55 protein-coding genes and 4 pseudogenes (1 of these 59 cut by a window edge) are annotated in these 56,317 nt (G+C 65.7%); 30 read left to right on the top strand and 29 right to left on the bottom strand.

Features of this window, described 5'->3' with window-relative positions; translation table 11 throughout:
* The 4 genes from J9611_RS08165 to J9611_RS08150 all read right to left on the bottom strand — a co-directional run.
* A protein-coding gene (locus J9611_RS08165) for a 4-hydroxyphenylacetate 3-hydroxylase family protein (RefSeq protein WP_211879213.1) crosses the window boundary here: on the bottom strand, window positions 1-79 show its start. 1,517 nt of this gene lie to the left of the window's left edge; only the first 79 of its 1,596 coding nucleotides appear in the window; the start codon lies at window positions 77-79; the stop codon falls past the left edge of the window.
* 28 nt (window positions 80-107) lie between these two features.
* Window positions 108-686 (bottom strand): flavin reductase family protein, encoded by a 579-nt coding sequence (locus J9611_RS08160; protein ID WP_307857048.1) that lies wholly within the window; start codon window positions 684-686, stop codon window positions 108-110.
* 129 nt (window positions 687-815) lie between these two features.
* Window positions 816-1,664, bottom strand: coding sequence for a catechol 1,2-dioxygenase (gene catA / locus J9611_RS08155; RefSeq protein WP_211879211.1), 849 nt, complete (start codon window positions 1,662-1,664; stop codon window positions 816-818).
* Window positions 1,665-1,977: 313 nt separating this feature from the next.
* On the bottom strand, window positions 1,978-2,445 hold the full coding sequence (locus J9611_RS08150; RefSeq protein ID WP_211879209.1) for a hypothetical protein: 468 nt from the start codon (window positions 2,443-2,445) through the stop codon (window positions 1,978-1,980).
* A 249-nt stretch (window positions 2,446-2,694) separates the two neighbouring features.
* Here J9611_RS08150 and J9611_RS08145 point away from each other — a divergent pair, with 249 nt between their 5' ends.
* The 4 genes from J9611_RS08145 (at window position 2,695) to J9611_RS08130 (ending at window position 5,609) form a co-directional block, all read left to right on the top strand.
* Window positions 2,695-3,363: a hypothetical protein gene (locus J9611_RS08145; RefSeq protein ID WP_211879207.1), complete on the top strand. Its 669-nt coding sequence runs from the start codon at window positions 2,695-2,697 to the stop codon at window positions 3,361-3,363.
* A 145-nt stretch (window positions 3,364-3,508) separates the two neighbouring features.
* Window positions 3,509-4,219, top strand: coding sequence for a glycosyltransferase family 2 protein (locus J9611_RS08140; protein WP_307857047.1), 711 nt, complete (start codon window positions 3,509-3,511; stop codon window positions 4,217-4,219).
* Window positions 4,220-4,236: 17 nt separating this feature from the next.
* Window positions 4,237-4,905 carry a TIGR04282 family arsenosugar biosynthesis glycosyltransferase gene (locus J9611_RS08135; protein WP_246527534.1) on the top strand — a complete coding sequence of 223 codons (669 nt, stop codon included), beginning with the start codon at window positions 4,237-4,239 and terminating at the stop codon, window positions 4,903-4,905.
* Entirely contained in the window at window positions 4,902-5,609 is a 708-nt protein-coding gene (locus J9611_RS08130) for a class I SAM-dependent methyltransferase (protein WP_211879203.1), read from the top strand. Before J9611_RS08135 ends, J9611_RS08130 begins: the two co-directional genes overlap by 4 nt.
* Here the strand turns inward: J9611_RS08130 and J9611_RS08125 are convergent.
* A complete protein-coding gene (locus J9611_RS08125; protein WP_211879200.1) occupies window positions 5,564-6,013 on the bottom strand; it encodes a hypothetical protein in 450 nt (149 codons plus the stop codon). The two genes, J9611_RS08130 and J9611_RS08125, sit on opposite strands and share 46 nt — an antisense overlap.
* A 50-nt stretch (window positions 6,014-6,063) precedes the next feature.
* On the bottom strand, window positions 6,064-7,290 hold the full coding sequence (locus tag J9611_RS08120) for a molybdopterin-dependent oxidoreductase (RefSeq protein WP_211879198.1): 1,227 nt from the start codon (window positions 7,288-7,290) through the stop codon (window positions 6,064-6,066).
* A 110-nt stretch (window positions 7,291-7,400) separates the two neighbouring features.
* On the opposite strand from J9611_RS08120, the gene J9611_RS08115 reads away from it, so the two are divergent.
* Genes J9611_RS08115 through J9611_RS08105 form a run of 3 tightly spaced genes read left to right on the top strand, consistent with a single transcriptional unit; the run spans window position 7,401 to window position 10,863 of the window.
* Window positions 7,401-8,873: a glycosyltransferase 87 family protein gene (locus J9611_RS08115; RefSeq protein WP_211879196.1), complete on the top strand. Its 1,473-nt coding sequence runs from the start codon at window positions 7,401-7,403 to the stop codon at window positions 8,871-8,873.
* 50 nt (window positions 8,874-8,923) lie between these two features.
* On the top strand, window positions 8,924-9,805 hold the full coding sequence (locus J9611_RS08110; RefSeq protein WP_211879195.1) for an MTAP family purine nucleoside phosphorylase: 882 nt from the start codon (window positions 8,924-8,926) through the stop codon (window positions 9,803-9,805).
* A complete protein-coding gene (locus J9611_RS08105) occupies window positions 9,802-10,863 on the top strand; it encodes an NAD-dependent epimerase/dehydratase family protein (protein WP_211879194.1) in 1,062 nt (353 codons plus the stop codon). Before J9611_RS08110 ends, J9611_RS08105 begins: the two co-directional genes overlap by 4 nt.
* A 66-nt stretch (window positions 10,864-10,929) precedes the next feature.
* Here the strand turns inward: J9611_RS08105 and J9611_RS08100 are convergent, their stop codons facing one another.
* From J9611_RS08100 to J9611_RS08090, 3 genes are all read right to left on the bottom strand, one after another.
* On the bottom strand, window positions 10,930-12,078 hold the full coding sequence (locus tag J9611_RS08100; protein ID WP_211879192.1) for a sensor histidine kinase: 1,149 nt from the start codon (window positions 12,076-12,078) through the stop codon (window positions 10,930-10,932).
* Window positions 12,075-12,815, bottom strand: a complete 741-nt coding sequence (locus J9611_RS08095) for a response regulator transcription factor (RefSeq protein ID WP_211879191.1) — start codon at window positions 12,813-12,815, stop codon at window positions 12,075-12,077. The genes J9611_RS08100 and J9611_RS08095 overlap by 4 nt, the downstream gene beginning before the upstream one ends.
* Before the next feature lie 345 nt (window positions 12,816-13,160).
* Window positions 13,161-13,946, bottom strand: coding sequence for an AfsR/SARP family transcriptional regulator (locus J9611_RS08090; protein ID WP_211879189.1), 786 nt, complete (start codon window positions 13,944-13,946; stop codon window positions 13,161-13,163).
* 444 nt (window positions 13,947-14,390) lie between these two features.
* On the opposite strand from J9611_RS08090, the gene J9611_RS08085 reads away from it, so the two are divergent.
* Window positions 14,391-14,978: a hypothetical protein gene (locus J9611_RS08085; RefSeq protein ID WP_211879188.1), complete on the top strand. Its 588-nt coding sequence runs from the start codon at window positions 14,391-14,393 to the stop codon at window positions 14,976-14,978.
* A 523-nt stretch (window positions 14,979-15,501) separates the two neighbouring features.
* A complete protein-coding gene (locus J9611_RS08080; protein ID WP_211879187.1) occupies window positions 15,502-16,212 on the top strand; it encodes an alpha/beta fold hydrolase in 711 nt (236 codons plus the stop codon).
* 459 nt (window positions 16,213-16,671) lie between these two features.
* Here the strand turns inward: J9611_RS08080 and J9611_RS08075 are convergent, their stop codons facing one another.
* From J9611_RS08075 to J9611_RS08010, 14 genes are all read right to left on the bottom strand, one after another.
* Window positions 16,672-17,598 (bottom strand): urea transporter, encoded by a 927-nt coding sequence (locus tag J9611_RS08075; protein ID WP_211879186.1) that lies wholly within the window; start codon window positions 17,596-17,598, stop codon window positions 16,672-16,674.
* Window positions 17,595-18,635, bottom strand: coding sequence for a HoxN/HupN/NixA family nickel/cobalt transporter (locus J9611_RS08070; RefSeq protein WP_211879185.1), 1,041 nt, complete (start codon window positions 18,633-18,635; stop codon window positions 17,595-17,597). Before J9611_RS08070 ends, J9611_RS08075 begins: the two co-directional genes overlap by 4 nt.
* The gene (locus J9611_RS08065; protein ID WP_372447773.1) at window positions 18,635-19,519 is read right to left on the bottom strand and encodes an urease accessory protein UreD; all 885 of its coding nucleotides are present in this window, start codon (window positions 19,517-19,519) and stop codon (window positions 18,635-18,637) included. Before J9611_RS08065 ends, J9611_RS08070 begins: the two co-directional genes overlap by 1 nt.
* Before the next feature lie 11 nt (window positions 19,520-19,530).
* Complete coding sequence (gene ureG / locus J9611_RS08060) at window positions 19,531-20,148, bottom strand: urease accessory protein UreG (protein ID WP_211879184.1); 618 nt, start codon at window positions 20,146-20,148, stop codon at window positions 19,531-19,533.
* A 12-nt stretch (window positions 20,149-20,160) separates the two neighbouring features.
* Window positions 20,161-20,841 carry an urease accessory protein UreF gene (locus J9611_RS08055; RefSeq protein ID WP_211879183.1) on the bottom strand — a complete coding sequence of 227 codons (681 nt, stop codon included), beginning with the start codon at window positions 20,839-20,841 and terminating at the stop codon, window positions 20,161-20,163.
* Window positions 20,822-21,304, bottom strand: coding sequence for an urease accessory protein UreE (gene ureE, locus J9611_RS08050; RefSeq protein ID WP_211879181.1), 483 nt, complete (start codon window positions 21,302-21,304; stop codon window positions 20,822-20,824). Before ureE ends, J9611_RS08055 begins: the two co-directional genes overlap by 20 nt.
* Window positions 21,305-21,313: 9 nt before the next feature.
* A complete protein-coding gene (gene ureC, locus J9611_RS08045) occupies window positions 21,314-23,071 on the bottom strand; it encodes an urease subunit alpha (protein WP_211879179.1) in 1,758 nt (585 codons plus the stop codon).
* Window positions 23,068-23,397 carry an urease subunit beta gene (locus J9611_RS08040; RefSeq protein WP_211879178.1) on the bottom strand — a complete coding sequence of 110 codons (330 nt, stop codon included), beginning with the start codon at window positions 23,395-23,397 and terminating at the stop codon, window positions 23,068-23,070. Before J9611_RS08040 ends, ureC begins: the two co-directional genes overlap by 4 nt.
* Before the next feature lie 10 nt (window positions 23,398-23,407).
* Entirely contained in the window at window positions 23,408-23,710 is a 303-nt protein-coding gene (locus J9611_RS08035) for an urease subunit gamma (RefSeq protein WP_211879177.1), read from the bottom strand.
* A 259-nt stretch (window positions 23,711-23,969) separates the two neighbouring features.
* Window positions 23,970-24,188 (bottom strand): hypothetical protein, encoded by a 219-nt coding sequence (locus tag J9611_RS08030; RefSeq protein WP_211879176.1) that lies wholly within the window; start codon window positions 24,186-24,188, stop codon window positions 23,970-23,972.
* Window positions 24,189-24,473: 285 nt separating this feature from the next.
* Complete coding sequence (locus tag J9611_RS08025; protein WP_211879174.1) at window positions 24,474-25,271, bottom strand: dioxygenase family protein; 798 nt, start codon at window positions 25,269-25,271, stop codon at window positions 24,474-24,476.
* Between the two features lie 78 nt (window positions 25,272-25,349).
* The gene (locus J9611_RS08020; protein WP_211879172.1) at window positions 25,350-25,985 is read right to left on the bottom strand and encodes a LutC/YkgG family protein; all 636 of its coding nucleotides are present in this window, start codon (window positions 25,983-25,985) and stop codon (window positions 25,350-25,352) included.
* Entirely contained in the window at window positions 25,982-27,508 is a 1,527-nt protein-coding gene (locus tag J9611_RS08015; protein ID WP_211879170.1) for a LutB/LldF family L-lactate oxidation iron-sulfur protein, read from the bottom strand. The genes J9611_RS08020 and J9611_RS08015 overlap by 4 nt, the downstream gene beginning before the upstream one ends.
* Entirely contained in the window at window positions 27,505-28,308 is an 804-nt protein-coding gene (locus tag J9611_RS08010; protein WP_211879169.1) for a (Fe-S)-binding protein, read from the bottom strand. The genes J9611_RS08015 and J9611_RS08010 overlap by 4 nt, the downstream gene beginning before the upstream one ends.
* A gap of 181 nt (window positions 28,309-28,489) precedes the next feature.
* Here J9611_RS08010 and J9611_RS08005 point away from each other — a divergent pair, with 181 nt between their 5' ends.
* From J9611_RS08005 to J9611_RS07990, 4 genes are all read left to right on the top strand, one after another.
* The gene (locus J9611_RS08005) at window positions 28,490-30,259 is read left to right on the top strand and encodes an L-lactate permease (protein ID WP_246527533.1); all 1,770 of its coding nucleotides are present in this window, start codon (window positions 28,490-28,492) and stop codon (window positions 30,257-30,259) included.
* A 78-nt stretch (window positions 30,260-30,337) separates the two neighbouring features.
* Entirely contained in the window at window positions 30,338-31,087 is a 750-nt protein-coding gene (locus J9611_RS08000) for a FadR/GntR family transcriptional regulator (protein WP_211879167.1), read from the top strand.
* A gap of 63 nt (window positions 31,088-31,150) precedes the next feature.
* Window positions 31,151-31,714: a gluconokinase gene (locus J9611_RS07995; protein ID WP_211879165.1), complete on the top strand. Its 564-nt coding sequence runs from the start codon at window positions 31,151-31,153 to the stop codon at window positions 31,712-31,714.
* Between the two features lie 62 nt (window positions 31,715-31,776).
* Window positions 31,777-33,246, top strand: a complete 1,470-nt coding sequence (locus J9611_RS07990) for a GntT/GntP/DsdX family permease (protein WP_211879276.1) — start codon at window positions 31,777-31,779, stop codon at window positions 33,244-33,246.
* Window positions 33,247-33,367: 121 nt separating this feature from the next.
* Here J9611_RS07990 and J9611_RS07985 read toward each other — a convergent pair whose 3' ends face one another.
* The 3 genes from J9611_RS07985 to J9611_RS07975 all read right to left on the bottom strand — a co-directional run bounded on the left by J9611_RS07985 (window position 33,368) and on the right by J9611_RS07975 (window position 36,487).
* Entirely contained in the window at window positions 33,368-33,736 is a 369-nt protein-coding gene (locus J9611_RS07985; protein ID WP_211879163.1) for a type II toxin-antitoxin system death-on-curing family toxin, read from the bottom strand.
* Window positions 33,733-33,939 carry a YlcI/YnfO family protein gene (locus J9611_RS07980; protein ID WP_246527532.1) on the bottom strand — a complete coding sequence of 69 codons (207 nt, stop codon included), beginning with the start codon at window positions 33,937-33,939 and terminating at the stop codon, window positions 33,733-33,735. The genes J9611_RS07985 and J9611_RS07980 overlap by 4 nt, the downstream gene beginning before the upstream one ends.
* A 127-nt stretch (window positions 33,940-34,066) precedes the next feature.
* Complete coding sequence (locus tag J9611_RS07975; protein ID WP_307857046.1) at window positions 34,067-36,487, bottom strand: TOTE conflict system archaeo-eukaryotic primase domain-containing protein; 2,421 nt, start codon at window positions 36,485-36,487, stop codon at window positions 34,067-34,069.
* Window positions 36,488-37,061: 574 nt separating this feature from the next.
* On the opposite strand from J9611_RS07975, the pseudogene J9611_RS22715 reads away from it, so the two are divergent.
* A pseudogene (locus tag J9611_RS22715) lies at window positions 37,062-37,220 on the top strand (hypothetical protein); the annotation flags it as partial.
* 140 nt (window positions 37,221-37,360) lie between these two features.
* On the opposite strand, the gene J9611_RS07965 reads toward J9611_RS22715, so the two are convergent.
* A complete protein-coding gene (locus tag J9611_RS07965; protein ID WP_211879160.1) occupies window positions 37,361-39,040 on the bottom strand; it encodes a PucR family transcriptional regulator in 1,680 nt (559 codons plus the stop codon).
* A gap of 127 nt (window positions 39,041-39,167) precedes the next feature.
* Here J9611_RS07965 and J9611_RS07960 point away from each other — a divergent pair, with 127 nt between their 5' ends.
* The 5 genes from J9611_RS07960 to J9611_RS07940 are packed head-to-tail and all read left to right on the top strand — an operon-like array spanning window position 39,168 to window position 43,552.
* On the top strand, window positions 39,168-40,466 hold the full coding sequence (locus J9611_RS07960; protein WP_211879158.1) for an alpha-hydroxy acid oxidase: 1,299 nt from the start codon (window positions 39,168-39,170) through the stop codon (window positions 40,464-40,466).
* The gene (locus J9611_RS07955; protein ID WP_211879156.1) at window positions 40,466-41,416 is read left to right on the top strand and encodes an ABC transporter substrate-binding protein; all 951 of its coding nucleotides are present in this window, start codon (window positions 40,466-40,468) and stop codon (window positions 41,414-41,416) included. The genes J9611_RS07960 and J9611_RS07955 overlap by 1 nt, the downstream gene beginning before the upstream one ends.
* 12 nt (window positions 41,417-41,428) lie before the next feature.
* Window positions 41,429-42,355 (top strand): amino acid ABC transporter permease, encoded by a 927-nt coding sequence (locus J9611_RS07950; protein ID WP_246527530.1) that lies wholly within the window; start codon window positions 41,429-41,431, stop codon window positions 42,353-42,355.
* Complete coding sequence (locus J9611_RS07945) at window positions 42,352-43,116, top strand: amino acid ABC transporter ATP-binding protein (RefSeq protein ID WP_281414544.1); 765 nt, start codon at window positions 42,352-42,354, stop codon at window positions 43,114-43,116. The genes J9611_RS07950 and J9611_RS07945 overlap by 4 nt, the downstream gene beginning before the upstream one ends.
* Before the next feature lie 55 nt (window positions 43,117-43,171).
* The gene (locus J9611_RS07940; protein WP_211879152.1) at window positions 43,172-43,552 is read left to right on the top strand and encodes a RidA family protein; all 381 of its coding nucleotides are present in this window, start codon (window positions 43,172-43,174) and stop codon (window positions 43,550-43,552) included.
* Window positions 43,553-44,630: 1,078 nt separating this feature from the next.
* On the opposite strand, the gene J9611_RS07935 is transcribed toward J9611_RS07940, so the two are convergent.
* The gene (locus J9611_RS07935) at window positions 44,631-45,413 is read right to left on the bottom strand and encodes a hypothetical protein (protein ID WP_211879150.1); all 783 of its coding nucleotides are present in this window, start codon (window positions 45,411-45,413) and stop codon (window positions 44,631-44,633) included.
* A 446-nt stretch (window positions 45,414-45,859) separates the two neighbouring features.
* On the opposite strand from J9611_RS07935, the gene J9611_RS07930 reads away from it, so the two are divergent.
* The 4 genes from J9611_RS07930 to arfB all read left to right on the top strand — a co-directional run bounded on the left by J9611_RS07930 (window position 45,860) and on the right by arfB (window position 48,474).
* Window positions 45,860-46,957, top strand: coding sequence for a pyridoxal-phosphate-dependent aminotransferase family protein (locus J9611_RS07930; protein WP_211879148.1), 1,098 nt, complete (start codon window positions 45,860-45,862; stop codon window positions 46,955-46,957).
* Window positions 46,958-47,125: 168 nt separating this feature from the next.
* Window positions 47,126-47,389 (top strand): type II toxin-antitoxin system Phd/YefM family antitoxin, encoded by a 264-nt coding sequence (locus J9611_RS07925; RefSeq protein WP_211879146.1) that lies wholly within the window; start codon window positions 47,126-47,128, stop codon window positions 47,387-47,389.
* Complete coding sequence (locus J9611_RS07920) at window positions 47,386-47,646, top strand: type II toxin-antitoxin system RelE family toxin (protein WP_211879145.1); 261 nt, start codon at window positions 47,386-47,388, stop codon at window positions 47,644-47,646. Before J9611_RS07925 ends, J9611_RS07920 begins: the two co-directional genes overlap by 4 nt.
* 405 nt (window positions 47,647-48,051) lie before the next feature.
* Entirely contained in the window at window positions 48,052-48,474 is a 423-nt protein-coding gene (arfB, locus tag J9611_RS07915) for an alternative ribosome rescue aminoacyl-tRNA hydrolase ArfB (RefSeq protein ID WP_211879143.1), read from the top strand.
* A 395-nt stretch (window positions 48,475-48,869) separates the two neighbouring features.
* Here the strand turns inward: arfB and J9611_RS07910 are convergent.
* Window positions 48,870-49,004 (bottom strand): annotated as a pseudogene (locus J9611_RS07910) (helix-turn-helix domain-containing protein); the annotation flags it as partial.
* A 136-nt stretch (window positions 49,005-49,140) separates the two neighbouring features.
* Here J9611_RS07910 and J9611_RS07905 point away from each other — a divergent pair.
* From J9611_RS07905 to J9611_RS07875, 7 genes and pseudogenes are all read left to right on the top strand, one after another.
* A pseudogene (locus tag J9611_RS07905) lies at window positions 49,141-50,543 on the top strand (NAD(P)-dependent malic enzyme).
* Window positions 50,544-50,600: 57 nt separating this feature from the next.
* On the top strand, window positions 50,601-50,837 hold the full coding sequence (locus tag J9611_RS07900; protein WP_211879141.1) for a hypothetical protein: 237 nt from the start codon (window positions 50,601-50,603) through the stop codon (window positions 50,835-50,837).
* Window positions 50,834-51,694: a bifunctional allantoicase/(S)-ureidoglycine aminohydrolase gene (locus J9611_RS07895; protein ID WP_211879139.1), complete on the top strand. Its 861-nt coding sequence runs from the start codon at window positions 50,834-50,836 to the stop codon at window positions 51,692-51,694. Before J9611_RS07900 ends, J9611_RS07895 begins: the two co-directional genes overlap by 4 nt.
* Window positions 51,695-51,727: 33 nt before the next feature.
* Window positions 51,728-52,522, top strand: a complete 795-nt coding sequence (locus tag J9611_RS07890; RefSeq protein ID WP_211879137.1) for a hydroxypyruvate isomerase family protein — start codon at window positions 51,728-51,730, stop codon at window positions 52,520-52,522.
* The gene (locus tag J9611_RS07885; protein ID WP_307857045.1) at window positions 52,414-53,487 is read left to right on the top strand and encodes a 2-hydroxy-3-oxopropionate reductase; all 1,074 of its coding nucleotides are present in this window, start codon (window positions 52,414-52,416) and stop codon (window positions 53,485-53,487) included. Before J9611_RS07890 ends, J9611_RS07885 begins: the two co-directional genes overlap by 109 nt.
* Before the next feature lie 58 nt (window positions 53,488-53,545).
* On the top strand, window positions 53,546-55,333 hold the full coding sequence (gene gcl, locus J9611_RS07880) for a glyoxylate carboligase (protein ID WP_211879133.1): 1,788 nt from the start codon (window positions 53,546-53,548) through the stop codon (window positions 55,331-55,333).
* Between the two features lie 110 nt (window positions 55,334-55,443).
* Window positions 55,444-56,200 (top strand): annotated as a pseudogene (locus J9611_RS07875) (amidohydrolase family protein); the annotation flags it as partial.
* Between the last annotated feature and the right edge of the window lie 117 nt (window positions 56,201-56,317).

The raw sequence follows: 56,317 nt of genomic DNA, 5'->3' as shown, positions 1-56,317 counted from the left end.
GCATCTTAGGGTTGGCAGGGGTGGTCCTCTCATCCATCGACGGAGTGGACGAGGGAACCTGATCCGTGGCCTCGGTCATGATCGTTCCTTTCAGGTATGTGGCAGGGCTAAAGGCTGGTAAAGGGCTTGAAGGAACGGGCGCCGGCGAACCAGCCCGATTCGGGGGCGTCACCGGAGTGGTCCCAGGGCGCCCCTTCGACAAGGCGTCCGATCTGGCGGAACTTCCCGCCGAAAAACAGCAGCGGTTCGCGCCTGGTGATCTCCATGGCGATGACCTCGCCGACGACGATGATGTGGTCGCCGCCGTCGTAGATGTTCCAGGGCCGGCATTCCAGGGTGGCTGCGTTCTTCGTCAGGACGGGGACGTTGCCGTCCAGGGCCCACTCGGGCTCCTCTGTCATGACCTTGCCGGCGAAGTGCAGGGCAACGTCCATCTGCTCGAGGGAGAGGATGTTGATGGCGAACGGGGCACCTTCGAGATAACGGGCGGCCCGCGAGGTGCGGGTCAGTGTGACCTGGGCGAGCGGCGGATCCAGCGACACGGCGGTGAACGCGTTGACAGTGGCACCATGCGGGACACCATCCTCCGACCGGCACGTGACCACCGTGACTCCGGTGGCGAACGTGCCGAAGGCGTGGCGCAGTTCGCGGGTATCAATGGCGGCCTTGATTGCTTCCTGAGTCACTGGCGACTCCTTTTGTTGGCCTGATTTTGGCAACACGGCATCAGGGCAGGCCGTGTGGGTTGGATGGCGGCTGGCGGAAATACCCCCGCCCGCCGGTAATGGAGTGCTGCCGTGCACCGGACCGGGGAGTCAGTCCTGCGGGTCGAGGATGAAGTCGTAGGTGACTTCACGGCCTGCGCCGTCGGTACGGCCTGTGGGGGCGAGGACGAGTTCCGGCTTCACGGCCGAGGCGATGTCGTCGGCGATGTGCTTGTCGCCTTCGAAGTAGAGCTGGGTGGTGATGGGCAGGTGCTCGGCAGCCGAGACCTTCAGGTGGATATGGGCCGGGCGCCAGGCGTGCCAGCCGGCGGCCGAGATCAGGGCTCCGCAGGCGCCGTCCGTGGGGATCTGGTACGGCGCGGGCTGGACGGTGTTGATCTGGAACTTGCCCTGCTCATCGGCGGTGATGGAGCCGCGGAGGTTCCATTCCGGCAGGCCCGGGGCGAACTGGGAGTAGAAGCCCAGGTCATCGGCGTGCCAGATCTCGATCAGGGCACCGGCCAGCGCTTCGCCGGCAACGTTCCTGACCTCGCCCTGGAACAGCAGCGGCGTGCCCGGCTCGTCCTCGCGCATCGGCAGCGTCGCGGGGCTCTGCTGGGAGGGGGCATCCGGGATGTAGTACGGGCCCTCGATGGTGCCCTTGGAGCCGTGCCGGTTGGCGTTGGCGACCTCCTCGACGGAGTGCTCCACCCAGACGTCCAGGAACAGCGGCCATTCGCCGGTTTCGCCGACGCTGATGAGCCAGGCCTTGAAGGCGTTGTATTCGTCGTACGTGACCTTCTCGTCCGTGACGATGTCATTGACGGCCTTGACGAGCCGGCCGGCGAGGGCGCTGACCCGCTCCTGGCTGGTGGCGCCTTCGACGTGCTTGTTCTCCCTGAAGCGGGCTGTTGCCCCTGCGCCCGAAGCGGCGGCGGTGGCCTGGGATTCCGTCGTCATGACGACTCCTTTGTCGATGCACGATATCTACGGTGGCCGGTTCCCCGGCCGGTGGATGCGGGACCCCGGGCCGCTGTGCCCTGTCTCACATCTTCATATGTAACTACGCTAGACCTGGAATTGAGTGAAGTAAAATACTTATTTTCGGGTCATTGAAAGCTCCTGCGTATCAATCGTTGCGAGGGTACTGGGTCACCTGTTCGAGTGCGGAGCGTCGAGCAGCGGCGGGAAGGCGACGCCGTGCCCGGAGAGCTCGCCGTTCCTGGTTCCGCCGGAGGGCCAATAATCGGCAGGCAAGCCTGACCACCGGTGGTCAGCGCCGAAAGGACTCCGGCCGGGTCCGCCACGGTGGCACCAAAAGAAGGAACAGGATCGCCGCGGTCACGACACCAGCGGCAAAGACGGCGTCCAGGTGTATCCAGAGTGCCGCGCCGTCATACATGGTGACGCCAACTGTAAGCAGCGCAACGGCTAAAACAGCCAGGACCGCAGTGTTTTGTCGCCGAAGGCCGGCAAGAAGCAGAAGTGACGGAACGATATACCAGATCACGCTTGCCGGGCCCATCGAATTGATCTGGCTGATCACGGCCGCGCTCCCCGGAAAAGAACTGACCACGGGCTCAAAGAACATCGAAGCGCAATGAAGAACCAGGCCGGCGATACCTGCCGCCGCCAGCCCGGCGTCCACGGGAGTGAGCCGGGCTGCCAGGCTTTTCGGGGGCAGTCCCGGAACCATAAGCCGCGCGAGTAACAACAGCAGGACAACGACGGCGAGGCCCACCGCAAAGTCAGTCGTCATTTGCACAGCCTACCGAGGCCCGGCGGTATGGAACCCGCCCTCCCCCGCGCCTCACCGTGTAACGGAACGGCCACAGTCTTTGCACAACCCATCCACGGTGTGGCTGATATCGAAGTACTCCTGACAGACAAACACCGGCCCCGCTGAGGGTTCATGGCATGAACCCTCAGCCGCGGGGACAGGCAGAGCACGAATCAATGACAAAAATCAATGACAAAAAGGAGTACACCAATGCGTACATCAATCAAGACCTTCGCCGGAATCGCAGCCGCCGGTTCCCTGATGTTCTCGCTGGCCGCCTGCAGCCCGGCCAACAACGCCCCGACCACCTCATCCTCCTCCGCGTCGGCCGAAATACCGAAGCCGCTGGCGTCCATCCCGGCACTGACCGGGGTATCCACCGCGGTGAAGCTGGATGCCTCCTTCGCCAAGGCCCTCGAGACCCTGAAACTGACTCCGGGCGTCGTCGGCACCGCCGCGCTGACCGACGGCTCGCTCATCTTCCCGATCACCAGCGGCAAGGTCGACTACTACGACCCCGCCAAGGCCTACCGCCCCTACGTCCAGGGCCTGATCAGCCACGCCGGCTCCGGGTTCTCCCTCACCGCCGGTGACACCAAGGTGGATTTGACCAACTTCACCATCGACCCGGGCACCTCCAAGCTCTACGGTGACGTTGCCGTGAACGGCACGGTCGCCGCGAAGCAGGCCTACATCTTCAACCTCGACGGCTCCACCCTGAAGCCGCTCCAGGCCGCGGGCGACACCGCCATCCTCGAGGGCACCCGCGTGCTGATCTCCGACACCGCCGCCGGCCTGCTGAACAAGACCTTCAAGACCGACGCCGTGAAGGCCGGCATGCTCGTCGGCGTTGCCAAGATCACTGTCAACGCCAAGTAGTCCGCACCGGGAGAACCTGCCGGATGCATGGTCTGCACCGGCGGGAAGTGCCACGGCTCCCCTTGGGGGTCTGTGGCACTTTTCCGTGCGTATTCCGTAAGGAATCCCGGGCGAAGCAACGCCGCGGGAAACGTAGCCTTGAGAGGTGAGTGACGTGACCATCGCGAATGTGGTCCTACCGTGTTTGAACGAGTTGGACGCCCTGCCTTGGGTGCTGTCCCGCGTGCCGGAGGGGTACCGTGCCATCGTCGTAGACAACGGCTCCACCGACGGTTCGGCCGAACTGGCGGCCAGCCTGGGCGCCGTCGTGGTGAGGGAGGAACGCCGGGGCTTTGGGGCCGCCGCCCATGCCGGCCTCCTCGCCGCCACGGCGGAATTCGTCGCCTTTTGCGACTGCGACGGCTCACTGGACCCGGCGCAACTGCCGGAGCTTCTCGCTCCCGTCATGGACGGCAGCGCCGACCTTGTGCTGGGCAGCCGCCAGCCGCAGCGCGGCTCGTGGCCGCTGCACGCCCGCCTGGCCAATCTTGTCCTGGCGTGGCGGCTCCGGCGCCTGACCGGGGAACGGGTGACGGACCTCGGACCGATGCGGGCAGCGCGCCGTGCCGGATTGCTGTCCCTGGAGCTGGAAGACCGCCGCAGCGGCTACCCGCTGGAAATGTTCCTCAAGGCGAGCCGGCAAGGCTGGCGGATCAGGGAAACCCCGGTGCCATACGCCCCGCGCACCGGCAAGTCGAAAGTGACCGGCACGGTCCGCGGAACGCTGACCGCGGTCCGGGACATGTCGGCGCAGCTCAAGGCTGCCGCAGCGGCTTTGCCTGCCGGACCGGTCCGGAAGGCCGCCCGCAGCGAATAACCTATATGAGGTACAGCATGGATCTGACAGTGGCGGTCATCGCCAAGGCGTGCGTGCCGGGGCGGGTCAAGACCCGGCTCAGCCCACCGCTGACCCCCGAACAGGCCGCTTCCCTGGCCCAGCTGAGTCTCAGCCGCACCCTGGATACGGTGCGGCTCCTCCCGGCACGGGACCGGCTGCTGGTCATGGACGGAACGCCGACGGCACGCGACACGGCGCAATTCACGGTGGTGCCGCAGGCTGCCGGCGCACTCGACGAGCGTTTGGCCGCCATCTGCGATGCAGCCACGGGTCCGCTGCTCATTGTCGGCATGGACACCCCGCAGCTCTCAACGGAGCACGTTGCTCCGCTGCTGCGCGACTGGTCCTCGGACGCACCCCGGCACGAAGCGTGGATGGGGCCGGCAACGGACGGCGGCTTTTGGGCCCTGGCGCTGCGCCGGCCCGACGGCGCGCTGCTCCGGGGAGTGCCGATGTCCACTGACACCACCGGAGCCGGGCAGCTCGCCCGGCTTACCGCGGCCGGACTCTCCGTCGGAATGCTTCCCGAGCTTCGGGACATGGACCACTTCAGTGACGCCCTGCAGATCGCTGCCGAAATTCCGGGCACGGACTTCGCCTTCGCAGTGGATGAGGCCTCGGATCCGGCGCTGGGCGAACACCGACGCGCGGGAGCCCTGCGGTGACCGCCGCCGGGGTTGCACCCGTGGCGCACTTTGGCCAGGGCCGGCGCGAGCCGTACGCCCGCGCCCTGCAGAATGGCACCGGAACCCTGACGCTGCGCCCGGAGAGCCACTACCACCACGCGGAACCTGTGGCATTCGATGTCAGCAGCTGGTGCGAGGATGCCAGCCTGATGGAAAGGTCACTCCTGCAAAGTCTTCAGGGTCCGATCCTCGACGTCGGCTGCGGACCCGGCAGGCTGCTGGCGGCGGCCCGGTCACTTGGGCTGCAGGCAGTGGGCATAGACACCAGCGCCGAAGCGGTCCGCTGGGCACGCGGCCGTGGTGACCGCGCCCTGGAGCAGTCCGTATTCGCCGCGGTACCCCAATCCGGGCACTGGCAGACTGTTCTCCTGCTCGATGGCAACATCGGCATCGGGGGAAGTGTCACATCCCTGCTTCGCCGCTGCCGGCAGCTCATTGCACCCTCCGGGACACTCCTGGTGGAAGTGGAGGCCGACGAGGGCATGGATACCGCATACCCGGCGGTACTGGAAGACGAACTGGGCAACCGGAGCGAGCCTTTCAGCTGGGCGCGGACCGGCGGGGCAGGCCTGGAATCCCGGGCGCAGTCCGCCGGATGGACGGTTTCCGCCATCCAGCGCCGTCAAGGCCGCGTGTTCTACTGTCTCTCGCCGCGGCCGGAGCCGCCACGTTCAACCCTGTAGGCACGTTCAATCCTGTAAATGAGGATTGCGGCCAGGGTTACCAGGATCGCCCAGAACCAGAGCAGATTGGCGGCGTAGTCGCCGTCCAGTGCGCTGAGAATGCGGGCTACGGACTGCGCCTTGAGCAGCACCCCCGTGATCAGCGTTACCACCGCGCCCGTCATCAGCGCGCCGCGGAGAACCGCCACCGACGCCGGACGCAGCCGGGACCCCACCCGGGTCAGGCCCGCGCCGGCGAGGGTGGAAACCGGCACCATGACGCCGTCGTGGAGCAGGACAGCCACCGCCAGCCAGATCAGCAGCCCGATCAGTTCCGCAGGCCCCAGTTTGGTCGGCAACCCCAAAAGCCCGTACCCGATCAACCCTGCGCCCGCCACTCCGAGGACGTACCGCGTGATCTTCACGGCATTTCCCGCCCGGGCCGGGGTTGTAACCTTCGGGCCCTTCACGGTTTTCACAGGACCTCCACAGTCTGCAGCCATTTGGTTTGCAGGACGCCGGGGCGCCCGGGCGCGATGATGCGGGCCGGATACCCGTGTTCCAGATCGAGAGTCTCCCCGTTGAGTTCCAGGGCCACCAGGGTCAGCTCATCCTGCACGTAGACGTTGGGCATGGACATAATCCGGTAGTTGCCCTCAGGTTCCAGGCTCGTGACACGGAGCGAGGACGACGGCGGGGCGCCGACAGCGCTGACCAGATCACGGATCCGCACGCCCCTCCACCGGGCCAGCTGGCTCCAGCCTTCGACACAAGCGATGGGCAGCTCGCTTTCATACTGCGGCAGGGCTTTGAGCTCCGCCCAGGTGAAGGAACGGCTGGTCCCCTGGTGGCTGACGGTCAGCTTCCAGTCCTTAGCGCCGGCCAGTGCCGCGACCTTCGCATCGGCGGAAGTGCGGTTCACCGGAACGGCCTGGGGGCCCGTTCCCATGGCCCGGGGCGCGAAAAAGTTGAGCGGGTGCAGCCACGAGAACGACTGCCCGGCCGTCGTCAGCACTACCACCCCCGTGGTGGTCCCGACGGCGGCCAGGAAAGCACGCCGCGACCAGTGGCCCGGCGCCGCCGCACCGTCGTCGGTCAGCGCCACCCCGTCGTCGGCCAACGGCGCGTCCTCATTGAACCCCTGCGCAGGGGCGACCGCGCCGGAAGCCCCCGCCGGCCCGCGGCCCGGACGGGCGCGCCAGTGCTCCATGATCGCCGGAAGCTTGACGGCAATGTGGAGCAGCAGCGAACCCCAGATGACCCAGGCCAGCCAGAAGTGCGTTTCACGGAACGGGAAGGGCCACGGGTACCACTTGTAGGTGTTGATCAGGCCGGTGATCAGCTCAACCAGCGAAGAGGCGACGAACAAGGCGATGGAAGCCCGCTCCAGGCCGTGCGCCACGGACTTGATCGGAGGCCACTTCAGCAATTCGGGGTAGACGGACCACAGCTTGGCCAGAAGCAGTGGAATGGCAGCGATACCGGCGGTCACGTGGAGCCCCTGGGTCAGCTGATAGATCCAGACAGGCCGGGTGGGGAAGAACATCCACGACGGCGGTTCCTGCAGCCCGTGGCTCAAGAGACCCGTCAGGAAACAGATGGTGAAGCTCAGGCCGAGCCACCGCCCCAGAACAACCGTCAGCCGAGTACTGCGCGTCGGCGACGCAAATCTGGCGGCCAGCGCATTGGTGAGCTTTTCCATACCTCGATCACACCACGCTTCCGGCTGCCGCGGGGGCGCCAGACCTTACGATTCCCTGAAAACCCCGGACCGCGCGCCCGCGCCGCGCCGATATGGGGCAGGATCAGAGGGTGACTCCCCGTACAGCAGCATCACCGCAGGCGGCCGGCACCAAGCTCCGGCTGTTTGTTGTCCTTCCGGCGCCGTTCGTTGCGGGTGCGGCGTTGTTGTGGTGGATGGTGCTCCCCGGGAACCCGTTCGAGTCCGCGCCGGTTGTCGGGACCTGCCTTTCGTGGCTGGTTCTCATCGCCGCCGTCGGCTTCCTGCGGCAGGTACCGCGGCGTCGGGTGGGGGCCGTCGTCGTCGCGGGCACCGTGCTTCTCGGCCTGGTGGCGGTAGGCGCGCCGCCCCGGACCAGCAACGATTCAGCCCGGTATGCGTGGGACGGGATCGTCCAAAAAGCAGGCATCTCCCCTTATTCCTATGTGCCCATCGATGAAACCCTCAGCAGCCTCCGGCCCGGCTGGCTGTTTGCGCCGGGCGCGTCCGGCCCCGATGGCAGGCCAGTCTGCGCCAGGGGCTTGTTCGGGACGGATTCGGTGGCGGCCTTCGGCTATCCGTCCGGGAATCCGCTGTGCACGGCCATCAACCGGCCGCACGTGCCCACCATCTATCCGCCCACGGCCGAACTCTACTTCGTCGGGGTGCGTGCCGCCGTGCCGGACACGGTCGGCTACCTCCCCTTCCAGCTCGGCGGGCTGCTCATCAGTGTGGCCGTCACCCTGATGCTGCTCCGTGTGCTGGCCAGACGCGGACTGCCCCTCGAACTGGCCGCGGTGTGGGGGTGGAGCCCGTTAGTGCTTCTTGAAGCGGTGAACAACGCCCATGTCGATGTACTCGGCGGGGCTCTCATTCTGGCCGCCGGCATGCTGCTGGCCGGCGGGAGGCCGCTCCGTTCGGGAGCGGCGTTCGGGGCAGCGGTGGCGACCAAACTCATCCCGGTCATCGCCGCACCCGCACTGCTTTTCCGGCGCCCGGTCAGGTTCATCGCCGCGGCGGCGGGCACCTTCGTGCTCCTCTACGTGCCGTACCTGGCGGTCGCCGGCGCCGGGGTTCTCGGTTTCCTTCCCGGATATCTCAAGGAAGAGGGGTACAGCCAGAGCGGCGGCATCCGGTTCGGCCTCGCGCAGCTCGTCTCGGCCGGCCCGTGGCCGCCGGTTCTCAGCGCGGCCGCCCTGGCCATCGTGGCGCTGGGAGTGCTGCGGCGGACACGCGCCGAAAACGTCTGGGACCAGCAGACCGTCATGATCGGGCTCACGCTGCTGGTTGTCAGCCCCACCTACCCCTGGTACGCACTGATGCTGTTGCCGTTCATCGTGCTCAGCCGCAGGTGGGAGTACACCGCGGTGATCCTTGCCTTGGACGTCATTTACATGGTGCCGAAGGTCGAGCCTTACAGCGGGCCGATTAACCAGGGCGCTCTCCTCGCCGCGGCCGCCGCACTTGCCGCCGGAGCCTGGCTGCGGCGCCGCGCTGGGCTGCGCCTGGCCGCCGCGTCGGCGCTCCGGACCGAAGCCATGAGCTGCAGCCCGGAACAGCCGTGACCGGACCGGCCCGGTCATGGGAACTCCCGTCCGGATGGCAGGATGGCCACATGGAACAATCAGCTAGCCACGCGCCGCAGCCACGCGTCGGAATCATCGGAGGCTCCGGGACCTACCGGCTCCCCGGAGCAACCGTCCAGGCGAGGGTCGACGTCGGCACTCCCTACGGGCCGCCGTCGGGCCCCGTGACGCTGGCGGAAGTGGCCGGACGGACCGTGGCGTTCCTCCCCCGCCACGGCGGGGAACACTCACTCCCGCCCCAGAAGATCAACTACCGGGCCAACCTCTGGGCGCTCAAGAGCCTCGGAGTCGAGGCGGTGATTTCCTCCTCGGCCGTGGGCGGGCTGCGGGAAGGTTTTGGGCCCGGGACCTTTGCCGTCACCGACCAGCTGATCGACCGCACCTGGGGACGTGCCGATACGTTTTTCGACGGCACCGTGGCCGATGGCGTCGCCCCGGCCGGTGTCCAGCACCTGCCCGCCGCAGAACCGTTTTGCCCGGCATTGCGTTCCCATCTGGACGCCGCGCTTTCGGCACGGGGGCTGCCCTTCGTCCCGCGGGGTACTGTCGTGGTGATCAACGGGCCGCGCTTTTCAACGAAGGCGGAGTCGGCCTGGTACGTCAGCGGCGGCGCGGACCTCATCAGCATGACCCAGTACCCCGAACCCGTCCTGGCGGCCGAGCTCAACATGGGCTTCGCCAATCTGGCCTTCATCACCGATGCGGACACCGGACATGACGGCTCGGCCCCGGTGACCGCCGACGCCGTCTTTGCCCGCATCAAGGATGCCCAGGGCAACATTCTGGCCGTGCTCGAAGACGCCATCGCCGCGATCGGCGAGGACTACTCCCCCCGCATGCTGATGGATCAGACCGCCGTGGAGCGGATCATGGCCCTCACGGTTGCGCGTGGGGCGGTGTCCGCCCGGTGAGGCTCCTCGTCACCGGCGGTGCGGGGTTCATCGGTTCGCACATCGTGGACGCCGCCCTCGCAAAGGGATGGGCTGTGCGGGTCCTGGACTCCTTGGACCCCGGGCTCCACCCCGGGCCGCCCGCCTTTGACCCGCACGTGGAGCTGATCACCGGCGACGTCACGGACCCGGCTGTGGTGGACACCGCTTTGGAGGACATCGACATCGTCTGCCACCAAAGCGCGAAGGTGGGGCTGGGCGTCAGTTTCGCGGACGCGCCGGACTACATCCGCAACAATGACTACGCGACCGCCGTCCTGCTGGCCGCCATGGAACGCCACAGCATCTCCCGCCTGATCCTGGCCTCCTCGATGGTGGTCTACGGGGAGGGCGCCTACACGGATCCCGGGACCGGCCTGCCGGTCAGGCCCGGACCCCGTACCGAGGCCGACCTGCGCGCCGGCATGTATGATCCCCGGAACCCGGACACGGGTGCGGTCCTCACGCCGGCGATGCTCACCGAGGATGCCCGGCTTGATCCGCGCAACGTCTACGCGGCATCGAAGCTGAGCCAGGAGCACCTCGCCGCCGCGTGGGCCCGCAGCACCGGCGGAGCGGTGGTGGCCCTGCGCTATCACAATGTCTACGGCCCCCGGATGCCGCGCGACACGCCCTACGCCGGAGTCGCGTCGCTGTTCCGTTCGGCCCTGGCCCGCGGCGAGGCGCCAAGAGTCTTCGAAGACGGAGCCCAGCGGCGCAGTTTCATCCACGTCCGGGACGTGGCCGAAGCGAACATCGCCGCGGCCGAGTCGCTGTCGCGGGGCAACGCGCCAGGCTTCCGCGCCTACAACGTCGGCGCCGACGAGGTGCATACCGTCGGCGACGTGGCCGCCGCGCTGAGCACATTCAGCTCCGGCCCGGCGCCCGTTGTGACCGGCGAATACCGCCTCGGGGACGTGCGGCACGTCACCGCCTCCTCGGAGCTGATCAAGTCGGAGCTGGGCTGGGCTCCGGCCGTAGGATTTGACGAGGGCATGCGGGAATTTGCCACCGCTCCCCTGCGCGGCCAACCGGGCTAAGGTGCGCCGGCCTTAAGCGGTGCGCCGGCCTTAAGCGGTGCGCCGGCCTTAAGCGGTGCGCGGGCCTTAGGCGGTGCGCGCTCCGAACCGCGGGAGAGTGACGTCGAAGCGGCATCCGCCGGGGACATTCCGGACAGTGACTCCGCCGGCGTGGGCTTCAACGATGCCGGCCACGATGGCAAGCCCCAGGCCGGCTCCCGCGGGCATGTCGCTTGCGGTCGACGGCGTCCGGGATGGTGTCCCGCGCCAGCCGGCGTCGAAGATCTTGCCCAGGTCTTCTTCGGGGATCCCGCCGCCTGCGTCCACGATGCTGAGGGCGACGTGTTCGTCCTCGGTCTCCCGGGCGGAGATGAGGATTTCGCTGTCCGCGGGGGAATGCCGGATGGCGTTCATGAGGAGGTTGTCGATGACCCGGGAGAGTTCGCGCGCGTCGCCGAAGAGGGTGAGATTCCCCGTGCTGGACTCCTTCAGCGTGACCGACCGTGATGCGGCGACCGGGTGCAGGTCGGCGACGGCGTCGCTGACCAGGTCAAACAGCGATACCGGACCCATGTTCAGCGCAAGGGTTCCGGACTGGATTTTGGACAGTTCGAACAGGTCGTCGACCATGCTGGCGAGGGTCTCGGCCTGGACGCGGATCTGCCTGTGGTAGCGGGCGGGCTCTTCTGCAACGCCGTCCTCCAGGGATTCTGCCATCGCGCGCAACGCCGCCAGGGGCGTGCGCAGATCGTGGGAGATCCATGCGACGAGGCGCCGGCGTGATGCATCCAGCGTGGCGACCTCTTCCCGGGACCGGGCGAGCCGCTGTGAAGTTTCAGCCAGTTCCCGGGCCAGCGCGGCGAATTCCAGCCCGTCGTGGTCCTCCGGCAGGACGATCCGGCCCTCCCCGATCGCCCGGGCCGTGGAACGAAGCCGGGCGCCTGTACGGGTGATGCCGACGCCGATCACAGCGGCGCCCCCCAGGCTGGCAGCTGCGCCGACACCGATCACCCAGCACAGCACGAGAAGATCGTGATCCGAGATATACATCTGGGCAGCGATGGCGATTGTTGCCGCCGCAATGGAGGCAACGGTGGCCGCGACGACGATGAGCAGCCGCCAAAGCATCGACTGGTGCCTCGCAAGACGCAGGGCGACTCCCGCGATGAAGGCCACGACGGCGGCGGCGGCCACCGCCGTGAGGAGGATGGTGACGAAATCCGACAGCGCAATCATGGTTCATCGTTTCCTTCCACGCTCAGCCGGTATCCGACGCCCCACTCGGTGGTCAGGAACCGCGGTTCCGTCGGGTCCTCTTCGATCTTCTCGCGGACCCTGCGGACGTGGACCGTTACCGTGGAAAGGTCCCCGAAATTCCACCGCCACACCTCCTTCAAGAGCTGCGCCCGGCTGAAGACCTGATCGGGATGTTTCAGGAGGAAGGCGAGCAGATCGAATTCGCGGACCGAGAGGCCGAGCAACCGGCCGTCCTTGAAGATCCTGCGGTTGGACGCATCCACCCTGAATCCGCCCAGGACGAAGGGCGCCTCAGGGGTGATATCGGTGACGCTGCGTCGAAGGATCGATTGCACGCGAAGGACGAGTTCCCGAGGGGAAAACGGCTTGGTCAGGTAGTCGTCGGCGCCTGCTTCAAGGCCCTCGATGCGTTCCTCGGTGGAGCCGAGCGCGGTGAGCATGATGATCGGCGTCGAGGCGCCGTGCCGGATCCGTCGGCAGACTTCGGCTCCGCTGATCCCGGGAAGCATCCGGTCCAGCACGATCAGGTCCGGCCGGGTGCGCTCCGCTGCCTTCAGGGCGCTGATCCCGTCGCCGGCTTCGTCAACGATGAGGCCGGCGGAACGAAGGTAGTCGCAGGCGACTTCCCTGACGGTGGGGTCGTCCTCGACGACAAGGACGCGCCGGTCACGCAGATCGTCGCCGGGGGGCCGCACAGGGATGTGGTTCCGGGGCATGCTCCCACCATAGATCGCCCCGGGCGCGCCTGCGAGCGTCCGGGGCCTGTCGGCAGGAACCATGTCCGTTTCGTAATACCTGCACGGACTTCCGTCTCGCGGCCCCCAGCCCTCTGCCGGATTCCAGGTACAAGGTTTGTAATGCAGTTACGGGGAACACGACGCCACCCACTCCCCGGCCCGCTCCGTGTTCCGCCGGGACCGCCGGAGATAGTGACCACACCCAATCTCCCTGCCCGCCATTATTGGAGCGTTACAGATATCCGGGCCCGGCGGCATGGCGGCGCAAGGCCCGCAGCGGGACGCAGTCCTTTCCGCCTTGCCACGGATGCATCCTGAGGCGTGTCATGAACCGTCGGCGATGAGCCGCCGGATGGCTTCCGAAGGCGCTATGCCCACGTCTTCCTTCAGCTTTATCTGGTACTTTTCGAAGGCCTGAAGCGCTGACGCGTTGTTGCCTTGTTGCCTTTCGGCCTGGATGAGTAGCCCAACTGCACTTTCGTAAAGCGGTTCAAGTTCCAGCGCCGCCTCCGATGCCTCCAGGGCAACCTCATAATTACATTGCGCCAGCGACTCGCGGGCGATGATCTGGAAGGCGTGCAGACGCTCCTGCCGCAACCGGGCCTGTTCAGAAAGGACCCAGTCGTCGTACCAGCCCGGGAGCAGTTCGGCATCGCGTAACAGGTTCAGGTATGAGGCCGCATTCCCATTGAGTCCGAGTTGGCCCAGCTCCCGGATCTGCGCCCGGACCCGGTGCAGGTCGACGGCCACCAGATCGCTGAGGGAGAGCACCGCGCCGCCGTTGACCAGCAGTCCCGGAACCTGCTTACAGATGAGATGCACGCATACCCGCAGGCTTTCCATGGCCCGGCTCTCGGAATTCTCCGGCCACAAGAGCCCGACCAGAAAGCTTCGGGGGCGGGGACCGTGAATCGCCAGCGCCGTAATGAGACGTTGTTGCCGCGCTGCAACATGCACGGTGCACGAGTCCCGGCAAAGTTTCCACGACTGGAACAGGCTCAGCTGAAAAAGGCAATAGCCGCCGCTTACCATTGGTACCCCCAAATCCAGCGTGATTGCGAGCTGGAACAGTTCTAGCTCGAGGATCCGCATTTTGGAGTTGGAAGTCAATGGTTGACATTGGCGCCTCGGCCCCAAAATGAAATGATCAGGTACCTCCTGGCCACTTTCCAGCGAAGGTCGTCGTGCGGCGCCAGTATCATTTGCCGGCATCTTTAGTTCTCCTGCAAATCCCTTCCCTGTGATCGTTTGAGGGTGGTGGTATGCCGGGACAAAACCGGCGGCGGAGCGCAGCAATCATTGCGATGCCTGCACGTCCATCTCTGAACAGCGCCCTTCCGGGTGATGTTTTCTCAGGCGGTATCGAAGGGGTTGTCAATGGCGAGCATCGGAATGGGTTTCCACGCGGTGGCCGCCTGGTTCCCTTCCTCCGGGGCTCACAGCACTCCTGCGAAACGCAAATCACGACAAGCGCCTAATCGAATTATTCGCACGGGCGGATAATTGCATCAACAGTCGACAATCAACGCCCAGCGCGGACAAGAGGAGGTCCGGATGCAAACGCTTCCGCGCATCACAGTGGAGGTTCCCGTACTCAGCATCGGATCCGGACCCTCGGACTACGAGGCACTGGGCAGCTACGTCGATGCGCTGCGCAGGCCGCAGGGTCTGCACCTGACCCTGCTGCACATCGGCGTCCTTGAGGACTTCTCCCAGGATGTCGCGGATTGGACCAGAGGCATCACCAGTACCGCGGTAGCCACCGGCAGGACGGTTGCGTGGTTGCAGGCGCTGCCTGTTTTGGGGGGCTTTTCCGGAAGCGCCGACAGGCTCGTCGCGCTCGGCGGCGGAAGCGTTTGCGGACTTGAAGTGGAGGTCCCCGACAGTGTGCATGAATATCAGGTCTCCCTCGTACAGGCCCTGCACGAACTGCTTGACGAGCTGCTCGTCGACAATGTCGATGACTTTATTCTCAGCTCACGCGCCCTTGGCTTCAGACAGCCCCGCTGGCTGCCCCACATTGCCGTGGGCCGCCCGAAGACCAGGGGCGGCGGATTCCGGGAGATTGGACCGCTGGCGGTCGAATTCGGCGAGTCCCGGATCAGGAACCGCCGGCTGCTACCGGCCGTCGGCGCCGGATAAGGGCTGCGTCTGTGGACCAGTGACCCGGCCGCTGGACCGCGGACACAGTCCTCACTGGTGAAGCGCCGTTCAGTTGGTGCGCGAGGTTATGGAAATCACCGCCCCGACGACAACAGGAAGCGCTGCGGCGGATGCCAGAACAACCGCTCCTGTCCCAACCCATGCCGGCACGCGCCGGGGGACGGGTTGAAAGGAGCCTGGAGGCAGGAATGACGCTCATCCACATGAGCAGTAGGAGTACACCGGTGCCGATGGCAAGACCGGCAGGGGGAAAGACGACGCCGACCAGCAAGAGAACGGTGCACCCAACCACGACTGCCACGGCCATCATGAATCACCACCAGGAGAAGGATGGAGACCATTGTGCTCTCGGCTGCCGGGCCGCCCTTCCGCAGGCTGCGGGCGGGACCTACGCTGATGATATGCCCAGACTCAGCGTCAACGGCGTGGATCTCTACTACGAGGAACAAGGCGAAGGGATCCCCATCCTGGGGGTGCACGGGACGCCCGGTTCGGCCGTGATGTGGGCGGATGCCGCCACGCCCGGCATGGCCGGTGCATCATCTATGACCGGAGGGGCTTCCACCGCAGCGCCCCGCCGGTGCCGTTCGGGACCCTGGACCTGGTGGACCACGTCGACGACGCCGCGGCCGTCCTGGCCGCGCTGCACGCGGGGCCGGCAGTCGTGATCGGCCGCAGCACAGGCGGCCTCATCGCCGTCGAACTTGCCCGCCGGTTCCCCGACAAGGTGAAGGGCCTGGTCCTCCTGGAGCCGGCCTTGTTCACCATCGATCCGGATGCTCACGTGTGGGCCCGCAACCTTCGCCTCAGAGTGCTGGAGCGCTCCGCCGGCAGGACCGGGCTGCTTGCCGCGACCGTTATGCGGGAGGCGCTTGGCGATGCAACCTGGGCGTCGCTCCCGGAGGATCTCCAGCAGGTGCTTGCAGGGACCGGACCGGCCGTCCTCGCCGAGATCACAGGCCACCGCATGGACCTCAGCGAGGACGCCCTGGAGTTGGGCGAGAACGAACTGGCCGGGATCCGTCGGCCGACGCTCCTCGTAACCGCCGAGGACTCGTCTGAGGCCTGCCGGCTTGTGAACGCCCGTCTGACGGGCGCATTGCCCATTACCCGGACCGTACTTGTCGCAGGCGGACATCTCATCAATCCCGCCCACCCGGCGGTCCTGGACTTCGTGGACCGCATCGCCGCGCGCGTTGACACGTGGGCGTAGCCGGGTTACACAGCCGGCACATGATTGCCGGACGGTCCGGGCGCGCTGATCCGGCGGCAGTCGGCTGTCCGAGTCTAGGCTTCGTGCCACCAGCCTTCCCAAGCAGTGGACGTCAATTGGCCACTGGGGAATCCGGTGCCGGCCTCGCCGCCACCGTATCGGGGATCGTCATCACTGCGGCGGGAATCAAGAAAGAGAGTAAGGCTTTTCCAAAGCACCATAATTGTGTCCTTCCATGCGTGGCCTGGACCACGGTGTCCAAGTAGGAAACAGCGTAGCTTCCGAATGTTTCGCGGCTTCGACACCACGTTTCAGGTTTGTATCCGGAATCTGTCGGGCGCCGGAAGGTCCGTGCCGGCAGGACCGGCAACTGTCAGGACAGGCCGCTGCTCAGGTGCCGCGCCGTTAACGGGAATTGCATCACACACGAAAACCCCGGGTCAGGCGACGCGGGGTCACTCAGCGGTGCCTGAACCCCGGAATGTAGTACAGCACAACCAACACCAGCCAGGTGGCGATGATAAACGGCCAGGTGTAAACCGGGAGCGCGGTAAGGCCCATCAGCCAGGCCAGCACCGAGGAAATGACTACGCCGACAAAGGCCGCAACCCAAGGTTGCCAGGTGCCGCGCACAAAGACCGCAGCCAGCGCAATGGCCGTCAGAACCCCCGAATAGCCGAGGAGTCCGTGGGCGAGGGCCTGCACATCGGAACCCGTGACAAGATCCATGACGGCCTCCAGCACGCTGCCCAGGAGTGCCGCGGCGCCCACCTTCCAGTGGGCGATTAATAATCCAAGGAGGATGACGGCACCCGCGATGGCGGAGTCGACCAGAACCACCTCGGCAATGTTGCTCAAGATGGCCTGGCCCATGTTCGCAAGAATGCTCTTGGGCACCTCCGGCAGATCGGTGCGGGGACCATGCAAGGGCGCGTGAATGGCGAATAGCACCCCGGCCACGATGCAGAACGGCGCCGTGGTGACGGGGAGCGAGTAATTCCGGATTGAAGGATGATAAAACAGCCACGCCACCGCTACCGTGACCGGCCCGCACGCGAGGCCGCCAAGGATCGCAAACACGGCCGCTGGCCAGGTGGAGCCCAGGGCCGAAAACTGCGCTGCGCCCACCAGGGCTCCGCAATAGCCGTGCAGGCCGTTGCCCAACTCGCCCAGGGTCCGCCGGCATAACACGCCGCTCAGTGTTGAAAACAGCAGCCCCACGATGGCCAGAGCGGCCATCCGCCAGTTCGCGATGGCAAAGCCGGCCAGCACCGCCATCCCCGTCCAGGCGTTTGCTTGGAAGTAGATCTGACCCAGCCCGCGGCTCGTCACCGCAATCCAATTCAAGGTCCGGACGGCTTCCATGCGGGTGTGGTGGGCGATCACCTGGCGTGCCGCCGCCCCAGCAGAACTGCAGCAATCCATACAAGGGCAAACAAGGCAATCAGAGTCAGCCCGGCGTCCCCGAGGTCGATTCCGGCCAGCCAGGTGGTGGTCGGGTCGTCCATGCCGAACGCGCCGTTGATAAATCCGCCCAGGGTGATGACCGAAATGAACAGCGCAGACACCGCCGAAATGCCCGTGATGACGGCGTTGAAGCCGAGCTTGCGCTGCGGGTTGTCGATGGCAGATTTGTACATGCGCATCATGGCAACCCCGTTAACCGAGTCGAACAGGGTCATCGCCGCCGTGAACGCCAGCGGAATCGTCATCAGGGCAAAGGGAGAAACGCCGGCCAGCGTTGCGGCCGTCGTCATGACCAGCAGGCCGATGGTGGTGGCGGTATCGAAACCAAGGCCGAACAGAAAGCCGATCACGTAGATGTTTCGCGGCCGCTCCACCTTGGCCAAAGGCTTGGCCAAGAGCCGCGCGATGAAGCCCCTCGCGGCGAGGTCCTCGTCGCGGACGTCGCCTCCGCCGAGCACGTTCCGGTAGGCCCGGACGGCCCGGAGGAAGGCAGAGCCGTTGACGATGCCCATAGCCAGCAGGAAGAGCCCGGAGACCCCGCTGCCGATCAGCCCCAGCACCAGGTTGCCGGTGGTGCCCTCTTCCATCAACTGGCCCACCAGCGTGGCACCCGTCACCACCAGCACACCAGCCAGAATCACCACGGAGCTGTGACCGAGGCTGAACGCGAACCCTACGCTGACCGGGTCCTTGTGCTGCGCCACGAACCTGCGGGTGGAGTTGTCGATCGCGGCGATATGGTCCCAGTCGTAGCTGTGTTTGATTCCGGCCAGGTAGGCGGTGAGGACCAGTCCCAGTGCCAGCGGCTGCCCGGCAGCGGCGGTGCCCATCACCAGCAGCGCGACGGCGGTGCAGTGGAGCAGAATGACGGCACCGCCGGTGAACAGCAGGCGGGTCTTCACCGGCAGCTGCTCGCGCTGGCGGTACATGATGGCGAAGTCGCCCAGTGTCGTCATCAATACTTCCTGAGGTTCAGCGGTGATTGCCCGTACCAGCGTTCCCGCAGGAGTCCGGTGCAGGCCCCAAGCAGGTGGTTGAGTTCCCCGGTGCTGTTGGACAGGGACCGGAGGACGAGTCCCATGGTCCCTGATTTTTTGGCGGTCAGGGATACCCCTGTGTAGGCGTCGCAGCCTGCGGTGAGCGCATGCAGTTCATCGGCGAGGGCCTGGTCCACCCGCGGGTCCACCACGATCAGCGAGCCCAGATGGCTGAAGCCCTCCATGAAGCCCATCCCGGTGACGTCACCCAGTGGCGGCCGGATGAGCAGGTTGTCCAGCGCCAGCAGCTCCGGGCCGTTCACGCCGGAGACGTGGATCTCGTTCCGGAGCCGCAGTTCCTCGTACTTGAACGAGGAACCGTCGGGCGACCAGCCGGGAGTCACCACCTCAGCCATGAGCAGGCTCGACGCCGGATGCACGGTGATGTGCGTGTTCTGCCGGTAGCTTGCCTCCCGATAGGCGATCAGCTGGTCCGGAGCCAGCTCCAGCTGCGCCCCCTCCCCCAGATTCAGCGTCATCCGCTGCTCCGCAAAGGAGCCGGGAGTCCTGTAGATCTTGGTGGCCGACTGCGTGGTCAGGAGCAACCGCGCCCCGGCCTCCACCTCAACATCCACGGTGTAAAGGTCCGCCCCAAGATAGGCTCCCCCCGGGTTCACCATGACATAGCAAACCTGACCCGAGTCATCGAGGTAATGCGGCCGCAACACCCTCAAGGCACCTTGATGGAACTGACGCGAGGCAATGGAACGCTCACCACGTTTACTGATAACGAGCTCAAGCTCCCCTTGGGCCACCGGTGATTGAGCCTGTCGAAATCCCTGGGTCTCAGCAAGCTCGACCACCGGGACGGTGCTCACTTGGCGAGGTCGAGCATCAGCACCTCGCGCCGCATCCAGTCGATGACGCGCTCCAGCCCTTCGTCCGTCTTGAGGTTGGTGAAGCAGAACGGCTTGTCGCCGCGGAACTCGCGCGAGTCCCGTTCCATGACGGCCAGGTCCGCGCCCACATGGGGTGCGAGGTCGGTCTTGTTGATGATGAACAGATCGGACTTGATCATGCCCTGGCCGGCCTTGCGCGGGATCTTCTCGCCCTGGGCCACGTCGATGATGTAGATGGAGAAGTCCACCAGTTCGGGGCTGAACGTCGCGGAGAGGTTGTCGCCGCCGGATTCGACGAAGATCACCTGCAGGTCCGGATGCCGCTTCTTGAGCTCCTCGATGGCCGCCATGTTCATCGAGGTGTCCTCGCGGATGGCGGTGTGCGGGCAGCCGCCGGTTTCCACGCCGATGATCCTGTCCTCGGGCAGGATGCCGTTGGCGGCCAGGATCTTGGCGTCCTCGATGGTGTAGATGTCGTTGGTGATGGCCGCCATGGAGATTTCCCGGCTCATGTGGCGGGTGAGCCGTTCCACCAGCTGGGTCTTGCCGGCGCCGACCGGGCCGCCGATGCCGATTTTGATGGGTTCAGTCATTCTGTCCTCCTGCTAACTCATGAACATGCGGGCACGTTGACGCTCGTGCCGCATCTGCGAAATTTCCAGTCCGGGGCTGACGGCCCCGAAATCGTCCGGCGTCAGGTGACCGATGCGCTCGACGGCGGCAGCGACGTCGTCGGCCGCTTTCCGGAGGAGCCGCTGGCCGGCGTTCTGCCCCAGCGGGATGGCCCGCACGGCGTTCTGCGTCAGCGACGTGACGGCCGCGAAAAGGTACGCGGCGAGGGCTTCCGGCAGCGGAACGCCCAGGGAGCGGCAGACGACGGCGAACGCCAGCGGCTGATGGCCGTCGGCCCGGCCGCCGGCCACCAGGGACCGGTACTGTTCGAGCCCGGCGGAGGGAAAAGCCTCCGAGCCGATCTCCAGCAGCCGGATCCCCATCTTGATGCTCGCTTCGCGCACCTGCCGTGGCAGCAGCTGCGCCGTGAGGTGTTCGTCCAGTTCAGCCACCTTCGTACCCTCGTAGAGGAAGCGGATGGCCAGCCCGTCCGAGTAGGTGAGCTGCTGTGAAATGAACGCCCCCAGCCACACCCCGAACGAAGCCTCATCCCGCACCAGCCCACGCTCGATGTACGTCTCACATCCCAGCGAGTGCGCGAACGCCCCGGTCGGCAGGGCGGAGTCCGTCAGCTGCTGGAGCGCGAGCTGGTAGCTAGTGGCTGTGTTCGGCATGGCGGAAGGGGACGGGCATCACGCGCTCCTGGCGGTCATACGGGACGCCGACGTGTTTGAGGTAGTCCTCGACGGTGTGGTCGTACTGGCAGACCATGACGTCGGCGGCGTACTCGGAGGTGGCGTCGAAGAACTGGGCCTGCAGGTGCCGGTTGCCCAGGGAGTGCGCCACCACCCCCATCTCGTGGACGGACCGGGGCGCGACCACCAGCACGTCGGTGGGCAGCACCGAGACCACGATCATGCTGGTTCCGGCGACGTGCAGGATGTCCCCGTCGCGCAGGTCCACGGAACCGGACGGCAGCCGGATGCCGAGTTCCTTGCCGTGGTCGGTGGTGACGCGCTGGATGCGCTTGACCAGCGCGGCGCTGGGCAGGATCACCTTTTCGCGGTGCAGCCCGGCGTAGTCCCCCGAATTGGGGGGCAGCTCGTGCACGTTGCCCAGGATCTTTTCGATAATCAAGTCAGGCTCCTAGAAGAGGAAGTAGCGCTGGGCCATGGGCAGCACGTCGGACGGTTCGCAGGTGACGTCCTCGCCGTCCACCGTCACCTTGTAGGTTTCCGGGTCCACCTCGATGGCCGGGGTGGCGCCGTTGTATTTCAGGTCGGCCTTGGTGAGGCTGCGGATGCCGGACACGGGCCGGATGACCTTCTGAAGTCCGAGTTCCGCCGGAACCCCTGCTTCGATGGCGGCCTTGGACAGGAAGGTGATGGAGGACTGCTGCAGCGCCTTGCCGAATGTCGCGAACATCGGCCGCATCGTCCGCGGCTGCGGGGTGGGAATGGAGCCGTTGGAATCCCCCATCAGCGCGTACGCGATCTGCCCGCCCTTGAGCACGAGCTCCGGCTTCACCCCGAAGAACGCCGGGTCCCACAAAACCAGGTCGGCGAACTTTCCCACCTCGACCGAGCCGATGGAGTCCGCCATGCCCTGCGCGATGGCCGGGTTGATGGTGTATTTCGCCACGTACCGCTTCAGGCGGAAGTTGTCGCTCTCGGCGCCCAAACCGGAAGCAGCACCGTGGACGCCGGCTGCGCTGTCCCCCCGGGGGTCCTTCAGCACGCCGCGCTGTTTCTTCATCTTGTCCGCCACCTGCCAGGTGCGGGTGACCACTTCGCCCACCCGGCCCATGGCCTGGGAGTCCGAGGAGGTGATCGAGAAGATGCCCAGGTCCTGCAGGACGTCCTCCGCGGCGATGGTCTCGGCGCGGATCCGGGAGTCCGCGAACGCCACGTCCTCCGGAATGGCCGGGCTGAGGTGGTGGCAGACCATCAGCATGTCCAGGTGCTCTTCGATGGTATTCCGTGTGTACGGCAGCGTGGGGTTCGTGGAGGCGGGCAGGACGTTGGGCAGCCCGGCGATCTTGATGATGTCCGGGGCGTGGCCGCCGCCGGCGCCTTCGGTGTGGAAGGTGTGGATGACGCGGCCGTCGATGGCGCGGATGGTGTCCTCGACGAAGCCGCATTCGTTGAGCGTGTCCGTGTGGATGGCCACCTGGACGTCATACTCGTCGGCCACCTTCAGCGAGGTGTCGATGGAGGACGTGGTGGCACCCCAGTCCTCGTGGACCTTGAGCCCGATCGCACCGGCGCGGATCTGCTCGGCCAAAGGCTCGACGGCGGAGGCGTGGCCCTTGCCGAGCAGGCCGATGTTGATGGGCAGGCCCTCCGCGGCCTGCAGCATCCGCTGGATGTGCCACTTGCCGGGGGTGACGGTGGTGGCCTTGGTGCCGTCGGCCGGGCCCGTGCCGCCGCCCACCATCGTGGTCACGCCGCTGCACAGGGCCGTGGGGACCTGGTCCGGGGAGATGAAGTGGATGTGGGTGTCCACGCCGCCGGCCGTCAGAATCTTCCGCTCGCCGGCGATGATCTCGGTGCTGGCACCGATGACGATGTCCACGCCGTCGCTGATCTGCGGGTTGCCGGCCTTGCCGATCCGGAAGATGTGGCCGTCCTTCAGCGCGACGTCGGCCTTGTAGATGCCGGTGTAGTCGAGGATGATCGCGTTGGTGATCACCGTGTCCGGGACGTCCTCATCCCGGGTGACCTGGCCATTTTGACCCATGCCGTCGCGGATCACCTTGCCGCCGCCGAACACCACTTCCTCGCCGTAGACGGTGAGGTCCTTTTCGATCTCGAGGAAGAGGTCGGTGTCCGCCAGGCGGACGGCGTCGCCCGTCGTCGGGCCGTACAGGTCCGCGTACTGCCTGCGGGGAATGTCGAAGCTCATTTGGTTGCTCCTTCAATCGGGGCAAGCGCGCCGTTGACGGCGTTGCTCAGCCCATAGACCTCGCGGGCGCCCGCCAGTTCGATCAACCGGACAGGCCTGCTGTCACCGGGCTCGAACCGCGCAGCGGTGCCGGCCGGGATGTCCAGCCGCCGGCCATACGCGGCCTGCCGGTCGAAGTCCAGTGCTGAGTTCGCCTCCGCAAAGTGGTAATGCGAGCCCACCTGCACGGGCCGGTCACCGGTGTTGGTCACGACGACGTCGATCGCCTCGCGCCCCGCATTCACCGTCACAGGGTCGGAAATGAGAATGTACTCCCCTGGAATCATGGCCGTGCTCCTAGCGGATCGGATCGTGGACGGTGACGAGCTTGGTGCCGTCCGGGAAGGTGGCTTCAATCTGGACGTCATGGATCATCTCCGGCACGCCCTCCATGACGTCGTCGCGCCCCAACAGCGTGGTGCCGTAGCTCATGAGCTCTGCCACGGTCCTGCCGTCGCGGGCGCCCTCGATCAGCTCATAGCTGATGAGCGCGACGGACTCCGGAAAGTTGAGTTTCAGGCCGCGCGCCTGGCGGCGGCGTGCGAGGTCGGCGGCAACGACGATCATGAGCTTTTCCTGCTCACGGGGCAAAAGATGCATCAGTTCTCCTTCAGAAGGTGGGTGCCGCGAAGCCGGGCGTCAGATCACTCAAGGCTTGGAACAGCCGAGGACGTGCGGGGCAGCTAGTACGGTTATAACCCTAAACGTCTGACATTTCCAATTCGTGGATCCGCTGCAACTCTCAGTACCCCTTGTGACCGGCGCACCGGCCCTGCCTCAAAATGTAGTCTGACAGCGGCCGGAAGGGGAGAGACCGGCACACCGGGTCCAACGGGCCGCTCCGCGTACCGCGGAATCATCAGGAACCTCCGGGCAGGTCTTTTAGAAGGGCGCGTGACCCGCCCAGGCTAGCTTGCCTGCGCTTCCAGGCTGCGTACCCCGCAGTGGCAGCCGCCGCCAAGACGATGCCCAGGGCGAAACTGAGGGCGAAGATGGTCCCGTACTGTCCCTCTTCGGCGAGTCCGGCCGTCAGGTAGGTGGCCAGCGAGCTGCCCAGGAACAGCGCACAGGCAAACAAGGAGACGGTGGTGGCGCGTGCAATGCCAGAGCGCCGAGAGCGGGGAACGCGAAGACCAGGCGCCAATCGACCAGCGCGGCCAACGTTCCGGCGGCAACGGTTGCGATGGTGGTTCCCAGGGATGAGTAGATCTGTAGATCTGAGAGGCCCTTGGCCCGCAGGATCCCGGTCCGGAGGGCACCGGCGCTACAACTTCTCAGCCACATACCCGGCAGCGGTCACACTCTATGCCGGAAGGATCCGCCCGCGCCAATAAGTTGGCGCGGGCCCGGCGGATGCGGGCGGCTACGTCAGCGTCCAGGAGCGCTTGGACAGCCCGAACCAGAATCCCTCGATTGCCGTCTTCGCCTGGATGTCGCCGGAACCGTAGGCTGCGCCGAGGGCTATGTACAGCGGGGCCCAGTGCTCGCTTCTCGGGTGCGCCTCGCGGGCGGCGGGTGCCTTGTGCAGGAAGTCGAGGATGGAATCGACATCGCCGCGTGCCATTGCTTCCTCCGCCCAATGATCGAATTCGCTGGACGCTGCGGGCGGGGCACTGTCCGGACCGCCCGCGGGGTTGAACCAGCGGAGATTATGCGTGGTGAAGCCAGAGCCGACGATCAGCGTGCCGCGGTCCCGCAGCGGCCCAAGCGACGCGCCGAGTTCGAACAATCCCTGCGGATCGAGGGTTGGCATGGACATCTGGACCACCGGCACATCCGCGTCCGGGTACATCTCCTTGAGCGGCACGTATGCGCCGTGGTCCAGGCCACGGCCCTCATCACGCTCGACATGGTGGCCATGGCTCGCGACGAGCTTCTCCACTTCGGTGGCGAGCTCGGGTGCCTGCGGGGCGTCGTAGGCGACGTCGTAGTACTTCTGCGGGAAGCCCCCGAAGTCGTATACCAGGCCCGGATTACGCTTCGTTGCACTGAGGGTGACGGGAGCATTTTCCCAATGGGCAGACACCATGAGGATGTCGTTGGGCTTGGCAAAGGTGCCGGACCACTCATTGAGTTCCCGGGTCCAGGTGGCGTCGTCGGCCAGCGGCGGCGCGCCGTGGCTGACAAAGAGTACAGGGGGGCGGTCCAGGATCTGCGTCATGGCAACAGCATACCCGGTTTTTATTGAAGCTTCAAGTAACCCGTTCGGTGATGCCCCACGCCGGCGATACAACAGCCCCTACCTCACGATGATGACGTCGAGCCTGCGCGGACCGTGCACGCCCTCGACACGTTCGAGTTCGATATCGCTGGTGGCGCTCGGTCCGCTGATCATGGTCAGCGGCCGGGTTCCGTCGATCCGGCGCAGCGCCTCAGGCAGGATACCGGCAATGTCCTTAGCGTCAACGACGCAAATGTGGTGGTCCGGGACAAGGCTGATGGCGCGGCGGCCCTGGTCGGGGCTCCCGTCCAGGATGATGGTTCCGGTTTCGGCGACGGCGACGGCGCTGCCGGTCACCACGGCGTCCACCGAGTCCAGCTCCGCGACCGTGAGCGGAGCCGCGGCAGAATCCGTCCGGCGTCGGGCGTTGCCAGGCTGGCTGTCAACGGCGGCCAGCCAGAGGGCATCCAGTCCGTCCGGCACCACATAACTACCGGCGCCGGCCAATAATCCGGCAATCAGCGCGGGCACCTCGGCCGCCCCTACAACGCTGACGCGTGCCTTGTAGTCCTCCAGGCGGTCCACCAACAGTTCGATGCACGCGGCCTCGTCCAGCCCGGAGGTTGCCCGGTACCCGCGGGGAATCCGCGGCACCTCGGGGCTGTCCCGCAGCGCGGAGCGGATCCGGCCGAGGATGTCTTCGCGAGCGCTCATGCCTGGTCTCCTGTGTCTTCTGACGGCTTGTTCATACCTTCGGCATCCGGCTTCTGGTGCTCCTTGGCCCACCAGCTGCGGAAGGATTCCGCCGGGGGCGCCGGAATGTCCCGGCTCTGCGTCCAGCCGCCGGCGATGCCCGGCAGCCTGGTGATTTTCCGGTCCGGGCCGGCGGCAAGGCGTCCCAGGGGCAGCCCCTTTTCCAACAGTCCGAGCCGCTTGCCGGAGGACAGCGCCCATGACGCCGCCTTCATGCCGATGTCCATCTGGCTGGGCAGCTTCGTCTTCCCGCGCTGGCTGTCGACGTCGACGCTGCGCAGGTGCACCAGGATGTCCGGGATGTTGATCTTTACCGGGCAGGCGTCATAGCAGGCGCCGCACAAGGAGGACGCGTAGGGCAGTGAATTGTTCTCTTCGGCCTGGATTCCGGTCATCAGCGGCGAGAGGATGGCGCCGATGGGTCCCGGATAGGTGGAACCGTACGCGTGGCCACCGGTGCGCTCATACACCGGGCACACGTTCATGCAGGCGCTGCAGCGGATGCAGTGCAGTGCGGAGCGCCCCATTTCGTCGGCCAGGGCGGCGCTGCGGCCGTTGTCCAGGAGCACGAGGTGCACGTTCTGCGGCCCGTCACCTTCGGTGACACCTGTCCAGAGTGAGGTGTACGGGTTCATCCGTTCCCCGGTGGAGGAACGCGGCAGCAGCTGCATGAACACTTCCAGGTCCTGCCAGGTGGGCAGCAGCTTCTCCACACCCATGACAGTGATCAGCGTCTCCGGCAGGGTCAGGCACATGCGGCCGTTGCCCTCGGATTCGACGACGGCGAGGGTGCCGGAATCCGCCAGCGCGAAGTTGGCGCCGGAGACGGCCACCTTTGCCGTGAGGAACTTGCGCCTCAGGTGCGCCCGGGCGGCCATGGCCAGGACCGCTGGTTCATCGGTCAGTTCCGGATCCGCGCCGGGCATCTCACGCAGGAAAATGTCGCGGATTTCGGTGCGGTTCTTGTGGATCGCGGGGACCAGGATATGGCTGGGCTTGTCGTGGTCAAGCTGGACGATCAGCTCCGCCAGGTCCGTTTCGTAGGCCGCGATCCCCTGCTCTTCGAGGTATTCGTTGAGGCCGATTTCCTGCGTGGCCATTGACTTGACCTTAACGACTTCGGTTTCGCCCGTGTCCCGGATCAGTCCGGCGACGATCCGGTTGGCTTCGTCGGCATCGCGGGCCCAGTGGATGATGCCGCCGCGCGCCGTGAAGTTCGCTTCGAACTGCTCGAGGAGTTCGGGCAGCCGGGCCATCACGGATTCCTTGATGGCGCTGCCGGCATCGCGCAACTGCTCCCAGTCCGGCAGTTCGGAGACCACCTTCAGCCGCTTGTCGCGGATGGTGTGGGTCGCGTGGCCGAGGTTGGCGCGCAGCTGGGCGTTGTTGAGCTCGTGGCGGGCCGCCTTCGGGAAGGACTCGGTGGCGTGGAGGTTGCCTGTGCCGAAGACGGGCAGTGAGGGCATGCCGAGGAAGGTGCTCATCGTGATGCCTTTCCGGCTGAAATGCGTACCTCGCCGGTGACGGACACCGGCGCTTCCATGGTGCTGGCAAGGATTTCGGCCAGGTGCAGTGTGGTGACGGCGCTGCCCTGGCGGGAGAGTCCGCCACCGATGTGCATCAGGCAGGAGGCGTCACCGCCGGCGCAAAGGGCGGCGCCCGTTGACTCAATATTCGCAGCCTTGTCCGCGAGCATGGCCGAGGAGACATCCGCGTTCTTCATCGAGAACGTGCCGCCGAAGCCGCAGCACTGGTCGGCCTCCGGCAGCTCGGCAAGGTCGATTCCCTGGACGCTGCGTAACAGCTGGGGCTGCCGGTCCCCCAGCCGGAGCAGGCGCATGCCGTGGCAGCTGGGGTGGTAGGTGACGCGGTGCGGGAAGTACGAGCCGAGCTGCGCCCCCGCATCGGTGACGCCGAGCACATCGACCAGCAGTTCGGAGAGTTCGTACGTTTTGGCGCCGACGGCGGTGGCGCGGGCTTCCAGGGATGTGTCCCCGCAGGAGCGGGCGACCATCGGGTGCTGGTGCTTGACGGAGGCCACGCAGGAGCCGGAGGGCGCGACGGCGACGTCGTAGTCCTCAGTGTCGAAGGCGGCCACATGGTTGGCGACCACGGGGACCGCCTCCTTGAGGTAGCCGCTGTTGACGTGCATCTGCCCGCAACAGGCCTGGCCGGAGGGGAACACCACCTCGTGTCCCAGCCGCTCCAGGATGTTCACGGTGGCCCGGGCGGTGCGCGGATACATGGCATCCACGATGCAGGTGGCGAACAAAGCGATTCTCATGACAGCCTTTCGAGCAGCCTCGTAACGTGTGGTCTGACCATAGTACATCACGTGATCCCCGCCACTTTCAACCCCGGGCACCGACGTGAGGCCGCTCACAATGCGAATGGGATGTGCGCTACACTCGTATGGTCCGACCACTGTGGTCTGACCAAAGATCATCGTCTGAGAAGTTATCTCAATGTGGAGGAACACCGTGGACCACTTCACTCCCAGCACCGACCCGGTGCTGAACAGCGTGGCCTGGTCGGCCATCGTCGGCCTGCTGCCGCTGCTGACCTTCTTCATCCTGCTGGCCTTCGTCAAGACGAAGGCCTATGTTGCGGGCGCTTTCGCCCTTCTCGTGGCCCTCGTCGTGGGCATCGCTGCCTTCAACATGCCGCCGGCCCTGGCAATCCTCTCCGCCACCCAGGGCGGCGTCTTCGGCGCCTTCCCCGTGCTGTGGATCGTCATCATGGCCGTCTGGCTGTACCACGTGACGGTGCTCAGCGGACGGTTCGAGGACCTCCGCCGCGTGTTCGACGTGATCGGCGGGGGCGATGTCCGCCTGCAGGCGGTGTTGATCGCCTTCTGTTTCGGTGGACTGCTGGAGGCTCTTGCCGGCTTCGGCGCGCCCGTTGCCATCACCGCCACCATGTTGCTGGCGCTCGGACTGCCGCCGCTTCGCGCCGCCGCCGCGGTGCTGGTGGCCAACACAGCGCCGGTCGCATTCGGCGCGATGGCGATCCCGGTCACCACCGCCGCCGGCCTCACCGGACTCCACGCCACGGACATTGCCTCGATCGTGGGCCGCCAGGCACCGCTGCTGGCCACCTTCGTGCCGCTGATCCTGCTCTTCATCCTCGACGGCCGCAAGGGCCTGAAGGACTGCTGGCCCGCCGCGGTCGTCGTCGGCTTGTCCTTTGCCGTGACGCAGTTCCTTTGCTCCAATTACTTCTCCTACGAGCTCACCGACATCGTCGCCTCGCTCGCGGGCCTCGGCGCGGCCGTGCTCTTCTTCCGCCTCTGGACACCCAGGGGCAGCATTGCGGCGCGCGAGCGCCTAGGTCCTGCCTCGGACACAGTCTCGGACGCCCGCTCGGAAAACGGGGCCACCAGGAGCGCCGAAGGCTCGCGCGAGGCCGGCGCCGTGGCCACCGCCAAGAGGTCCGCTCCGGGCGGCCTCACGCCGACGCGCACCTGGCTTGCCCTGTTCCCGTACTTCCTCGTGATAGTCATCTTCGGCATCGGCAAGCTGTGGAAACTCGGCGTGGACCTCCCCGCGTTGCTGGCCGCCACCGATATCAAGATCCCGTGGCCCATCCTGCACGATGCGCTGGTTAATACCGAAGGCAAGCCCCTTTCCTCCACCGTGTACGTGTTCCAGTGGCTCTCCAGCCCCGGCACCATGCTGCTGATGACCGGACTGATCGTCGCGTTCGTGTACTCCAAATACGACGACGGCGGCCGCTACCGCATCACCGTGGGCAACGCTGTGCACGAAATCTGGCGGACCATCGTCAAGATGCGCTGGGCCGGACTGACCATCGTGACCGTGCTCGCGCTGGCCTACGTCATGAACAACTCCGGGCAGACGGTATCCATCGGCACCTGGCTGGCCGGCACCGGTTCCTTCTTCGCGTTCCTCTCCCCCGTGCTCGGCTGGCTCGGCACGGCCGTCACCGGCTCGGACACCTCGGCCAACGCCCTCTTCGCCAAGCTGCAGCAGACCGCCGGCCTGAAAGCCGGCATCGACCCCAACCTGCTGGTGGCCGCGAACACTACCGGCGGCGTGGTCGGGAAGCTGATCAGCCCACAGAACCTGGCCATTGCGGCGACCGCCGTCGACCTCGACGGGCAGGAGTCTGTGCTTTTGCGTAAGGTGGTCGGGTGGAGCGTGGCGCTGCTGCTGGTGCTGTGTACCCTCATCTTCCTGCAATCCACCCCCATCCTGGGCTGGATGCTGCCCTAGCATTCCGCCATTCCCGCAATGAGGCGTGCGGGCCGGATCCCCGGGCCGCACGCCTTCGACGACCAGAAGGAAACGCCCATGGCCAGCGACGAATCATCAGCGGGCCGCCGCCGTAGCTACGATGCCCTCCTGGCGGACATCGAGGCGGACCTGCGCTCGGGCAAGATCAAGCTCGGGGACCGTCTTCCCGGCGAACGCGCCCTGGCGGAAACCTACGGAATTTCGAGGGCATCGGTACGCGAGGCCATCCTCATCCTGGGCGCCATGGGCGTGATCCGCAGTTCCGTCGGGTCCGGACCCGCGTCCGGCGCGATTGTCATTTCCGACCCCTCCGCGGGCCTCTCGTCCGCGCTGCGGCTACATGTTGCCAGCAACAGGCTGCCCGTCGCGGACATCGTCCAGACCCGTATCCTGCTGGAGACCTGGACCGCCCAGACGGCGGCGGCCCGCCTCGATTCCGAGGAGGAACTACAGCATGCTGCCCATTTTCTCCACGCCATGGACGACACCGAACTGGACCGGGAGGCCTTTTACGAGCTGGACGCCCGGTTCCATGTTGCCCTGAGCTCGCTGGCAGGCAACGCAGTGGTCGCCACCATGATGGAGTCCCTCAGCGGAGCCATCGTCGGCTACGTCAAGGATGCCGTCGACGCCATGGATTCGTGGCCCGAGGTCGTGTCCGTGTTGCGGAGCCAGCACCACGGCATCTTTGCTGCCTTCCAGGCACACGACGGCGAGCTCGCCGCCCGCCTGCTGCGCGAACACATCGAGTGGTTCCACCGGCAGGCGTCCCAGGCGCGCGCCGCGAAGGCCGCACCGCCAGGGTAACCCCGTGGAATCAGCTGCGATTCACTGTGGCACTGATGCCCCGGTGCTGCCAAGATGGGCATCATGGACACCCCGGACCTGGCGACGCCTGCTCTCACCAACCCGGCCGTACTGGTTGTCATGGGCGTATCCGGTTCCGGCAAATCCACCGTTGCCGCCCTCCTTGCGGGGCGGCTCGGTTGGGCCTTCGAGGAAGGCGATGCCCTGCACCCCCAAACAAATATCGACAAAATGGCCGCGGGACATCCGCTCACGGATGGGGACAGATACCCCTGGCTGGAGAAGGTCGCCGGGTGGGTGGACCGGAGGCTGGATCATGGGGAGAACGGCGTCATCACCTGTTCGGCGCTCAAACGGTCTTACCGGAACATCATTAACCGCCGGGGCTCCGGCGTCGTCTTCGTTTTTCTGTCGGGGTCCCCCGAGACCATCAGCGCACGGCTGGCCGAACGCCACGGTCACTTTATGCCCCCGAGCATGTTGGCCAGCCAGTTCGCAGACCTCGAGGAACCGTCCCAGGATGAGCCCGGAATCCGGTTCGACGTCGGCCCGGCTCCAGGGACGATTGCCCAACGAATCATGGACGAGTTCGGCCTGCGGCCGAGCGGAACGGGACGAGGACCATGAACGGAATCTCCACCCTCAACAAGCCTTTCACCGGGGTCGCCACCGACAGCACCACAGACCTGATGAATCAACCATGGAACGGCCACGACACCCAAGTACTTGTCGTGGCAGCCGTCGGCATCGCGATCGTCGTCCTCTTGATCATCTGGGCGAAGATGCATGCCTTTCTGGCCCTGAGCATCGGGTCCCTCTTCGTCGGCATTGCCTCCGGTATCGCTCTGGACAAGGTGACCACCTCCTACGAGACCGGCGTCGGCGGGGTGCTGGGCTACGTCGGAGTCCTCATCGCACTGGGAGCCATGCTGGGCAAGCTGTTGGCGGATTCCGGCGGTGCGGACAAGATCGTGGACACACTTCTCCACGGCCGGGCTGCAACGCTGCCCTGGAAGATGGCGCTCATCGCCGGCATCATCGGTATCCCCATGTTTTTCGAGATCGGGCTCGTGCTGCTCATACCCGTCGTGATGCTCGCCGTGCACCGTTCCGAGGGCCCGGCGATGCGGCTTGGCATTCCAGCCCTGGCCGGCCTGTCGGTGCTCCACGGATTCATCCCGCCACACCCGGGCCCGCTGGCGGCGATCGGCATCCTGCACGCCAATGTCGGTGTGACTCTTGCCTTTGGCCTCCTTATAGCGGTTCCAACCGTCATCATCGCCGGTCCCTTGTTTGGCCGTCTCGCCGCACGGATGGTGCCCATCGGCGCCGCTGGCGCCGGCCTGGCCGTCACCGTCGGATCCGGCGGGAACGCACAGACGGCCGATCCCCAGGACCAGGGCACGGGCCAGGGCACGGGCCAGGGCACGCAGGCCGGCAGTCAGCGCCGCGACGCGCCCCTGGGCAAGGCACAGGATTTGGATGCCACGCGCAGCCCGTCCTTCACCTGGACCCTGGTCACCCTGCTGTCCCCGTTGGTGCTCATGCTGATCAAAGCCGGGGCGGACATCTGGATGGACAAAGGAGCTGCGCTGCGGCCCTTGCTGGACTTCATTGGCGATCCGGTCTTCGCGCTGCTCGTGGCAGTGCTGCTGGCCATGCTCACTTTCGGTACAAGAGTGGGCTTCTCCGCGTCGACTCTGACGAAGAAGATTGGCCAGAGCCTGCTGCCGATTGTCGGGGTCATGCTCATCGTCGGCGCAGGCGGCGGTTTCAAGCAGGTCCTGGTCGACGGCGGTACCGGAACCGCGATCGCCAAGATCGCCGTGGCTGCCAGTCTGTCGGCTCTGGTGCTGGGGTGGATTATCGCGGTGCTGATCCGTCTCGCCACAGGCTCGGCGACCGTGGCTACCGTGACGGCCGCGGGCATCATCGCACCCTTGGCAACCGGTCTGACGCCGGCTCAGTTGGCGCTGGTTGTGCTCGCCATCGGTGCCGGATCGCTGTTCTTCTCCCATGTCAACGATGCCGGCTTTTGGCTGGTCAAGGAATACTTCGGGCTGACCGTAGGGCAAACGATCAAGACCTGGTCCGTCATGGAAACCATAATCTCCGTCGTCGGATTCGGATTCACACTGCTGCTGTCCGCTTTCGTCTGATCGAAGCACCCGCCAGAGACGCACCAGGCAAGGATGCGACTCCCGCGGCGGCAACTAGCGGTCGTTTTCGGTAGTTGGTCGCTCCTTCCCGCTTGCCCGCCGCCGCAGAAGCGAACGCCGCCTACCGCGGGACAAGATGCTCGGCGATCAGGGCTGCGCTGCGTTCCAATGTGACGCTGCCGGCGGCCACTCCCACAACGAGATCAAGCCCCTCGTCCGTGCTGAAGTTGTGCCGGTAGCCGTTGATCCAGAGCTTCAGGACCATCAAGGTCCAGGCAGTGCGTTTGTTGCCGTCGATGAGAGGGCGGAAACGTGCCACAGATTCAAGCAGCGCCGCGGCCTTCATGGGCAGCTGCGGATATGCTTCCGCGCCCATGACTGTGGTCGCAGGGCGCGCCAGAGCCGAGGCAAGGAGCCCAATGTCACGCATGTGGAATCCATACCGGTCGATAACCTGCAGCGCGTCCTCAATTTCGAGGTATGAACTCATGCATCCTCAAGGCGTTTGAGCAGCTCGCCGTCGTGGCTCATGACGAAGTCCATGCCCGCGCTGATGTCGCGGCTGCGGTGGTGGCGCTGGAGGACGAGTTCGGCGCCTTGGAGCAGCAGCGCCGACTTGGAGGTGTGCTCTTCCAAGGCGAGCTGCTCAAGGCGGCGGTCAAGGTCTTCGGGAATGCGCAAATTCATGGCCATGTTTTCATAGTCCCAAACGGTACCAATGGTGCTCTGGCAGAATTTCACCACAACATTCTCAGCCGGCCGTCAACAGCGCTGGCCTGCTGAACCTGGTTGGAGCAGAGCCCGCTCGGGGAGTTGGGAGTCACCTGATTGTCAGCTTTCGTGGGTCAGGGAATCCGAGCGAGACGTACCCCGGCGCCCGTTTGTTCAACGACGCGGCCAGCACCGGAGTTGATTCGTCGTAGTAGTCGTGCACGGTCGCCACAGTTTTCCCCGGGTACGGCCTGATGACGCGGCCGGCATATTGGACCAGCCGTCCCTTGAACGAAACGGGCGCAGCAAGGAACAACGTATCCAGTTTGGGGCAATCGAAGCCTTCCCCGATGTAGGAGCCGGTGCCCAGCACCAGCAATGGCTGGGCGTCGTCCATATTGGCAAGACGGTCGACGGCGGCCTGCCGTTCCTTCGCTTTCATCGCGCCGGAGAAGACCACCGGTTCCAGGCCCGCCGCCTCGAACCGCAACCTGAACGAGTCGAGATGGGCCTTCCAGGTCGTCAGCAAAAGAATTCGCCCTTTGCGTTCGTATGCTGCCATGACGTCGTCGTAGATTTGCGACAGGCGTTCCTCGCTGGCGATCAGGTCCTTGTAGATGGCGGAAATCCCGCCCGGCTCGCTGGGGTCCGCGTCGCCGTCGTAAATGTAGGCCGTCCGGTGCAGTTCCAAGGCCAGCGTCGGCTCCACTATCCCGCGTCCGTTGCGTGGAAGTTGTTCTGGAGCCGCCGGTGGAATGGTGTGCGTGACCTGGCCCAGCTGGTGGTAGATCAGCGCATCCAGCTTGTCCCGCCGGTACGGCGTAGCCGTCAGCCCCAGCCAGTACCGCGCCGGAATCTGGTTCATGACGTGGCTGAACGCCGCGGCCGGGACATGGTGGCACTCGTCCACGATGACAAAACCGTATCCGGCGGTCAGTTCGGCGACATTTTCGCGCCGCGCCAGCGTGGGCAAGAGCGCGACGTCGACGCGTCCCGTTGTTTTTGCCCGTCCGCCTCCTATCTGGCCGCACTTTTCATCCATGTACTCGCGAATGCGGCTCCGCCATTGGTCAGCCAGGGCCTTGCGGTCGACCAGGATAAGCGTGGATACGCCCCGACGCGCCATCGCGGCACACGCGATCACCGTCTTGCCGGTGCCCGGCGGTGCGACTAAAATCCCCGCATCCGCGGCGGTGGCGGCATCCGCGGCCTCTTGTTGCTCCGCATGGAGACGGGCCGTGAATTCGAAGGCTTGAGCAGTTCCGGCCGCGCGTTGATCGTCAATGCGCAGCGTGCTGCCACTCGATTCGACCAGCTGCTGCAACAGCGGCAGCAGCCCACGGGGGAAGACAAGGTCCCCTTCGAGAGTCTCGTCGTAGTTGCGCAGAAATCGGGGAATGTTCCAGGTGGACCGGCGCTGGCGCTGTCGTTCGTAGAATTCAGGGTTCGGCATGGATGCGGCATGTTTGACTGCCGAAATCATCGCCGGTCCCAGTTCCGCTTCCTTGATGGTTACGCGCGAGGCAAACGCCGCGTGGACGATCAGAGCCGGGCGAGGAACGATCTTGGACGATTGAGGCAGTTCGAGCCGGCGCACCTCCGGTCCCACCTTGACGGCAGGCAGCCTCCGGACGTGGGTGCTGACTTCCCGGTCCGAGAGCCGGTCCAGGCTGGACAGGTAGGCCCATTGGTCCTCATAGGGTTCGAGGGTCGTGGTGTCGATGAACAGCGTGGTTCCGTGCTGCCGGCGCTTGCCGTTCAACGGCGCGGCAATCAGGTTGCCCATGCCTTTGCCGGAATGCATGTCTTGGGAGGGGAAGAGCCTGTCGTAACTTGCCAGGCTCATGCTGCCGCGCAATCCCATGGCCTCGTGGATGAGGCCGGTCCCCAGCTGTCGTGCGACCGACGCCGGGATTGCCGCGCCAAAGAAGATCCAGGCGTGGGCCCCGCGCCCAGATTGCGACACTTCAAGCGCTGCCGGGATGCCGCGAAAACGTGCTGCTTTGACGTACGCCAGGGCATCCAACATTGCAGCGCTGCCGTCAAAATCCGCCGCCACCCACCAGCAGGTGTCCTGTTCAGTCAAGGGGTAGAGGCCGACGTGTTGCAGTCCGCGCAGATGATCGGCAATAACCATTGGAGTGAGTGCCAGGAAATTGGCGCCGGCGGCTTTCGCCCCTTTGCGCCAACCCCCGGCGACCGCGGGAACCCAGCCTGATCGTCCATCTCGTTCGTTTTCCCAGCGGACTGCGTAAATATCATTGCGTGCCCGGAACAAATCCTGGAACAGCCGGACTTTTGCCTCCGGCGGCGATTCCATGGTCACCGGGCCATGGTGCACAACTGCGGCAATGGCAGGCTGGTCTTGATGCGGAGCTGTTGATTCGGATTCGGTGAGTTCCAACAGTTTCCGCAGCCTGGCATTGTCACGGCGCAGCTCCTCGAGCTCGCGCACCAGTGCGCCGCCTGCCGCATCGAGAAAGAGGGGCAGCACGGTTTGTCCAGCAGCCTCGGGCGTGTCTCCACTCACAGCTACCATTGTGGTCGGCAGAAGCTCACATTTCCGGAACTCTCTGCACTTTTCGGTGGCAGAGGGCCCAACGCGAGTAGCCCAACGTGTATGCGCCGGCTTCTACGCGCGGGTTCTTTATGAGCAACACACAGAAAGCGGTAGCCTTCAGCAATGCCTCGGCTGTCACGGCGCGCCCAACAGCGTCGGCTCCGCAACACGCGCGCATGCTGAACGCGGTACCAGCATTGCCTGCCGTCCTTCGAATGCCCCGCGTTCCTGAGCCCCGAGTGGGCCGTAGGAGTCTTCTGTCCGGCGTTGCCGGATGTTTCCCCAGAGGTAACGATGGAGGGTGGCGCGTGTTTAACTACCGCCGCAATGCAAAGGGAGGCTTCGTCATGCTGCGCCTGGATGCCATTGATCTGGGGGATCTCGCCATGGCACTTGAAAACCATTTCATGGACTACGGCACATTCTTTTGGCTGGATCCAGAAACGGGGCAGATCGATCTGTGGGGCGAGGAAGTGGCCGACGAAACCGGCGAAACCGTGGAAGACCTCGCTGAGCGTGGAGGCATCCGCATCGAACCCGTCGAATCAAATGTGGGGTATCGGGACATGGAGGTGTTCGCCTCCAATGTCCGGGACCGGGCCAGCGGGAACGCCTTGAGCGGGCCATCAACGGCCATCGTCCATTCCGGCATTTCAAGGACGCCTTGCAGCTGTTTCCCGGGCTGGAAGCGGAGTGGTATGAATTCCACGACGCCGTCATGAAGAGGCAGGCCATTGAATGGCTGGCCGACAATGACCTGGTGGACGAGGCAGAGGCCGCGGCCGCCATCAGAGCGATGCAGGAACCTGTGTAGTCCATTCGGGCAGATCCGGTGTTCTGCGCCTACGTCGGCACCGTCGGCCTTGCCTGAGGTGCGAGGTCCATGGTTGTCAGGCGCAGCCAGATCCAGAGCCGCTTCTGCGGGTCGTCCAGATCAAGGTCAAAGTCCTTGGCCAAGCGTGCGACCCGATAGCGCACGGTGTTGTTGTGCACGTGGAGACGTGCCGCCGTCGTCGAGATGTTTCCGTTCGAAACCAGATAGGCCCGCAGGGTGTCCAGGTAGTCGGTTTGCTGTTCGGCGTCATGGGCCTGGATCCTTGCGATGTCGTCGAGATCGGCAAGCCCGTTGTCGTCGATAAATGCCCCGATTTTCAAAAGGTTCAGCGGGATTCGGTGGTCCTCGAAAAGACCGGCGGCGGGGACCCGCCCGCCACTGGTGCCCGGCGTGGCAGTTTGCTTGTGGAGCAGATATTCCAACGTTTGCAGCGCTTCAGATCTGGATCCGGGCAGGTCCTCTACACGGGACGCGATGCCTCCAACGGCGGCGATGACCGGGTAGGAGCTGATCGTGTGGGCGTACGCCCCGATTTCCTGGACAACGCGCCGATGCACGGCCCTGGGGGTGGTTCCCTGGCAGGGCAGGAGGGCATAGACAACCGAGCCAACAAGGGCACTGTTGCTCGTGTTGAACTGGATGTTGCACACTGTCGTGACAAGGTGCAGCAGCCGGTGGATTTCACGCACCGACTCCAGGCTCCCGGTTTCGGGGCGGACTATTGAAAAGGCCGCGACGGCGAGCCCATGGACTGGATCTAGCCCGAGCTGGGCAGCGGCAAAGGACGCATGGACGGTGTCGTCCATGAGCGTGCGGATCAAGTCCCCGTTCCGGCGTTCCCCAAAATCGGACGCCGAACGGGCATGGAGCATGTGCAGCCCGGCCAGTGGCGCCATCCTGTCGAGCGCGTCCAGGGCCGCCTCGCGTTTCTCTTCGCCTGGGTCGATGATCCAGATCGAGCCAAGCAGTTCGCCGCCGGCCCGCACGGCAAGGGCCAGCCTGGCCATCTCATCATCTACGGCGGGGATCAGCACCGCACCCGCGGACGCATAGACGATCTTGAAGTCTGTATCGAACGCCGGCGGCTTGATCTCCTGCAGGGAGAGGGTGGTGACGCGGCGCAATTCGTCGATGGGCTGGCCCGGCAGAGTCGAATATCCAAGCACCCGTCCGAGCGGATCCACGATGCTGGCTGCGCCACTGGTGATGGACGCTGCAGCGTTGGCGAATGCGTAGAGATCCCCCAGCCGGACCCCTGAGACGGAATCCACGGCCGCACCCATGACCGACGCCCTGGCCAGTGCCACGAGCCGCGTCCAATCGGCGTTGTCGGGTGCGACAAGGACAGCGAGGCTGTGGCGGACCGCGGCGGAGCGCAGCTGCTCCAAAGACGCCCCGTGGGCCTTGACGATCACGGCGGCCGCGTTGCTGTTCGAGGCCCGGTGAAGCAGCTGGTCAAAATCCGGCGAACCGCAGCTAAGCCCGACAGCCAGGATGATCCGGCCATCGATACTCGTCCATTCGTCCATGGGGTCATACATGAGGACGTCCGAGACCGGATGCCCGAGGTTTTCCGGCGTGGGATTGGCGTGCACGAGATCGGCCTGCATGAGTTGGATGCAATCAGACAACCGCACCGCCGCAGCGTTCTGGTCGGGCTCCGCAAGATGCTGTATCTCTGAATCCATGAGTGGACGATATCACAAGCTCAATAAGGAACTTTTGGAGGAACCGACATATAGAAGGGATGAGATCCTCGTCACGATTGAGGGACGAAGTTGATCGAGGTTCCACGCAGGAAATAGAGGACGCGAAATGAGAATCAAAGACATCAAGTCACTGGCGACGGTTCAAGGCCCGGCCCGCTCAGTGTCGGAGCGGCTGTCGCGGCGTTGCTACAGCGTTGAGGACATGAGGAAAATGGCCGCGAAACGCCTTCCCGGGAGCGTATTCGACTACATCGAGGGCGGCGGCGAGGACGAGGTTTCCCTGCGTCGCAACCAGTCGTCCTTTGATGACTGGGCCTTCCTCCCGAAGTGGGGATCGGTGGAGCACCTGGACCTCAGCTCAACGCTCCTGGGCGGCCCGGTTGCGATGCCCCTGACCTTGTCCCCCACCGGTGGCACCAGGTTGTTCCACCCCGACGGCGAGACCGCCGTCGCCCGTGCGGCCCTCGAGGCCGGCATTCCCTACGGACTGGCACATCTGAGCACGACACCCATGGAGCATGTCAGCGCCGCTGCCCCCGGGCTTCGGCGGTGGTTCAACCTCGAGCCCACGGCGGACAAAGGCCTCCTTCAGGCTGTCCTGGACCGGGTCTCGAACGCCGGCTACGAGGCGCTTCTGCTCAACGTCGACTGCCGGGCCATTGGCCACCGGGAACGCGACTACCGCAACGGATTCACCGCGCCGCCATCCATCAAGCCCAAGACCGTCATCGAAGGGGCACTGCACCCCCGGTGGGCTCTTGGATTCCTGGCCAACGATGCGATCGCCTTCCCGAACCTGGACGCGGAAATTCCTGAGGGCCCGCTGTCCAGCACCCCCGACATGTGGCGGACACTGCTGGCCGGGCAGTACGAGCCGACGGACTGGGACGACATCCGGGATCTGAGGGCGCGCTGGAACGGTCCCATCATCCTCAAAGGCGTCGTCAACCCCAGGGACGCCGTCATGGCAGCCGAGCTCGGCATCGGCGCCATCCAGGTCAGCAACCACGGCGGCAGGCAGCTGGACCACATGGCTTCGCCCCTGGACGTGCTTCCCGAAATCGTCGACAGGACGGCCGGCCGGGTTGAAATCATCGTCGACGGCGGCATCCGCCGCGGCTCCGACGTCGTCAAAGCCCTCGCCCTCGGCGCCGATGCCTGCTCCATCGGCCGCCCCTACCTCTACGGACTGGCAGCCGCCAGCCAGGCAGGCGTTGCCCATGTGCTGAAGCTGCTGGCCGCGGAAATGACGCGCACCATGATGCTGCTCGGCGTCTCCACGATCCAGGAGCTGCGCGACGAAGGCCGTGACCTGATCCGGCACCGCAGCGACGCCTTCACCCGCACCCTTCACGCTGATTTCCCCCAGGCCCAGCTGGCCTACTCCGATCTGAGGACCCCCTGATGAAATCCCCCACGGCAACCGCTCCCGGAAAGCACATCCAACGCGGCATCCCGGCCGTCATGGCCACGGCGGCACTCCTGCTGGCGGCCACCGCCTGCGCGCCGGGCACCGCAACCTCACCGTCAACGCCGTCGGGAGACCCGGCCGGGTCCGGCACCGGGGTCCCTGCCCTTGCTGTCAACGATGCCGCCGCACAGTTGCTCCCGGAACCGATCAAATCAACAAAGGTCCTGCGCATTGCCATCCCCACCAACGAGCCACCGACACAGTTCTACCGTGAAGGAACCCAGGACATGACGGGGACCAACCCGGACATCGCACGCCTCCTCGGCCAGGCCCTGGGCGTAAAGGTGGAGATCCAGGTCGCCAATTTCGATTCCATCATCCCCGGGATTGCCGCCGGCCGGTACGACATGACCGTCTCCTCGATGACCCCGACGGAGAAGCGCATGGAGGTCCTGGATTTCGTTGACTACATGCAAATGGGCAATTCCATTGCGGTGGCCAAGGGGAACCCGCAGGGGATCACTGATCAACACGCACTGTGCGGCAGGAAGGTCGGCCTCCTGACCGGGTCCTACCAGCTCACGGTCAACGTCCCCGACTACGACAAGGACTGCACCGCGGCCGGCAAGGACACGATCCAGCGAAGCGAGTTCCAGGACACGCGGCAGGCAATCTCCGCCCTGACCAGCGGACGGCTGGACGCCGTACTGGCGGACTCACCCATTCTGAACTTCGCTGCCACGCAGAACTCCCAGATCGAGATCGCCGCAAAATACGACTTCACGCCGGTCGGCGTCGGCATGCCCAAGGACTCCGGCCTGGTCAAATCCGTCTCCGCCGCGCTCTCCGGTGTCATCAAGAGCGACTCGTATCTCAAGGTGCTCGGGAAATACGGGCTTGAGTCCAGCGCCATCAGCGACGCCCGCGTCAATTTCGCCCAATAGGAGATGACAACGATGCAGCAACAACACATCATCCCTGACGCCGGCCAGATCACGCCGGCGGCGCCGGGCGATTCCATCCCGGTGGTGCCGCTCAAGCACCCGCTCCGGCTGGCGATCGCCGTCGTTCTCATTCTGGTCGCACTCAGCGCCGCCTGGGACGTGGCGGTGAATAAGCGGTACCACTGGGACGTCGTCGCCTCCTATCTCTTCGCCCCGCAGATCACCACCGGGGCCGGGCTGACCATCCTCCTGACCGTGGTGTCCATGAGCGTCGGCATCGCCCTGGGCACGGTCCTGGCGATCATGCGGCTCTCGGCCAACCCGATCGTGAGCACCATCAGCAGGGGCTACATCTGGTTCTTCCGCGGCACACCCCTGCTCGTGCAGCTGATCTTCTGGTACAACATCGCAGCCCTCTATCCGGTGATCGCCTTCGGCCTTCCCTTCGGCGGACCCTCCCTGGTCCTGGGATCGGCCAACGTGCTCATCACCCCCCTTGGCGCCGCGTTGCTCGGGCTGTCCCTGAACGAGGCCGCCTACATGGCCGAGATCATCCGCGGCGGCATCGGATCGGTGGACAAGGGCCAGTACGACGCCGCCCGGGCCCTGGGGATGAACGGCAGCCAGCTCATGCGTCGGGTCATCCTCCCCCAGGCGATGCGTGTGGTCCTTCCGCCCACCGGCAACCAGGTCATTTCCATGCTCAAGGGCACGGCCCTGGTCAGCGTGCTGGCGATCTCGGACCTGCTGTACTCGGCCCAGATCATCTACGCCAACAACTACCAGACGATCCCGCTGCTCATCGTCGCCAGCCTCTGGTACCTGCTGATGACAACCATCCTGAGCTTCTTCCAAACCAAACTTGAACGGCGCTATGGCCGCGGCTTCGACGCAGCGCCGCGACGGACCCGCCGGTCAAAGACAAGGACAATACGATGAACACCGCCATGGTGGAAGCCCGGGGCGTACGCAAGAGCTTCGGCTCGACGGAAATCCTCAAGGGCATTGATCTGAGGGTCGAACGCGGCTCGGTGACCTGCCTGATCGGCCCGTCCGGTTCCGGAAAGACGACCTTCCTGCGGTGCATCAACCACCTGGAAAAGGTCGACGCCGGGCGCCTGTACGTGGACGAACAGCTCGTCGGCTACGCCGAGCGCAACGGACGGCTCTACGAAATGAAAGAGCGGCAGACGGCCCGCTCACGGCTGACCGCAGGAATGGTCTTCCAACGCTTCAACCTGTTCCCGCACATGACCGTGCTGGAGAACATCGTGGAAGCGCCCGTCCATGTGCTTGGCCGGCCACGGAGCGAAGTCACCGCCGAAGCACAGACCCTGCTGGACCGCGTCGGGCTCGGCAACCGGGGACACTCATACCCCCAGGAGCTCTCCGGCGGGCAGCAACAGCGGATCGCGATTGCGCGGGCACTGGCCATGAAACCCAAGCTCATGCTCTTCGATGAACCAACATCGGCGCTCGATCCGGAGCTCGTCGGCGAGGTGCTCGACGTCATGAAGTCCCTGGCCGAGGCAGGGATGACCATGGTCGTGGTCACCCACGAACTCGGCTTCGCCCGCCAGGTCAGCGACCAGGTCGTCTTCATGGACCAGGGCGTCGTCGTCGAAAGCGGGCCCCCCGCCGAGGTCCTGGGCTCCCCGCACCACGAACGCACCCAGGCCTTTCTGTCCAAGGTCCTCTAAACCACCACCAGCACGACCCTGCCGGCCATCGGGCCGGCACCCTGAAAGGAACACCATGCCCCGAGAGCAAATCAGCACCGACCTCGCACCCAGCCCGGCCGGCCCGTATTCCCAGGCCATCGCCGCCAACGGCTTCCTCTACACCGCAGGCCAGACGCCCCATGACCCTGCCACCGGCCACGCCGTCGGCACCACCATTGAAGAACAGAGCCTGCAGGCGATGAAGAATTTGTCCGCCGTCCTGGCCGGGCACGGCCTGGACTTCTCCCATGTCGTCAAGGCCACGGTGCACCTGCACCACCCGGGCCGGGACTTTGCCGGATTCAACAGCATCTACGCGCAGTTCATCGAGGCGCCCTTCCCTGCACGCACCACCGTGGGCTCGTTCCTGGGAGACTTCCTCGTCGAGATCGATGCCGTCGCGGCCCTGCCCTGACCCCCACGAAACCCGGGCAAGGAACCATCCCCCGAAACGGCCCCGGTTGATGCCCAAAAAGCACCAACCGGGGCCGATGTTACTTAAACCCTGCGCTGCACCCCCGGCGAGAGGCACGGCTTTCTGTGAATGTCTTCCTCCGTGCCCGCTCCCCCACCAATGGCTCGAGACCCGCAAAGGCCGCAGAAAATCGATATGAACCAAGTTCCCGGATCCAAACCGGAACCGGGGGGCCGCCGCAACGGGGCCGAAGGCACGTGCTGACGGTCATGCTGCTGAAGGGTCTTGCCCCAGGGTGTGCACATTGTGCCCACGGGGTCGATTGAGGGGAAGGCGTCAGGGCCGACGGGTGACCACGGGTCGCTCTTTCAGCGTCTGGCCTATCTTCTCGACGGAGGCAAACCATGACTGCATGTCTTGGTCTATCGCGCCTATGACGGTTCGCATGTTGACAAGTTGGGATTCGATTCGGCTGTTGATGAGTGGCCAGATGCGCAACGCGGTTGCGCAGGCGGTACACGCCCTCCACCGCACGCTCCAGCTCATGCACCGGTCGCTTCAAATTCGGAAAGGCCGCATGACGAGCCTCATCCCACAGCAGCTGCTTCCCAGCATCCTTACGGCCTGGCAACATGAATCGCCACGTGCCAAGCGACATGGCCGCAAGAAGATCCTCGTGCAACCGCACCCGCTGGTCCTTGGGTCGCAAACGGGTTGATCTCCCGCCCGTGACCTGGCATCGGGAATGTCTCTCCCCAGGATCCGCTCTATCAACACCGACGGATCCAGAACCCAGTCCGAGGAGTGGAGCTGCCCTGTCACCGGGTTTGTCTGGGTGGCGTTCCAAAGACACAATTTTTCATCGATGGCGTTACGAAGCACGACCTCAAAAATATGCAGTGCTTCAGGAAGACAGGGGCAGGCTCCCTGTTACGGATTACTGAGGGTCCCACAGCCAGGAGCTATGGGGCCCTCAGCCATTGGTGGCTGGATCCTTCGAGTCGTAGTCGTTCCCAATCAGCGACAGTCGAAGCGATGTCTTTCGCGCTTGTCGTTCACGGCAGCTCCTCAATATCTGTTAGCGATGGCCAAAATTCGGGGCCGTCTCCCTGTCGATTGGGATAGCGCCGCTGGCCACCGGAGAGTTCTCCGCCCGGATCCTTGCGGATTTTTCCTCGGCTTCGATGAAAGCCTGAGATGTGGTAGTGAACAGCCATGAGCACACCGTCCATGGCACAGAGACGGGCACGGCGAGTACGGCAAGGCCGACGTTGGCGCCGGCATTGAAGCCAGCGGTAAACACTTGCGCGAGCAGCGATCCGAGTGAGGCGAGAAAAGGGAACCGCAAGCCGAACAGCCAAACCACGGCGACAGCGCCCAGCGCCCAGGCCAGAACGCCCGCCATCGTGGGACCGGCATTAGAGAGGATCCTCTCCAAGACGACTCGGACGTTCCCGGTCTGCGCCGCGAACAGAAGGATGAGCCAGCACGATGCTGCAGCCCGGCTCCACACCAACCCGGCCGAATCATAGAAAGTGTCGACGCCATCAATGCGGTTTCGGATCAACGGCAGCACCCAGAGGATTCCGATGGCGATGAAGAACGCATACACGGCTGCGTGCGAGAGTCCCTGATCACGGAACTCAAGGAACGGTGGCATCGACGTGATCAACCATTCGGACCCACTCCGCCACCCGGTTGCGGCAAACAGCATCGGCAGAATCGCTGCCGGAGTCTTGTCCGTGGCGATAGCCGCAATGGTCAGCACCGCCAGTACCGAGGCTGCCATCCGATAGGGGGCGTCGGCTTTGGAGCGCCACTCCTTCCCCAGTTCCATCCAGGACTTCATGAAATCGATCACGATCCTTGCCAACCCCTTCGTGCACCGGCCGCTAATTTGTCACTTCCCATGGTCGCAAGCGGCACCGACAATGTTGATTCTCCCGGCGTCAACCGCGATTCATCTGTGGGATATGGATCGGCCGTAGCAGAGCATCGACGACGCACCCGAGGCCGAGGCATGGGCCTTGGACTTCAGCCTCGACCAACAAAATGGCCCCCGAAGAGGCCCATAAAAGGGAAGCTCCGGCCGCGGCGGTGCCGAGAGCCGGTGAGGCAGAGTACAGCCTGCGCGCCTGGGCGTATTCACACCGGCTACGACGGTTTCCCAACACCACGCGTGAGCTGATGGCGCGGGGTGGGACGAGAATGACATCATCAAGATCCTGCGTGGAAATTTCATCGACCCCTATTCGGGTAGTGGGTTGAGCCGGGAGCCGGCAGGTCAGCCGCAATGAAGGAGTTCCAATGCCAGACATTTTGACCTCACGGTTCCTGTTCGGTCCGGGACCGAGCAACTGCTACCCGGAAGTGACCGCCGCGTTGGCACATCCCGTGATTGGGCACCTGGATCCGGTCTTCATCGAACGGCTCGACAACACCTGCGAGGGCCTCCGCACGGTCTGGGGGACTAACAATGCCTGCACGCTGCCACTGAGCGCCACCGGTTCCGGCGGCATGGAAGCGGCTTTCGTGAACACAGTGGCCGACGGCGATGTGGCAGTAATCGCCGTCAACGGCCTCTTCGGTGAGCGCATGTGTGAGGTGGCCCGCCGCTGCGGCGCGACCGTGGTTCGTGTGGACCACGACTGGGGCACGCCCATCGACGCCGAACGCGTTTTGACGGCCCACCCGCGGCCGAAGGTGATTGCGGCCGTCCACGCCGAAACCTCAACTGGAGTATTGTCCGACGTCGCATCGCTCGGGCAGAACAAGGGAGATGCGCTGCTGATTGTAGACGCCGTGACGTCCATCGGCGGGCTGGAACTCCTTGCGGACGACTGGGGAATCGACGTCGGCTACGCCGGCACTCAGAAATGCCTCGGCGTGCCGCCGGGGTTATCGCCCTTCACAGTGTCGGGTAGGGCCTTCGAGCGAAGGATTGGGAATCCCCGCTCCTGGTACTTGGACATCGGCCTGCTCGGGGGTTACGTCGGGGCCGTCAGCGGCAGCGGTCGGACCTACCATCACACGGCGCCGGTCACCATGATCGCCGGTCTCGAGGCGGGTTTGCACAGGATCCTGGCCGAGGGACTGGATGCGGTCCAGGCGCGCCACCGCGCGGCAGGGGCTGCGTTGCAGGCGGGGCTCCAGGAGATGGGTCTTGAGCTGTTCGCGGCCGAGGGCCACCGGCTGCCCAGCCTTACCACCGTCAAGGTCCCGGACGGTGTCGACTCAGCGGCCGTACGCCGCTATCTTCTGGAGCATTTCAGCATCGAGATTGGCTCCGGGGCGGGCAGCTATGCTTCCAGCGTCTGGCGGATCGGAATGATGGGCCCCAACGCAAATGCCGCGTCAGTGACCCTGGTGCTGGGGGCTCTCAAGGAAGCCATCGCCTCTGCCTAGCCACGGACTCTCCGAGAAAACACTGATTCGAGCGCCTCCTCACACAGGCACCGGCGCATTTGCATCGGATGCGAACATGACGGACTCAGGTTGTCCAAGGTACATCATCGGCACTTTGGACACTTCATTATCTATTGCCATTGTGTACACAATTGCTACGATGGATCCATGAACACGATCACCTCCTCCGTTACAATCCGTGCCCTCCGCGACGGCTTGGCCGACGCCGTGGGACGGGCCAGCTACGGGCACGAGCGGGTGCAGATCACCAAGAACGGCAAGCCCGCCGCCGTGTTGATCGGCCCTGAGGACTTTGAGCTGCTGGAGCAGCTCGAAATGATGCGGGACGTGACCGAATACCGCGCCGCCAAGGCCGAGGACGATGGTGGCCGCGTCAGCCTGGATGAGCTGCGCGCCGAGCTTGACGGGTGAGTTCCTACCGCGTCGAATTCACCACAGAGGCCGCCACGGAAATCCGGAAGCTGGATGCAGGGATCCGCCGCCGCATCCTGGCCGGGATTGCCGACCTCGAACGGGATCCGCGCCCGGCCGGCTGCAAGAAGCTCGTGGGCGAAGACAATGCCTGGCGGATCCGCATCGGTGACTACCGCGTGCTGTACGACGTCGTAGACGACCTGCTCGTGGTCACCGTCGTCCGGGTGGCCCACCGTAGGCATGTCTATAGGTAGGACCTGAATTGCTCACCATTGGCCTGAACGCCAACCCGTTCATGGTGCCTTGGCTCAGACCCAGCTGCCAAGAATGCGGTGTGAAGTTGGCCCCTAGAGAATTTCTACAACCGCCAACGCCGCCATTCCGGCCTGGACCATCGCACCCCGATCGAGCACGAGCTACACTCCAAGAACCCACCCCAAACAGCCTGAATTTCATTCTTCAACGGGTAACCAATCCCTGGGGCAGGTCACCGAGCCAACAAAATCAGGGCAGTCCCTTACCCGGCGGTTCAGTTTTCGGCTGAAGTCCATACCCGTGCCTAAGACTCTGGATCGGTTGTCCGGGTATCCGTGCGTTTATGCCACCTGCAGCTCCTCAGCAAGCCGCACCCAGTGGTCACATCGCGCAATGCTTGTTGCATGGATCTGGAGGTGTCGCCCGCGCTCACGATTCCCGCGTCGGAACTCCGCTGGCGGTTCTCGCGTTCGTCCGGTCCAGGCGGGCAGCACGTGAACACCTCGGACAGTCGCGTCGAGCTCTCCTGGAACATTGCCGGCTCGGCGGCGCTCTCCGATGGACAGCGGACGATACTGGCCATGCGCCTCGGACGTCGTCTCATCACCGGAGTGATCACCGTGACCGCCTCCGAGCAGCGCTCCCAGCTCCGCAATCGCGAGATCGCCTTGGGCAAACTCGCCGAACTCATCACTGCAGGTCTTGCCCCCGGTGCTGTCCAACGCCGTCCGACTAAGCCCACCCGGGGGTCGAACCGGGGGCGCCTCGCCGCAAAGGAACAGCGGTCAGCAACGAAACGGCAACGGCAACGACCGTCCGCCGAGTAGCAGCACCCAAGCGACAACTTCCGTCTTCCATCCCTGCATGCCCGGATCAGGTGACACTGCGGGGCAGTGTGCCCGCGGTCGCAGACCATCAGGAGGTCGACCGCCTCGCCAGCATCGCACCATGCAGCCCATTCGTCGAACGCAATTCACGCCATCGCTGCTACCGACCTAACGGCGATAGGAACTCCTCCACCTTCACCCGCGCTTTCCGCCGCGAGTACGGGACCTCGCCGACCGGCTGGCCCTCGAAGCCGGTCTGACGGTGGTGGTGGGCTGGGCGGACGGCACCGTTGTCAACGGCAGCTCGCCGGCGCGTCACGGTTGCGGGCGTCGACGCTTCGGAAGGTAACCGGCGCTCATAAACTACGCCCGCGAGGATGACGTCATCTATTCCGGCCCGAGGGCACCAGGGTCCGCAGGAGCCGGTGGATCGTGGGCAGCGGCCGGTTCACCACCGCGGAGAGCTCGCTCGGCGACATCTCGCCGCCCGCCGCAGTGATCATCTCGAGGAGCTCGACCACCCGCTCCACCGATTGCACACCGCATGAGGTCTGTCACCGTCAACCCCCTTGCAAACCCCTCTACCCTCCCATAAGCTCCGTTGCACGAGAGAGTTTCGTTCCGCAATACGATTGAAATGGCCGCCTCACTCCCCTCGGAGGAACCATGGCAGCGCCCAGTCCCGGTTACTCGATGATCCTGCGGGTGCAGGCACCGTCCAGCTTCACCGCCACGAGCGAGATCGTGTCGGCCGCCGCGGCGGCCGGCGCCGCTGTCACCGCTCTCGACATCGTCGAGTCGCACTCCGACCACGTCGTCGTCGACGTCAGCTGCAACGTCTCCGACGCCTCCCACCGCGACGAGGTCCGGGAGGCGCTCGACGGCGTCCACGTGCGCCAGGTCAGCGACCGCACCTTCCTCATCCACCTCGGCGGCAAGATCGAGGTCACGCCCAGGGTGTCGTTGCGCAACCGTGACGACCTCTCCCGGGCCTACACCCCCGGTCTCGCCCGCGTGTGCATGGCCATCGCCGAGAACCCCGACGACGCCCGGCGTCTGACCATCAAGCGCAACACCGTCGCCGTGGTCACCGATGGCACCGCGGTGCTCGGCCTCGGGGACATCGGACCGGCGGCGGCCCTGCCCGTCACGGAGGGCAAGGCCGCCCTGTTCAAGGCCTTCGGCGGCGTCGACGCCTGGCCCGTGTGCCTGGACACCAAGGACACCGACGAGATTGTGCGCATCGTCAAGGCCATGGCCCCCGTCTACGGCGGGATCAACCTCGGGGACATCGCCGCCCCGCGCTGCTTCGAGATCGAGGCCCGCCTGCGCGAGGAGCTCGACATCCCGGTCTTCCACGACGACCAGCACGGCACGGCCATAGTGGCGCTCGCCGCCCTGTTCAACGCCCTGCGCGTGGTGGACAAGCGCCTCGAGGACGTCCGGATCGTCGTCTCGGGCGTGGGGGCGGCCGGGCACGCCATCGTCCAGCTGCTCAAGGCCCAGGGCGCCGGGGACATCGTGGCGTGCTCCCGCAAGGGCGCCATCCACCGCGGGGAGACCTACGGGGACTCCCACCGGCAGTGGATCGCCGAGAACACCAACGAGAGCGGCTTCTCGGGCTCGCTGAAGGAGGCCATGGCGGGCGCCGACGTCTTCGTCGGCGTCTCCGCGCCGAACCTGCTGGACGAGGACGACATCGCTTCCATGGCGGACCGGAGCATCGTCTTCGCCGTGGCCAATCCTGATCCCGAGGTGGACCCGACCGTCGCCGCCAAGCACGCCGAAGTGGTCGCCACCGGCCGCTCGGACTTCCCGAACCAGATCAACAACGTCCTCGCCTTCCCCGGGCTCTTCCGGGGCCTGCTCGACGCCGGTGCCACCGACATCACCACCGAGATGCTGGTGGCCGCGACGGGCCATCGCCGGTTGCGTGGCCGACGATCAGCTCAACGCGAGCTACATCGTCCCGAGCGTGTTCGACCCGGCCGTGGCCCCCCGCCGTCGCGGCGGCCGTCCGGTCGACCGCCGAGGCCACCGGCGTCACGGCGGACGCCGGCTCCCGGTGACCGTCTGAGCGCCGCACCCGCCGGCCACCCGCTACCAGCCCCAGGAGGCACCCCCCCATGACCAGCATCAGGACCGTCGAGGCCGTGGCCGGCACCGGGGTGCGGCTGTCCGACGGGTCCACCACGGCCCGGGTCCTGGCCCGCTTCGTCCACCGCGGCGTCCCCTGCGCCGCCGCGACCCCGGCCGAGCTGGAGGACGCGGCGGGCTCCGGCGAGCAGGACCTGTTCGCCCTCGCCCACCCCAAGGCCGCGCCCACCCCCCCGCCCCTCGATTCCCGGAGACGCCTGACATGACCGATCGCACCTACCACGCACCCCGCGGCGGCCACCCGCCGCAGACGGACCTGCTGACAGACCGGGCGATGTTCACAGAGGCCTACGCGGTGATCCCGCGCGGGACCATGCGGGACATCGTGACCAGCCGGCTGCCGTTCTGGGACGACACCCGGCTGTGGGTGCTCGCCCGGCCCCTCTCGGGCTTCGCGGAGACGTTCTCGCAGTACATCATGGAAGTCGGCCCCGGCGGCGGCAGCGACCGCCCCGAGACCGAGTCGGGCGTCGAAGGCGTCCTGTTCCTCATGGAGGGGGCCCTCACCCTGACCGTCAAGGACGAGGAGCACGAGCTCGCGCCCGGCGGCTACGCCTTCCTCCCACCGGAGTGCCAGTGGACCGTGCGCAACCATGGCGACGAGCCCGCCCGCTTCCACTGGATCCGCAAGGCCTATGAGTACGTGCAGGGCGTCGAGGTCCCCGAGCCGTTCGTCACCAACGAGCAGCACGTGGAGCCGACGGCCATGCCCGGCACCGACGGCAAGTGGGCGACCACCCGCTTCGTCGATCCCGACGACGTACGGCACGACATGCACGTCACGATCGTCACCTTCGAGCCCGGCGCCGTGATCCCGTTTGCCGAGACCCACGTCATGGAGCACGGGCTCTACGTGCTCGAGGGCAAGGCCGTCTACCGGCTCAACCAGGACTGGGTCGAGGTGGAGGCCGGCGACTTCATGTGGCTGCGGGCGTTCTGCCCCCAGGCCTGCTATGCGGGCGGACCCGGGAAGTTCCGCTACCTGCTCTACAAGGACGTCAACCGGCAGATGAAGCTGCCCGGACGCGGCGGCTCCCCGCCCGCCAGCCACCCCGTCTCCTGACCGATGCCATATTACGAAATCTAGGAGGCCAACGTGTCCTACACCGTGAACTGCTCCATCCTTCTCACTGAGCTGCCCCTCCTCGAGCGACCCGCCGCCGCGAAGGCCGCCGGCTTCGACGCCGTCGAGTTCTGGTGGCCCTTCGACACCTCCGTGCCCGCGGAAAAGGACGTCGACGCCTTCGTGAATGCCGTCGAGGACGCGGGCGTGCAGCTGAGCGGCCTGAACTTCAACGCCGGCAACATGCCCGGCGGGGACCGCGGACTGGTGTCGTGGCCGGCCCGTTCCCAGGAGTTCGTGGACAACCTCGATGTCGTCGCGGGGATCGGGCTGCGCACCGGGTGCAAGGCCTTCAACGCGCTTTACGGCAACCGCCAGGACGGCGAGTCCGCCGAGGCCCAGGACGAGCTGGGCGTGCAGAACCTCGTCCGCGCCGGCCAGGCCGTCCAACGCATTGGCGGCACCGTGCTCCTGGAGCCGGTCTCCGGAGCCCCGGCCTACCCGCTGAAGACGGCCCAGGACGCCCTGGACGTCATCGCCCGGGTCCGGCAGAATGGCGCGGACAACGTCAAGCTGCTGGCCGACTTCTACCACCTGGCGGTCAACGGCGACGACGTCGCCGCCGTCATCGACAACCACGCTGCGGACTTCGGCCACATCCAGATCGCCGACGCCCCGGGGCGCAATGAGCCTGGCACCGGGGAGCTGCCGCTGCAGCAGTGGATCGGCCGCAGCCGGGAGCTCGGCTACTCCGGCTACGTGGGCCTGGAGTACAAGGCCTCACAGGAGGACCCCTTCGCCTGGGTCTCCGCGTGGGCTCACCCCTGAGCCACCTTCATCCGACCAACCCCTGCACACCACCCGCCCGTCGCACTCACCGCCCGGACCCCACCAGTGAGGACAGCACAATGACCAACGTCACCGTCATCGGACTCGGCATCATGGGCCTGCCCATGGCCAGGAACCTGATCAAGGCCGGCCACGACGTCGTCGGCTACAACCGCTCCCGGGACAAGATCGACCAGCTCGAGGAGGCCGGCGGCAAGGGCGCCTCGAGCGTTGCGGACTCGGTGAAGAGCGCCGACGTCGTCATCACGATGGTCCCCGACTCCCCCGACGTCGAAGGTGCCGTCACCGGTCCGGACGGCGTGTTCGAGCACGCCAAGCCCGGGGCCCTGTGGATCGACGCCAGTTCCATCCGCCCCGACGTCGCCGCCCGGCTGTCGAAGCAGGCCGCCGAGAAGGGCCTCCGCCCCCTCGACGCCCCCGTCTCCGGCGGCGAGCAGGGCGCGATCGACGGCGTGCTCTCCATTATGGTCGGCGGTGAAGCAGCGGACTTCGAAGCCGCCCGCCCGGTGCTTGAGGCCGTGGGGAAGACGATCGTGCATGTGGGCCCGTCCGGGTCGGGGCAGACCGTCAAGGCCGCCAATCAGCTCATTGTTGCCGTGAATATCCAGGCCCTGGCCGAGGCGATCGTCTTCCTCGAGGCCTATGGCGTGGACACCGATGCCGCGCTGAAGGTGCTCGGTGGCGGGCTGGCCGGCTCCAAGGTCCTGGACCAGAAGGGCCAGAAGATGCTCGAGCGCAACTTCGACCCCGGCTTCCGGCTCCAGCTGCACCACAAGGACATGGGCATCGTGACCGCCGCGGCCCGCGAGGCCGGGGTCACCATCCCGCTCGGCGCCGTCGTGGCCCAGCTCGTGGGCGCCGCCGTCGGCCGCGGCGACGGCGGCCTGGACCACTCCGGGCTGTTCAAGCTCGTCGAGGAGCTCTCCGGCCGCTCCGGCCGGTAGTGCCACATCCCCTGCACCTCCGGACCCGCTCCGGGGTCCTGCTCACAAGGAGTTCACCATGGCAAGAATGCGCACGGTCGACGCCATCGTCGCCATCCTCGAGAAGGAGGGCGCCACCGAGGCCTTCGGCCTGCCCGGCGCCGCCATCAATCCCTTCTACGCGGCGATGCGTGCCCACGGGGGTATCCGGCATACCCTCGCCCGCCACGTGGAGGGCGCCTCCCATATGGCGGAGGGCTACACCCGCTCGGCCCCGGGCAACATCGGCGTGTGCGTCGGCACCTCCGGTCCGGCCGGCACGGACATGATCACGGGCCTGTACTCCGCCTCGGCGGACTCCATCCCGATCCTGTGCATCACCGGCCAGGCGCCGGTGGCCAAGCTGCACAAGGAAGACTTCCAGTCCGTGGACATCTCCTCGATCGCCGCGCCGGTGTCCAAGATGGCGATGACCATCCTGGAACCGGGCCAGGTGCCCGGAGCGTTCCAGAAGGCCTTCCAGCTGATGCGCTCCGGGCGCCCCGGACCGGTGCTGCTGGACCTGCCCTTCGATGTGCAGATGGCCGAGATCGAGTTCGACATCGACGCCTACGAGCCGCTGCCGGTCGAAAAGCCGCGCGCCACGCGCAGGCAGGCCGAAAAGGCCCTCGACATGATGTTCACCGCCGAGCGTCCGCTCATTGTCGCCGGCGGCGGCATCATCAACGCCAACGCCTCGGACAAGCTGGTGGAACTGGCCGAGTTGCTCGACGTCCCGGTGATCCCGACGCTGATGGGCTGGGGTGCGATCCCGGACGACCACCCGCTGATGGCCGGCATGGCGGGGCTGCAGACCTCACACCGCTACGGCAACGAGACCATGCTGGCCTCCGACTTCGTGATCGGTATCGGCAACCGCTGGGCCAACCGCCACACCGGCGGCCTGGATACGTACACCAAGGGCCGGAAGTTCGTGCACGTGGACATCGAACCGACCCAGATCGGCCGCGTGTTTTCCCCGGACCTGGGCATCACTTCCGACGCCGGCGCCGCGCTGGACATGCTGCTCGAGGTGGCCCGCGAGCGCAAGGCGCGTTCCGCCGTACCCGACCGCTCCGCGTGGGTGCAGGACTGCGCCCGCCGCAAGGGCTCGCTGCAGCGCAAGACGCACTTCGAGAACGTGCCGATGAAGCCGCAGCGCGTGTACGAGGAGATGAATTCGGCCTTCGGCAAGGACACCACCTACGTGTCCACCATCGGGCTGTCCCAGATCGCCGGGGGGCAGTTCCTGCACGTGTTCGGTCCCCGCCAGTGGATCAATGCCGGCCAGGCCGGCCCGCTGGGCTGGACCGGCCCGGCCGCGCTCGGGGTGGTGCGCGGCAAGCCCGGACAGACCGTGGTGGCACTGTCGGGGGACTACGACTTCCAGTTCATGATCGAGGAGCTGGCCGTGGGCGCCCAGTTCCAGCTGCCATACATCCACGTGGTCGTGAACAACTCCTACCTGGGACTGATCCGCCAGTCCCAGCGCGGGTTCAAGATGGAGCAGAACGTCTCCCTGGCGTTCGAGAACATCAACTCCACTGATCTCTCTGCGAACGTAAGCGGCTACGGCGTGGACCACGTCAAGGTGGCCGAGGGCCTGGGCTGCAAGGCGCTGCGGGTGATGGACCCGGAGAAGCTGCAGGAGTCGTTCGACAAGTCCCGTGCCCTGATGGCCGAGTTCAAGGTCCCGGTGGTGGTGGAGGTCATCCTGGAGAAGATCACCAACATCTCCATGGGCACGGAGATCGACAATGTGGTGGAGTTCGAGGAGCTGGCCGAGCGCGGGGTGGACGCCCCCACCGCGATCGTACTGCTCGACTGACCCGCTCCCAGGTCAGCGAGAACGTGAACGACCCCGAGCGGATCCTGCGCCTGATCGCCGAGTACAAGCGGGAGCACGGGCTCCCGGCCGATGCCGTCGGCTCCCCCCGCATGGGGGCGGACGGCCAGGGCGCCTTCCCCGGAGACCACCGCGAGTTCGACCTGGTGATCCGGGGCCGGAGCATCCTCACCACTGCCGGGGTGGTCGCGCGCGAGGTGGGGATCCGGAACGGGAAAATCGTGGCCATCGAACCCCTGGGGCCAGCCTGGGCGGCCGCGAGGTCGTGGAGCTGGCCTACGACAAGACCCTGCTCCCCGGCCTCGTGGACACCCACGTGCCTGCCCTCGAGTACAAGCGGCTCTTCGCCCAGGGCAACGTGTTCGTCGACGTCGGCTTCTGGGGCGGGGCGATCCCCGGCAACAACCCCACCTGCGCGAGCTGCACGACGACGGCGTGTTCGGCTTCAAGTGCTTCCTCCTGCACTCCGGCGTGGACGAGTTCCCCCACCTGGAGGCCGACGAGATGGAGGAGGACCTCGCCGAGATCAAGACGTTCGACTCCCTGCTGATCGTGCATGCCGAGGACTCCCGGGCCATCGACCGCGCGCCACACCCCGAGGGGGACGTGTGCGCGAACTTCCTGGCCTCCCGCCCGCGCGGCGCGGAGAACCTGGCGATCGCGGAGGTCATCGAGCGCACCCGCTGGACCGGTGCCCGCTCCCACATCCTGCACCTGTCCTCCTCGGATGCGCTGTCCATGATCGCCACGGCCAAGCGTGACGGGCTGGACCTCACCGTCGAGACCTGCCCGCACTACCTCACCCTGTTCGCCGAGGAGGTGCCCAACGGCGCCACCGCCTTTAGGTGCAATACCGTTCAGTTAATAATTAGGATGTGTACTTGAGGATTTTGGGTGGGTTGCGGATGCTGGGCATGGTGCGCGCGTTTGGCGGCCCATTTGATGACCTTGCGTTTGACTACCCGG

Source organism: Pseudarthrobacter albicanus (genome assembly GCF_018224015.1).
Taxonomy (GTDB): Bacteria; Actinomycetota; Actinomycetes; order Actinomycetales; family Micrococcaceae; genus Arthrobacter; species Arthrobacter albicanus.
The sequence above is the reverse complement of the archived record's forward strand: the minus strand, read 5'-3'. Positions and strand labels throughout refer to the sequence as shown.

What these genes read in the sequence shown, in the direction of transcription:
- J9611_RS08120 (WP_211879198.1), bottom strand. Translation starts at nt 7,290, where the DNA reads ATGGAAAAGCTCACCAATGCGCTGGCCGCCAGATTTGCGTCGCCGACG.
- J9611_RS08040 (WP_211879178.1), bottom strand. Translation starts at nt 23,397, where the DNA reads ATGATTCCAGGGGAGTACATTCTCATTTCCGACCCTGTGACGGTGAAT.
- J9611_RS08085 (WP_211879188.1), top strand. Translation starts at nt 14,391, where the DNA reads ATGCAAACGCTTCCGCGCATCACAGTGGAGGTTCCCGTACTCAGCATC.
- J9611_RS07950 (WP_246527530.1), top strand. Translation starts at nt 41,429, where the DNA reads ATGCAGCAACAACACATCATCCCTGACGCCGGCCAGATCACGCCGGCG.
- J9611_RS07940 (WP_211879152.1), top strand. Translation starts at nt 43,172, where the DNA reads ATGCCCCGAGAGCAAATCAGCACCGACCTCGCACCCAGCCCGGCCGGC.
- J9611_RS08010 (WP_211879169.1), bottom strand. Translation starts at nt 28,308, where the DNA reads ATGAGAATCGCTTTGTTCGCCACCTGCATCGTGGATGCCATGTATCCG.
- J9611_RS07955 (WP_211879156.1), top strand. Translation starts at nt 40,466, where the DNA reads ATGAAATCCCCCACGGCAACCGCTCCCGGAAAGCACATCCAACGCGGC.
- J9611_RS08020 (WP_211879172.1), bottom strand. Translation starts at nt 25,985, where the DNA reads ATGAGCGCTCGCGAAGACATCCTCGGCCGGATCCGCTCCGCGCTGCGG.
- gcl (WP_211879133.1), top strand. Translation starts at nt 53,546, where the DNA reads ATGGCAAGAATGCGCACGGTCGACGCCATCGTCGCCATCCTCGAGAAG.
- J9611_RS07895 (WP_211879139.1), top strand. Translation starts at nt 50,834, where the DNA reads ATGACCGATCGCACCTACCACGCACCCCGCGGCGGCCACCCGCCGCAG.
- J9611_RS07990 (WP_211879276.1), top strand. Translation starts at nt 31,777, where the DNA reads ATGAATCAACCATGGAACGGCCACGACACCCAAGTACTTGTCGTGGCA.
- J9611_RS08000 (WP_211879167.1), top strand. Translation starts at nt 30,338, where the DNA reads ATGGCCAGCGACGAATCATCAGCGGGCCGCCGCCGTAGCTACGATGCC.
- arfB (WP_211879143.1), top strand. Translation starts at nt 48,052, where the DNA reads ATGGATCTGGAGGTGTCGCCCGCGCTCACGATTCCCGCGTCGGAACTC.
- J9611_RS07995 (WP_211879165.1), top strand. Translation starts at nt 31,151, where the DNA reads ATGGACACCCCGGACCTGGCGACGCCTGCTCTCACCAACCCGGCCGTA.
- J9611_RS08035 (WP_211879177.1), bottom strand. Translation starts at nt 23,710, where the DNA reads ATGCATCTTTTGCCCCGTGAGCAGGAAAAGCTCATGATCGTCGTTGCC.
- J9611_RS07980 (WP_246527532.1), bottom strand. Translation starts at nt 33,939, where the DNA reads ATGGCCATGAATTTGCGCATTCCCGAAGACCTTGACCGCCGCCTTGAG.
- J9611_RS07965 (WP_211879160.1), bottom strand. Translation starts at nt 39,040, where the DNA reads ATGGATTCAGAGATACAGCATCTTGCGGAGCCCGACCAGAACGCTGCG.
- J9611_RS07925 (WP_211879146.1), top strand. Translation starts at nt 47,126, where the DNA reads ATGAACACGATCACCTCCTCCGTTACAATCCGTGCCCTCCGCGACGGC.
- J9611_RS07985 (WP_211879163.1), bottom strand. Translation starts at nt 33,736, where the DNA reads ATGAGTTCATACCTCGAAATTGAGGACGCGCTGCAGGTTATCGACCGG.
- J9611_RS08095 (WP_211879191.1), bottom strand. Translation starts at nt 12,815, where the DNA reads ATGCCCCGGAACCACATCCCTGTGCGGCCCCCCGGCGACGATCTGCGT.
- J9611_RS08005 (WP_246527533.1), top strand. Translation starts at nt 28,490, where the DNA reads ATGTGGAGGAACACCGTGGACCACTTCACTCCCAGCACCGACCCGGTG.
- J9611_RS07930 (WP_211879148.1), top strand. Translation starts at nt 45,860, where the DNA reads ATGCCAGACATTTTGACCTCACGGTTCCTGTTCGGTCCGGGACCGAGC.
- J9611_RS08070 (WP_211879185.1), bottom strand. Translation starts at nt 18,635, where the DNA reads ATGACGACACTGGGCGACTTCGCCATCATGTACCGCCAGCGCGAGCAG.
- J9611_RS08055 (WP_211879183.1), bottom strand. Translation starts at nt 20,841, where the DNA reads ATGCCGAACACAGCCACTAGCTACCAGCTCGCGCTCCAGCAGCTGACG.
- J9611_RS08025 (WP_211879174.1), bottom strand. Translation starts at nt 25,271, where the DNA reads ATGACGCAGATCCTGGACCGCCCCCCTGTACTCTTTGTCAGCCACGGC.
- J9611_RS08110 (WP_211879195.1), top strand. Translation starts at nt 8,924, where the DNA reads ATGGAACAATCAGCTAGCCACGCGCCGCAGCCACGCGTCGGAATCATC.
- J9611_RS07960 (WP_211879158.1), top strand. Translation starts at nt 39,168, where the DNA reads ATGAGAATCAAAGACATCAAGTCACTGGCGACGGTTCAAGGCCCGGCC.
- J9611_RS07900 (WP_211879141.1), top strand. Translation starts at nt 50,601, where the DNA reads ATGACCAGCATCAGGACCGTCGAGGCCGTGGCCGGCACCGGGGTGCGG.
- J9611_RS08100 (WP_211879192.1), bottom strand. Translation starts at nt 12,078, where the DNA reads ATGATTGCGCTGTCGGATTTCGTCACCATCCTCCTCACGGCGGTGGCC.
- J9611_RS08145 (WP_211879207.1), top strand. Translation starts at nt 2,695, where the DNA reads ATGCGTACATCAATCAAGACCTTCGCCGGAATCGCAGCCGCCGGTTCC.
- J9611_RS08015 (WP_211879170.1), bottom strand. Translation starts at nt 27,508, where the DNA reads ATGAGCACCTTCCTCGGCATGCCCTCACTGCCCGTCTTCGGCACAGGC.
- ureC (WP_211879179.1), bottom strand. Translation starts at nt 23,071, where the DNA reads ATGAGCTTCGACATTCCCCGCAGGCAGTACGCGGACCTGTACGGCCCG.
- J9611_RS07945 (WP_281414544.1), top strand. Translation starts at nt 42,352, where the DNA reads ATGAACACCGCCATGGTGGAAGCCCGGGGCGTACGCAAGAGCTTCGGC.
- J9611_RS08135 (WP_246527534.1), top strand. Translation starts at nt 4,237, where the DNA reads ATGGATCTGACAGTGGCGGTCATCGCCAAGGCGTGCGTGCCGGGGCGG.
- catA (WP_211879211.1), bottom strand. Translation starts at nt 1,664, where the DNA reads ATGACGACGGAATCCCAGGCCACCGCCGCCGCTTCGGGCGCAGGGGCA.
- ureG (WP_211879184.1), bottom strand. Translation starts at nt 20,148, where the DNA reads ATGACTGAACCCATCAAAATCGGCATCGGCGGCCCGGTCGGCGCCGGC.